The organism is Bacillus sp. MMSF_3353 (assembly GCF_030733445.1).
Taxonomy (GTDB): Bacteria; Bacillota; Bacilli; order Bacillales; family Bacillaceae_G; genus Bacillus_A; species Bacillus_A wiedmannii.
Genome location: NZ_JASHJA010000014.1, coordinates 1 through 57671 on the forward strand (window position 1 = coordinate 1; position 57671 = coordinate 57671).

Below are 57671 nucleotides of genomic sequence, written 5' to 3' on the forward strand. Positions count from 1 at the left end.
TATAATTATAATATATAACAATAATATTGTTAATAATAGAGAATATAGTCTGGAATTAATTTTAATTATATTTTTTATATACACAAATAATCAAGATTAGTAAAATAATGAAAGTAATATGTGAGAAAAGAGGGTTTTTAGTGAAAATGAATAGAAGAAAACTAGTTTCAAATATTTCAACGGTTGTGTTATTAGTTAGTTTATTTACACTTATATATTTAGACAAAGAATCTAAAATTGAAGATTTTCCAGTACCAATGTCAGCAATTCATATTAACAATGATAAGGAAGAGGAGTATAAATATATAAGTGTAATGCCTATTACAAAGGCTAGTGGATGGGAGAACTTAGGGGAAAACGGACATACTGTTAGTTTTAAAAAAGGGGAGCGGAAGGTAACTGTATTACATTATCCAGGAGAACTTACGTATTATTTATTTGAACAAAAGGTGAATAAGAAAGGGAGATAAGATAAAGTTGTAATTCGTTAAGGGTTACATCTTTTCTTTTGATTCTGAATTATTTGAAATAAAATCAGATAGATGGTTTGATAGATGTAGTGATAAATATGATTAGTTCTATATGCACATAAAGAGTAATGAGGAGATTATAAAAATATTATGTAAACTGAAAATTATAAGTGGAAGGTAAATTATATCCTAAGGGGGAGTTAAAAATGTTACTAAAAACAATCTACTGTAAGGTGGAAGAAGAGAAAAAAGAGTTATTTTCAAAAGCACAAGAAAAATGGCAAGCTATACAGCATCTAGATGGATTTCACGGACAATTTGGTGGATGGAATGAAGATGAGGCATGTGTGTTCACTTTATGGGAAGATAGAAGGGCTTATCAATCATTTATGAATAGTGCACACGATACCATTTATTTAAATAGTAATCAAGAGGATACGTTTCTTTCATGTGAAATTGAATTATTTCAACCGTTGTATGATATAACTGATACGCATTTGAACGATGTAATTACAGCAGGATCTTTTGTACGAGTTGCAATTTGTGATGTAAAACAACAAAGAAAAAAGCAGTTTTTACATAAACAAGAAACAATTTGGAATAAAGGGATGGAAAATGCAAAAGGGATGTTAGGTGGAGTTGTTGGAAAGTCTTTAAAAAATGAAAATTGTTACATAGTGTTAACTTATTGGAAAGATGAAATGGCGCATCAAAATTATGTAGAAGAGATTTTCCCAGAGTTGTATAAACTAGCTAATATTCATGATGATTTAAAAGATATAAGAAGTAAACAAGCTGTATGTAAGGAAGAGTGGCTTGTATATTAAGTGTACAAAACGTGCATAAATGAATGTATAATAAAGATATTTTCTTATAAACGAGTAATTAATAGAAGACGTTATATACCCTTTCATGTTAATATATTTAAGTTATAATAGAAGGCTTACCCTTTTGTATTGTACGGTAGAAGCAGTGTGAGCTTGAATTTTTTTGAAAAGGATGTGCCTAATTTGCGTATCAATAAATTTATTAGTGAAGCTGGAAAAGCGTCTCGACGTGGAGCAGATAAACTAATTAATGAGAGAAGAGTAATTATTAACGGTAAGGTTGCAAAAATTGGTGACCAAGTAAATCCAGGTGATGATGTACGTGTAAATGGAGAGCAACTTCGTATTGCTCGAGATCACGTATATATCGCTTTAAATAAACCAGTAGGTATTACATGTACGAGTGAAAAAGCTGTAAAAGGTAATATTATCGATTTAGTGAATCATCCATTACGAATTAGTCACATTGGACGTCTTGATAAAGACTCAGACGGTTTAATTTTATTAACGAATGATGGTGATATTGTAAATGAAATTTTACGTGCTGAAAACAAACATGAAAAAGAATATATCGTTTCAGTAGATAAGCCAATTACACCTGATTTTCTAGAGAAAATGGCAGCTGGTGTGAAAATTTTAGGAACGAAAACGCTTCCTTGTGAGGTAACACAGTTATCAAAATATGAATTCCAAATTATTTTAACTCAAGGGTTGAATCGTCAAATTCGTCGTATGTGTGAAGCTTTAGGTTATCAAGTATACACTTTAAAGCGTACAAGAATTATGAATATAGAATTAAATAATTTACCTGTTGGACAGTGGAGAGATTTATCGAAGAAAGAGAAACGACGTCTATTTTCAGACTTAAATTACGAACCACAAGATTGGTAAAATTGAAAAGAGGAAACCAAAAATCTATTTTTGGTTTCTTTTTTTATTAAATAAAAAATCATTTTTAAACACTTGCAAAAATAAAATGAATAAGATATAGTAAATAACAATTAATGGATGTACTTTTAAAAGCAAAGAAAAGGACACGAGTTATTTTATCCGGTTATACAGAGAAGGAAGGAAAGCTGAGAACTTCCTAACGCAGAAAAATAACTTACCACCTTAGAGCTGCACTGGGGAAACTAAGTATCTAGTGCCGTGTAAGCGACGTTATCGCAAAAGAAGCCATTATGTTTTTTGTGATGGGAATCTGGGTGGAACCACGGATATAAGCATATTCGTCCCTATTTTAGGGATGAATATGCTTTTTTGTATTCAATTTCATAATAAGCGAAGAAAAGGACACGAGTTATTTTATCCGGTTATACAGAGAAGGAAGGAAAGCTGAGAACTTCCTAACGCAGAAAAATAACTTACCACCTTAGAGCTGTACTGGGGAAATTAAGTATCTAGTGCCGTGTAAACGACGTTACCGTAAAAGAAGCCATTATGTTTTTTGTGATGGGAATCTGGGTGGAACCACGGGTAAAAGCACGCTCGTCCCTATTTTAGGGATGAGTGTGCTTTTTATTATGAAATGGAGAGATGAAAAATGAAAGAACAGATGATTGAAATGAAATTTCCGGATGGAAGCGTTAAAGAATTTGTAAAAGGAATTACTTTAGAAGAAATTGCGGGACCCATTAGCAGTAGTTTAAAAAAGAAAGCAGTCGCAGGGAAAGTAAATGATCAGTTATATGATTTACGCCGAAATATTGAAGAAAATGCGGAAGTAGAAATCGTTACTATAGATTCAAATGAAGGGGTAGAAATTGCAAGACACTCTGCGGCACATATTTTAGCGCAAGCTGTAAAGAGAATGCATGGTAATGTAAACCTTGGTGTAGGACCTGTTATTGAAAATGGATTTTATTATGATATGGATCTTCCGAGTAGTGTAAACGTAGAAGATTTGCCGGAAATCGAAAAAGAAATGAAAAAAATTATAAATGAAAATATAAAAATAGAGCGAGTTGAGGTTTCACGAGAAGAGGCAAAAAAACTGTTTCAAGAAATGAATGATCACCTGAAATTAGAATTGTTAGAAGCAATTCCTAGTGGGGAAAGTGTAACACTCTATAAACAAGGTGAATTTGTAGACTTATGTAGAGGACCTCATTTACCGTCAACAGGCTATTTGAAAGCCTTCCAATTAACTCACGTTTCTGGTGCATATTGGCGAGGTGATAGTAACAATCAAGTGCTTCAGCGTATATATGGTGTTGCGTTCTCTTCTCAAAAAGAATTAGAAGGTTATTTACATTTCGTTGAAGAAGCAGCAAAAAGAAATCATCGTAAATTAGGTAGTGAGCTGGAGTTATTTATGTTTTCTGAAGAGGCTCCGGGAATGCCATTTTATTTACCGAAAGGACAAATTATTCGTAATGAATTAGAAGCATTTTTAAGAGAAATTCAAAAAGAGTATAAGTATCAAGAAGTACGTACTCCGTTTATGATGAACCAAGAATTATGGGAGAAATCAGGACACTGGGGACATTACAAAGACAACATGTATTTCTCTGAAGTAGACAATAAAAGTTTCGCATTAAAACCAATGAACTGCCCAGGACATATGTTAATGTTCAAAAATAAATTACACTCTTATCGCGAATTGCCAATTCGTATGTGTGAGTTCGGTCAAGTACACCGACACGAATTTAGCGGGGCATTAAATGGATTATTAAGAGTACGTACATTCTGCCAAGATGATGCTCATTTATTTGTAACTCCAGAACAAATTGAAGATGAAATTAAATCTGTAATGGCGCAAATTGATTACGTTTATAAAACTTTTGGATTCGAATATGAAGTAGAGCTTTCTACTCGTCCAGAAGATTCAATGGGTGATGATAAGTTGTGGGAGCAAGCAGAAGAGGCATTAGAAAATGTATTACATTCATTGAATTATAAATATAGACTAAATGAAGGTGACGGTGCATTTTATGGACCGAAAATCGACTTCCATATTAAAGACGCTTTAAATAGAAGTCATCAGTGCGGGACAATCCAACTAGATTTCCAAATGCCAGAGAAGTTTGATTTAAATTATATAGATGAGAAGAATGAAAAGAGAAGACCAGTTGTCATTCACAGAGCAGTTTTAGGATCTTTAGACCGTTTCTTAGCGATATTAATTGAGCACTTTGGAGGCGCGTTCCCGGCATGGGTGGCACCGGTTCAAGTGAAGGTCATTCCAGTTTCGAATGCAGTCCATGTACAATACGCAGATGAGATTGCGGATAAATTAGCACAAGCTGGCATTCGTGTTGAAAGAGATGTACGAGATGAAAAGTTAGGATATAAAATAAGAGAAGCACAAATGCAAAAAGTTCCTTATGTTCTTGTTATTGGGGATAAGGAAATGGAGAACGGATCTGTAAATGTACGTAAATACGGTGAAGACCAGTCAGAAGTTATTGAACTAAATGGGTTTGTGGAGAGTATAAAAGAGGAAATAAAAAATAAGAAATAGAGATTGATAATAAAATACACCATTAACATGTATTACTGAATTTAAACTCATTAAAGAACCATAATAAATGATGAAGGGATAGCTTAATCGCTATCCCTTCATCATTTATTGCCATATACTTCACTTCATACCGTTAAATCATTTTCTGATTTTATATTAATGGCTTCTTGTAAGAGCTTTTGGAGAACTGCAGCAAAAACAGCAATCACGATAGAGGAGAAAATAATGATCAATCCAATTGGTATAAAACTTGGAGGATCAATTTTTTTTGCCATAAGATAGTAAAGTGGCATACCTAGTATGTATATGGTACCGATAGTGAGGGCACAGTATTTTATATTTTTTAAAGCCTTTACTGATAATACCGAGAACGCTTTGTTCTTATCAATATAACTTAAAAGTTTAAAAACTTGATACAGAGCGAAGTAAAAAGGTATCGTCGCTACGTACATATCGATTAAAACGAGAGATTTCATATAAGCAATAGCTGGATACAATTCTCCAGCGAAATTCCCGATTTTAGGAACTAAAAATATGCACAATGCAAGTACTACTATACCTATAAAAACAATAGCTAGTTTTAAAAAGAGTGTTGTAACTTGTTTCATAAAAAGCACCTCGTTTATTTAATGACAACATGATTTTATCATATAATTTATCGTTTTAAAATAAAATTATATTGTTTTTTAACTTATTATTATTGTTATTTATGTATCCTATTAATTTTGATAAAAATAAAAAACTTGCTCATTACAAATGAATCCACCTTATGAAATGGTCTGTAATATTTTTTACCTTACAAAAATGTAAGGTAAATGTAAGCGAAATCGAAGGAACGAGTTTTAGAAAAGTGAGAATATGGAATAGGAAAAAGGTTTACGTAACTCGTGTAATCCTTTCTGATTGAAAAGTTTAAAAATTATTAAGGATTTACATGAGAAAAAGATAAGAAATATGTGAGAAATTAATTTTATACAAAAGGGATGGAGTGAAAGAGATGTCAACAAATGTAGTTACTGTAGAACGTGTAGAAAAAACGTATGGGAAAAGAAATGAGAATCAGTCAAAAGCGTTAAGGGGTGTGTCATTAAGTATTAAAGAAGGGGAATTCGTCGGGATTATGGGTCCTTCTGGATCTGGAAAAACGACTTTACTTAATGTGATTAGTACATTGGATCAAGCAACGGGTGGCAGTGTGACAATAGCTGGTACAAATATTACTTCTATGAAGGGGAATGCATTATCTGATTTTCGATCTCAAAAATTAGGATTCATTTTTCAAGATTTTAACTTACTAGAAAACTTATCAATTTATGAAAATATCGCTTTACCACTTTCTCTGCAAGGCGTACCTTCAAGTGAGATTACGGGGAAGGTAAATGAGGTTGCAAAGAAATTAGGGATTACTGAAATTTTAACGAAATATCCAACTGCTGTTTCTGGTGGACAAAAGCAAAGAACGGCGGCAGCACGAGCTTTAGTACATAATCCAGCAATCGTATTAGCAGATGAACCGACAGGTGCGCTTGATAGTAAAAATGCAAAAAGCTTATTAGAAGCGATGCAAGATTTACATGAAAATCACAATGTAAGTATTTTGATGGTTACACACGATGCATTTAGCGCGAGTTATTGTGAACGTATTTTATTTATTCAAGACGGTCTTCTTTATAAAGAGTTAAAACGTCAAGGAACGCGAGAAAATTTCTATCAAGACATTTTAGGCGTGCTCGCTCATATGGGCTCAGCTGCTGAGTCTAAGTAGGGGGCGAGACTATGTTATTCAAATTATCACGTCATAGTATGAAAAAGATGTTAAAAGATTATATGGTTTTACTTATTGGTCTCGTTATTAGTATTAGTATTTTCTACATGTTCCAAACGATGGCGATGAATAGTGAATTTACGAAGGATAATAGTCTTATTGGTAGTATTAGACTCGTATTTTGGGTAGGTGCCATACTATTATCTTTCATTACTGTATTTTATATTATATATGCCAATTCTTTCTTACTCACATTAAGAAGAAAAGAACTCGGTATGTACATGATGCTCGGTGCGAAAAAGAAAAAAGTAGCACAGTTATTATTTATTGAAACATTCGGTATGGGTATTGTCAGTATTATTATCGGGATCTTAGTAGGGATGTTACTTGCAAGTGTAGCAGGAAACTTTTTAATGAATGGTATGGAAATTTCAACAAAAGGTAGTTATTCATCTGTATATACACCAGCAATCTTAGTTACAGCTATTTTCTTCTTAATACTATTTTTTATTACTGGTTTAATGAATAGCATCCGTTTATTACGTAAAACAGAATTAGAATTAATACGTGAAGATGAAACACTAGATGAAGTGAAGAAAAGTAAAACTCGCATTATTATAATGACTGTACTTGGTGTATTACTAGTAAGTACAGGATATTATTTTATGGTAAATATAAAAATGTTTGCTGAACTTGGTTTTATAATAGCGACAATCGTTACAACACTCGGAACATATTTTATCTTTAGTTCATTGCTTCCATTTTTTGTGATGAAAATTAAAGGGAATAAAAAACGAAATGAAACGGGCTTAAATAGTTTTACATATGCACAGCTACGCTTTCGAGTAAATAGTTTATCGAGAGTATTAGGTACCGTAGCGATGTTAATTGCATTAGGTGCAGGTGCGATGACGGCAGGGATGGCGTTCCAAAAAAATGTAGGTATTATGACAGACTTCTCTCGTGTATATGATGTCGTAATTCATGATCCAAATAATCAAGATAAAGCAGCCTTAAAAGAAATGGAAATTGTGGAAGAAAGCAAGTATAAGTATAAAGTAGATGGAGAAGCGGTTTATTATTTACGTAACGACTTAACTGAGAAACCACCACTTGTTTCAGACCACTTTGATACAAAAACTTTAAAAGAACCTGCTCGTAAACGTGTGGCTGAACCTTTAACTGAACCTGTTTATTCTGCTTTGGAAGCTCCTGAAGCAGCCAATAAACTTCCTCGTATGCCAAGGGATTGGGAAGATGCGGTTGTAAGAGAAATACAAATTACACATAATCAATTTAACGGAAAACCTGTAAGGATTGCAGATGAAGAACACTACAAAGCAGTTCAAGGAACGGAACATAGTGTAACATTAGCAAAAGTAGATGATATGAAAAAATATAAACCGTTGTTAATTGAAATAGACAAGAGACAAAAAGAACAAATTGAAAAAACAACAGGTGCAAAAGTAGACTTATTTACGAAAATGACAATTTATCAGTTTATGAACAGTTTCATGAGTGGAACAATGTTTATGGGATTTTTCCTCGGAATTGCCTTTTTAGCAATGATGGCAAGTTCTTTTATGTTCAAAATATTAACAGGTGCTTCTCGTGACGTACGACGTTATGAAATGTTACGAAAAATTGGTGTGAGACGTAGTATGTTAACGAAAAGTATATATAAAGAAATTTCATATTTATTTATCTTCCCGGCAATCATTGGGATTTCCCACGTGTTAGTAGGGCTAAACTTATTTAGCTTCATATTAGTTGACCCGTTTGTAAAAGTGTGGGTGCCGATAGGGATTTTCTTAGTCATTTATTTCATCTATTACTGGATAACTGTTCAACTTTACAAAGGTATGGTAATGCCGAAAGAAGAGGTAGCGAAATAGTTAAAGGAAAAAAGTCTTTGTTTTGAAAACAAGGGCTTTTTTCTTTATTTTTAATACATTGTGACCGAGTCTTTCTATAAAATTTATATTGAAAATTAAGAAAATATTAAGAGTTTATATAGGGGAAAGTTAAGAAGTGTATGGGATATTAAAAATGTGCAAACGAGCAAGATGAAATTAGAGAGAGAAATTGTTATATATTCATATTATTTTGAGGGAGTTTTACAGAATTAAATTGATGTTTTTATAAATTTAAAAGAAAGGAGACTACTTATGAAGAAGATAAAAAAATTAATAAAACTTATTGGTGCCATCACTACACTATTATTAATCGTAGCACTAATATTTCCTACATGGACTTCGCAAATAAAGGGGAAGAACAGTATAAACATATTAGAGCAAGTAGAGATAAATGGCAGTGGTCATGAAATTATGATACGCGGCAAAGATAGGAACAATCCAGTTATTATTTTTGTACATGGTGGACCAGGAACTTCAGAAATACCATATGCTCAAAAATACCAAAACTTATTGGAAGAGAAATTCACAGTTGTTAATTACGATCAAAGAGCGAGCGGGAAGTCGTATCATTTCTTTGAAGACTATTCGAACCTTATATCAGATCTTCTTGTAGAAGACTTATTAGCTATGACAGATTATATTTCAAACCGTCTTGGTCGAGAAAAAATAATATTGGTTGGTCATTCTTACGGTACATATATCGGAATGCAAGCTGCCAATAAAGCCCCGGAAAAATTTGAAGCATATGTTGGCATCGGGCAAATGAGTGATACAGTAGAAAGTGAAATCGATAGTTTAAAATATGTGGTTGAACAGGCACAAAAAGCTGGGAATACAGATGAGGTGTCCTATTTAAATGGGTTGACTGAAAAAATTAAAAATGGCGATACATACACTCCGAGAAATTATGTTGCGAAATATGGTGGAACATCAAGACTCATTGAAAATCCAGATGGTGATAACATCGGAATGTTACTCAGTAATGAATATAACTTGTTAGACGTAATTCGTTATAACGTTGGATTATCACATTCTCAAACTGTCTTATTAGAAAAGGATTTAAAGAATCCATTGCCTACTAAGGTGACTAAAATGAAGCTACCGCTTTATTTCCTTATGGGGAAATATGACTATAACACTTCATATCATGCAGCAAAAACATATTTTGATACGATTGAAGCAGGTCAAAAAGAATTTATTACTTTTGAGAAGTCAGCTCATTATCCACAATTTGAGGAGGAAGAAAAATTTTATAATTGGATGTGCGATACATTCGTAAAATAAATAAAGTGTATCCGAACTTTAGAAAATTATAATAGTTAGCGAGACGTATAAAGATATTTAGATGCATAGTATTAACTGAAGCGAAGTTAAATAAAAAGACTCTTGATAAAAAACAAGAGTCTTTTTTATATTGTTCTCTATACAGAAGGAAAAGATTGGATAATGGTCGAAAAATATAATATAACTTCCAAGAAATGACTGAAAAAATAAAATTTTGTCGAGAGAAAGGGTTAGAAGTATGAAAGAAATGCTACAGTTATTTCGCAACAAAGTGTATGCCCGTTTTTTTCTAGCAAATATTTTAGAGCGACTCGGTTCTATGATTGCTGGAATTTCTTTAATGTTTTATTTGTTAGACCAGTACGGAAAACAACCAGTTTACGCAACGATGACACAAATTATGATGGCATTACCCGCATTAATCTTTTTTCTATTAGTAGGGACAGTAGTGGATCGTTTTGATAGACAACGTATTTGTACGGTAAGCAACATATGTTGTTCGCTCTGTAATATCGGAATTCTAATTTCGCTTTATTACGGAATGATTATACTCGTCTTTATATTTTTATTTTTGGAAAATGCATGTATACAATTTTTCTCTCCATCAGAACAGTCGATGATACAAGGAGTAGTTGAATCAGACCAATACGGTGCAGCAGCAGGTATGAATCAAATGGTAAATAGTTTGTATGCTTTGTTTGGGGTAGGAATTGCAACGATGGTGTACTGGACTTTTGGAATTTACGGGAGCATTTTAGTAAATACGCTCACATTTATTATGAGTGGTATTTTGATTCAAACGATCTCCATTCCAGAAAAAGTTCGTTTGCCAAATGGTAGAACAAAGTGGAAAGAAGTTAATTTGAAGATGTTAATAACAGAGTTTCAAGAAGGGATCAAGTATATATATCAAAATGACACTTTAAAAAAATTACTTTTAGGATTTATCGTATTTGGACTATTAAATGGTATTTTAAGCGTATCCACTACTTACATATTAAAATATAAATTAGCACCAGCAACGTATGAAAGTTTAGCGATGGTGGGCGGTGTAGTTGGAGGGATTTCATTATTAATTGGAAGTATAGTAGCAACAAGTATAGGTAAGAAATATGCACCTAAGCCTATTATTGTATTTGGTATGGCGGGCTCAGGAGTCTTTTTCGGTATGTGTTACTTTGTAAATCACGTATGGTCTTTTTATGTATGTATCGCTTTTGCGACTTTCTTTTTACCATTTATTAATGTTGCAATAATGGGCTGGATGTATGAAATTGTAGAAGAGTCATTCATGGGACGCGTTCAAAGTTTACTTAGTCCATTAACGACAGGATTCCAGCTGTTATCTCTCGGTGCGATAGCGATGTTGTTCCCGAAATGGATTCGTGCAGATACGTTGTTTATTATTTTATTTGGTTTATTATTTTTTGTTACGTGTTTATATCGAGCCATTTTACCTAGTGGAAAGAAACGAGTGCAAGGTATAGCTGAAGAGATGTAATATATCTGGTTTTGATTTCTGAATATTCTATCGGATAGTAAGGAGAAATCGTTATGTTGATGCGAATTGTTAAATGGTGTGGGATTACTTGTTTACAACTAGTAGCTGCTATTTTATGTATAATCTGCTTAGGTGCGCTGCCACGTTTATTTAAGGGATTGCAAATGGATTTAATCGGTTTTTGGAACACGATTGTATTTCTTGGAGGAAAGTTACTTCAACCAGGTGAAATTACATATGGATTTCGGGACTCAAGAAAATTATTTCCACAAATATGGATTCATTATATTGAAACGATGATTGTATTTCTATCAGCGTTTTTACTATCTTTGCTTATAGCGTATGTACTTGTCGTTTGGGTATTGCAACGTTCTCATATGAAACAGAAAATGTGGAACGGGATTTTTCTTACGCTTGAGAGTATACCAGATATATTACTTATTTTATTATCACAACTTCTTGTCGTAATTCTTTTTCAAAAAACAGGATTTATGCCGGTCAAACTAGCTGGATTAGGGGAAGAAAGGATACGTTTGTTACCGATTATATGTCTTACAATACCAACAACATTATTATTTATTAAACTGTTGTTATTACGATTTAAAGAAGAGTTAGAGAAAGATTATAGTTTGTTTGCCAAGAGTAAAGGATTAAGCTTACAGCATATTTTGACACATCATATTTCAAGAAATGTTTTATTGACGACAATTTATTATGCGAAAACAAATATATTATTTATGCTTTCCAATTTATATATTATTGAATGGATATTTAATACATATGGTATGTTTGTTTTTGTAAAAGAAAATTCTAAATTAGAAATATTTACAGTGAGTCTAGTAATATTATACGTACCGCTTTTTATACTATTTCGTATATTACATACACTCTTGCAAAATGTGATAAAGGAGCGTGTGTAATATGTGGCAAGTTGTAAAAAGAGATGTGAGATTTTGGATAGGTATTACTTTTTTAAGTGTACTAATGATTGTTAGTATTGGATATACGGTGTTTTTTGATGGGAATATTCGCGAACTTACGATGATGTATAACGAAAAAGGAGAACTAGAGGCAGCTCCATTTTCGCCATCAAGTAAATTTTGGTTTGGAAGTGATGTGAAAGGCCGCGACATTGTTCAATTAATAATAGAAGGCGCGAAATGGACAGTTGGAGCGAGTATAATTATAGCGATTTTACGAGTTATAGTTGGAGGGGGAGTTGGTTTACTTCTTGGTATGTATGGTAAACGTTCTTTTCCAGTTATTTCATCATTTTTTGATCCTTTTAGTATTGTACCAATGGTCATGATTTCTTATTTTATGTTAAATGAAGTTTTAACGTTTGACAGTGGAGCGGAAGTTGTGCCGTTGTATTTGCGGGTGGCATTTCAAATTATAGTTCTTGTATTTCTTGCTGTACCAACAGTTATGCTATATGTAGCGCAAGAAGTAAAACGTATTAAGAAAGAGGAATTTATGTTGGCAGCTACTGTTCTCGGCGGGAGTAAATGGCAGAGGTTGAAGCGCCATATATGGCCGCATATGTTACCACCATTTCTTTTATTAGTAGCCCAACAATTTGTGAGTACTTTATTGCTTCTTTTACACCTTGGTTTGTTGCAATTATTTTTTGGTGGAACAATAACCTTCAGTGGAATGGATCCAGATAGTGTAACAAAAGAATGGACTGGCCTAATTGGTCAAAACTTCCGCCATTTAACTACACATACATGGATTGTACTTATACCAATTGCTTTTTATAGTATGACGATTTTAGCGGGAAATCTAGTTAGTAATAGTATGCAAGATGCGATTAAACTAGGAAATATAAAAATACTTAAGAGCAAGGATAAAGAAGTAAAGGAAGAGAAACGAATACAAACTAATGTGAATGATTTTTCTTTCTATAGAGAGGTACAAAAATAAAAAAGATAGCTGAAGTTAAAAAACAGTAAAGTTTTAAAAGAAATAATAATCGAATTATTATGGAAATATCGATAGTGTAAATCCTATAATTGAACTGGGTGATTAAAAGTAACTATACAAAATAAAAAGATAATTGATATATGTGATAACCACAGACTATTAAATAAATATTCACGTAACAGTATTCCAAGCGTAATCTTCATAGCAGGGTTAGGCGATAGTTATGAGACATGGAAAAAAGTCCAAGACCGAATATCGCAAGAAACATCAACCTTTTCCTATAACAGGTCGGGTATTGGCAGGAGTCAAGTCGCATCCGTCCCGACGACTTGCTATAATCTAGTCGAGGAGCTAAACGAATTGTTGCTAGCGCTTGAAGTGGAGAAGCCCTATATATTGGTAGGACATTCTTTTGGTGGTTTGGTCGCTAGATTATATGCCAGCCTTTATCCACTGAACATCTGCGGTATGATTTTGGTTGACGCTGCACCGGAATATAAAGAACTTGCCTATGAAAAGGTTCTACCCGAAAATCTGCTTGCAAGAAATAGGGAATATTACGAGAATCCTATGTTGAATAGTGAGAAGATTGATAAAATACAAAGTTATAAGCAAATCGTTGATCATTCAAAGCAAAGTAACCTCCCTCTTGTAATTATTACAAGAGGTTTACCTGACAATGTTGAAGAGGGATGGCCATCTCAAGAAATATTGGAAATTGAGCAAAGACTCCAAGCAGAATTCCAATGGCTATCAACGTCAAGCAAGTACCGGATTGCTAGTCGAAGTGGACATTATATTCATCATGATGAGCCAGAAGTTGTTATAGAGGAGATTATGTTAATGTTGAAGGAGATGGGGAAATGAGCGATACAAGGACTAAATTGATGCTGGATTTGCAAAGAATTGAGAAGGATGAGTATCAGTTACGCGAAGGTGAGCAGCATCAAGGTTTCTTACCTTTGTTACTTCAATATATTGGCGATCCTCAGCCAGAATTACGGGATAACCTGATTTATTCGATGTTTTATATGTGGATTAGAGAAGAGAATAGATTCAGTGAAGAGGAGTTACGAAGCCTCTTAACTGTTCTGACTGATGAGAACCATTTGTTCTATAGTATTGGTAGCGAGGATGATCAGTCAGTTTTTACAAGGACGTTCTCTGCTTTACCTATCGCTTTGATTGTGCAACGTCACAGACAGAATCCATTTTTTAATCAAGCGGAAATTGAGCAATTAATACATGCGATGCTCCGTTATTATAAAGAGGAGAAGGATCTGCGAGGTTACATTTCAGTAGGAGGCTGGGCTCACAGCGCGTCTCATGGTGCGGATGTTTTTGTCGAGCTGGTGCAGTGCGAGGAGAGCAGCGTCGCAATGCTGCGTGAGGTTCTTGTCGCTATTTCTGGCATGCTTCATAATGGTAGACACATTTTTAGCGATGAGGATGATGAGCGGTTGGTAAACATCGTGGATACGATGATTGACAAAGAGTTACTTCCACATCAAGAAATCGCTGATTGGATTAGCGGCTTAGCGCAATGCTGCAATTTGCCGAGAAGTCGCAGTCAGGTGATTGCTCGCGTGAACAGCAAAAATTTTTTACGCAGTCTCTATTTCAGAAGGGGAAAAGATAGCCGAGGGAATGAGCTTAACACTGTCATACTTAGTACTGAGGCAATTTTGAACAGGTTTTCTTTCAGTTAAAGGGTTAGAGGGGCGGTCCCAAAAGCCATCGGAAATTGGCTTTTGGGACGGCCCCTTTTTATGTCAAGAAAAACAAGAAGAAACCATCCATTGGTAAAATGGAAGTACCACCCACCACGCACAAAAGGAGAGGCAAGGGCTGCAATTAAGGCAGTTTTTCCTCATTGAACTAAAGGATAGCATTTCTGTAAAGATTGTGAAAAAATGCTTATTGAACTAACGCATGCGTTAGTTCAATAAGGTCTAAAAATGTTGTTTTAGTAAATGAGGTCATATGTAGTACAAAAAGGATAGATAATGCATATACTTTCTGCTTTATCTATCCTCTTCTTTTTCGTCTATACAATGTGCAACATTATATAACTATTATTGATATACATATGCTAAATACCTATTTCTTGGTTCTAAATAAAACAAATCGTTTTCAGCTATCTTTTTTTGTTTAAAGTGGTGGTAAATCAATCTTACCTTCTTCAAATAATTCTTTTATCATATGCTTCGTATAACCAGCGGCTTGACCAAAGGTGATTTTTGCTGGCATTGGTGCTTCATTTACATCTACAACTACATCAATAATACACGGACTATTTTGTTTTACCGCACTTTCGAAAGCAGGAAGTAGTTCATCTAAATTCTCAACACGGTATCCAATACCTCCGCACGCCTCTGCGTATTTTGCAAAATCAGGGTTTGTTAAGTCTGTACCAAATTCGATATTCCCCATAACTTCTTGTTCGAATTTAATCATGGCGATTTTATTATTGTTTAAAACGACGACAACGATTGGTAGTTTATATTTAACAGCTGTTACGAAATCGTTCATTGTCATTCCAAAACCACCGTCACCACAAACCGCAAATACTTGTTTATCCGGGAAAGCAATTTTTCCAGCAAGTGCACCAGGTAAACCGCAGCCAAGTGTTGCGAGCCAGCTAGAAATAATAAATTGCTGATTTGTCATACGAAAGTGCCTTGCTGTCCATACTGTTACATTTCCGACATCGACTGATAATATTGCATCATCATGAGCTACTTGTTGCAGTGCATGCATAACGCGTTGTGGTTTAATTGGAGTAGAAGAATCTTCTTCTTGATTGTGTAATTTTTCTTCCCACTTTTTCATCATTTCTTGATGATGCTCTAAGAAGGAATGGTCCTCGTGTTTTTCTACATTTTCAATTAACCATTTTAATGTTTTATCAGCATCACCAGCTAAGCCAATATCTGTTACGTAACGTTTTCCGATTTGGGCAGGATCAGTATCGATATGAATTGTTTTTGCTTTTTCGGGCAAGAAACCTGTGAACGGATAGGATGTACCAATCATAATTAAAGTATCCGCATGTTTCATTGCTTCATAAGATGGTTTCGTTCCAATTAATCCTAATCCACCGATACAAAGTGGATGTTCATCAGGAATAATTCCTTTAGCTGGTAATGTAAGTACGATTGGAGCACCGATGTGTTCTGCGAAAGTAAGTAAAGAGTCTCTCGCATGTTTCGCACCTTTTCCAGCTAAAATTACAGGCTTTTTCGCTTCATTTATTGCGAGTTTTGCAGCATGTAAATCTTCTTCTTGCGGAAATAATTCAGGTAATGTAAAAGAAGTATTTGTAACACGAGCACCACTTTTTACTTCGAATTTCGGAACATCATCTGGAATCGTAAGAACAGATACACCTTTTTTCGTATAAGCCATTCGAATCGCTTGATTCACGACAGCAGGCAACTGTTCTGCTGACATAATGCGCTGGTTATATACCGCAACATCATCGAATAATCTTTCTAAGTTTACTTCTTGGAAAAAATCCGTCCCGAGTAAATCTGTTTCTACTTGACCTGAAATTGCTAGAACAGGGGCTTTATCGAGTTTAGCATCATATAAACCATTTAATAAATGAATAGCACCGGGCCCTGCGATTGCCATACAAACGCCGAGTTTCCCTGTTAATTTCGCATAGGCAGCTGCTGCAAGTGCACCAGCTTCTTCATGGCGCACTTGAATAAATTTGATTTTATCTTGTTTTTTTCGTAAAGCTTCAATTATAGAATTGATGGAATCTCCAGGCATTCCGTATATATGTTCTACTCCCCAGTCAATTAAAAGGTCAACTAGAGCTTCACCCGCTGTTTTCCCAAACATAATTTTTCCTCCTTATAATTAGGTAGATACTATTATGTTTTGGAGAAAAAGGAAAAATATACAAATGATTATATTATTATCTTTAATGATGACCAGCGAATAGTGTAAATACTGTTATTAGTAAAAATCCACTAGTTGCCCATGTTAAAAATGTCAGGAAAGAGAGCTGTCTCTTTGCTTTCCAAAGCATTTCATGAATTGTAACATAGCCAAGGGAACCGATAGCACTTCCCATAATGAGCCCTTGTAGATGAAGAGCTTTTCCTTCCATCAAAATACCAAAAACAGTACCGGTACCGAGAATAAGTGAAAGTAATAAAGTTGTTAGTAAAAATGAAATATATTTATGCTTTGTAAAGAGAAAGGGGATAATTAAAGCTAATCCTTCAGGAATATGGTGAACAACGATTGCTATTAAAAAAGGAACTGCAGATTCAGCATGATTAATAAAAGCTGTACCTAAAGCAAATCCACTTGGCAAATTATGAATAAATATAGCAAAAGAAAGAAAAAGGAAAGTTTGCCACGCTTGTTGATCTTTTTTATGTATCATTGGATGGTGACAATAGTTATCTAATAAGCTCATAACTAAAATACCGATAGCTATACCAAGTATAGGCCCAATTATTTCATAGCTTGCAAATGTTTCAGGAATAATTTCAAGGGATAAAAGGCCAAGCAAAATTCCGCCACATAATGCATATAAACGATGCATTTTTTCTTCAATTAGTTGGCGCGTAGCAATGCCGACAGCACCGCCTAATAGTAATCCACCAAATGAAAAAAACGTAACAATCATTGGAATCCATAATCGTTCCATCGTATCACACTCCGATTCTTCCACTTATTTTTAGCTTACGAAAAGGAAAGTTAGATTAGTCCAAGTAATTATGTTTGATTATAGAGAAAAAACTAATAATTCGTTATAATTTATATATTAAACTTAAGTGGAAATATGAGATGGGGAATACGTTTGCAAACAAAATGGAGTCTATCTGAATACGAAAATCCAAAACGATATGATATAGAAAATAAAAGTCTGTCAGATTTTCCGTTCTTACTATCATGGGCACAAAAACTAAATATACAAAATGAATGGATTCTAGATATTGCCTGCGGAACAGGAAGGGTTACAATTCCATTTATAGAAAACGGATATCAAATGATTGGTGTAGATATACATGAAGGTATGCTTGCTGAAGCAAAGAGAAAATCTATGGATTGTAAAAAAGTAAAATGGTTACAACAAGACTGTTTACAATTAAAGATTGAAGAAACAATTCTGTTAGCATTTATGGTTGGTCATGGATTTCAACACTTTCTTACGAATACAGATCAAAATAAGTTATTAACATCTATTCATCATGTGTTAGCTGATAATGGTATATTTATATTCGATACACGTTTTCCTTCAAAAGAAGAATTAATACAACCATCTACAGAAGAATATTGGACAACTATTAGTGATGAAAAGGAAAGAAAATGCGATCTATATACTGAAATGACATACGATTCAATTCAGCAAATACAGCATTACATAACAACAAGAAGATTTTATGAGGGTGATATGCAAGTAGAAGAACTGAAAACAACGATTGATCTTCGCTATACGTATCCACAGGAGTTAGAAAGATTATTAGTAGTGAATGGTTTTGAATTATTACATATATATAATGATTGGGAAGGAAATGAGTTAGGGGAAGACTGCTATTCTATGGTAGTAGTTTGCCGGAAGAAAAAATAGTGTTATTTTTAAAATATGAGTGTGAAAAGCTTTTAAGGAGAGAAAAAGATGACTTGGTACTTAGATAATGTTTATGAAATAAATAAAGAAGCGCCCTATACATTCTATCTTCCTAGCTCAGAAGTTTTGGAGAAATTAAAGGTTGGAGATTTGGTAAAGTTAATTTTTGTAACTAAAATCGAAGACGAAGATGGGTTTCATGGTGAACGAATGTGGGTGGAAATCACTGAAAGAAATGAGAAAAAGTTTGTAGGGGAACTGATCAATGAGCCATATCGTTTAGATTTAAAAATAGGTGATAAAATTTCATTTGGAATTGAAAATATATGTGATACGGAATATAATGATCCAGCTTCAAAAGATTGGGATTTTTATTTTGATACGAAGGTAATTGTTAGTGATGATGTACTTGAAAAAAGAGAATTTAACTTTATGCTTAAAGAGGGTTCAAGAGAAGAAGGTGACTCTGGTTGGTCAATATTAAGTGGCTATGAAAGTGATGACTATGTCAATAATCCTAAAAACTTTCAAATTATTCCAATTGGAGTCGTTTTGAATATGGATGATTCTATTTTAAACTTTCTTGAGGAACCACCTTTATGTGCATATGAAAGAAATGATGAAGGTAGATTCTATAAAATTGAAGACTATGATTGGGATGTATATTTAAATGGAAAGGAGAAGGTACTACGTGTTAAAGAAAATCAGTAATTATTATTTTTGAGTGGGTGAATTATACATGATTGTCTCATTAGGTAAAATAGATATTTTTCTTCCAGATGCTACAACCTCATATTTTTTTATTACGGAGGACTTGGCAGAGATATTAAAAGTTGAAACAAACTATGATGCATTAAAACAGTTTCGTAAAATACTTAGAAATGAAATAGAAAAAGATTTATACAAGCGTATTGATTTTAGTCAAGATTCTAGTAAGGTAGTAATTCGTACAACGAATGCATTTACTATACTTAAGATTGCTGTAATTATTAATGGATTAATAAATGAAACGATTTCAGAAGTAGAAATTACAGAAGCAGGACACAAACTCCTTTCTCACAAACGTCCTAAAAAGCAAAAGTGGAAAGCGGGAGACATATTTTTACTAAATCTTAGAGATGATACATATGTATTTGGGCAGGTATTACGGAAGTCATATGGTAGTCCGGTTTGTGGATTATTTAATTTGAATACTGAGACTATCCCAGCTGTAGAAAAGATTTCAAATCATCCTTTTATCTCTATACTAACATTGCTTTCAAGTTCATTAGACAAGGGTGATTGGAAGGTAGTAGGGAATATAGATATTAGGATTAATATAGACGAAATTCCTTGGCAACATAGCGGACTTGGTGTTGCTGGCTCGATGAGTTATAGTGATGGTACTCTTCTTGAGTTAGCAAATGCATATTATGGACTTATACCTTGGAATGTATATTATAAAGAAGATTATTTTGATGAAATTTTATTATCTCCATTCAAACGTCCTAACATTGCAAAAATGTTATCACCAATAGAAAGAGAACATTATAGAAACGAAAAAAATTGGAACTAAAACGATAATCTATTCTGTCCTTTGATAATTATCCCGTTTTTCGCTGGATAAAGATTTCAATAACACTAGCTATAATCTATCAAGTGGCATACATATATTTGTTTAAACTGATTATTAATAAATGGAGGAGCTAATTATGCAGCAAATTAAAAAAATAGGAAACTCATTTTGGTATATGACACCTGTTTCTGAAACAGATAGACCTATATTAGGAATGGTCGTTGGACAAGAAAAAACTTTAATGATTGATGCAGGGAATTCAGAAGAACATGCACAATTATTTTTAGAAATGCTAAAAGAACAGAATGTATCAAGTCCTGATTTCGTAGCATTAACGCATTGGCACTGGGATCATATTTTTGGGTTGCCTGTACTACAAGATGCATTAACTATTGCGCATGCAGAAACGAAGAAAGAAATGCAGCCACTAGTATCTTATGAATGGACAGATGAAGCGTTGGACGCACGCGTAAAAGATGGTACTGAAATTGCATTTTGTGCAGATTGTATTAAAAAAGAGTTTGAAGAAAAAGCGAGAAATATTAAAATTATTCCTCCGACCTTAACGTTCCAGGATCAAATTGAATTAGACCTTGGTGAAGTGACATGCGTGTTAAAACATGTCGGCGGAGATCATGCACATGATTCAGTTGTTATTTACGTGAAAGAAGAAAAGATTTTATTTTTAGGAGACTGTATATATGCAGATATCTTCTCTTCAAAGTGGAACTATTCGATGAAACGAACGTTTAAATTAATAGAAGAGTTGGAGGCATTTGATGCTGAAACTTATATTCTTTCTCATGGGACAGCTATAAGTCAGGATGAGTTTTTACAAGAAATGCATTTGTTAAAAACAGTAGGAACTTATACAGAAATTCATAAAGGCGATGAAGAAAACATAAAGACAGCGTATAAACGAGACGTAAATAGAGAATTAAATGAAGATGAATTAGAAACAATTACGTTTTTTGTAAATGGTTATGAAATGAATAATCAGTAAGACACTACACTAATCAAATATAATTAAACTGCATAAAAAGAGTATTGAAAGTTAATTCAATACTCTTTTCAATAGTTAAATATGTAGTTTCAAACAAATTCTAAATATGGGGTTTATCGTCTAAAATAATGCCATTCTATTTATTTTTCATATAGATAGTGGTTCAAGTGGAAGCTTTCTTCGCTAATTCAGTTATATAGTTAAAAAATCCATTGTGGTTTACATCATATACTACATTTACAGGTCGTCCGTCAACAGTTTCCACTGTACGCCCCTGGCTAGGTCCATATGTATGAATAATACTATTAATTGTTTGTAATTTTGCAAGGTCAGATTTCCCGATAAAGGCAGCAGTCAATACATCCCACAAATAGTAAGTAGAGTTAGTTGAGAAATGAACGAGGGGAGGAACCATTGCATAGCATTGACCAAGAAAATCAACACCAATATATTTACGCTCTTTTGCCCAACTTTCACGTATGTCTATAGTTAATGGAACTTGGTTTGTACTTTCTAGCGTTACTAAGTCGATTTTAATTTTTGATTCCCACACACGAGCTACTGCTTCAGGATCCCAAAACGAATTCCACTCAGCTGTTCCATCATGTTCTGGTTCATGTACATTGCCGGCAGTACGAAATGTTCCTCCCATCCAAACAAGGCGCTCAATTTTCCCCTCGATTACAGGTGCTTCATATAGTGCACGCGCTAAATCGGTAAGAGGCCCTGTAAATAATAAAGTTGTTTTCTCTTCAGTTTGTAGTAGGGTTTCAATTAAATGATGATGTGCAGGTTTTTCTGCTACGGGTGTTACAACTTTTCCAGACTCATTTAAAATGGGTAAAGCATCTACATAAAATGCATGCATCCGCCACTCTTTTGGAAATGGATTTTTTGCACGGGAATTTGATGCGGCTACTTCAATATTTCCTTTGCCGAAGCGATCAATAATTTTGCTACTCGCAGACATTGCTGGTTCTAAATAGCAATCTGCAGGGATAACTGAAACACCTGTAAGTTTGACATTATCCATCTGGAGTAATAAAAATAATGAAATTAAATCATCTACACCACCATCATGATTGAAGTACACTTTTTTCATCATTATAATCTCCATCCTATATGATTTAGTTAGGAATTAAATATGAATTGCGGAAAAATCATCAATAATTTCCACCACTTCAATTTTTCCATTGATCAGTAACTCAGGAAGTTCATTACTAACGTTTCCTTTCCAATACTCTCTTGCTTGTTCAATTTTTTGAGAGAAAGGAATACCATCTTCTTTCGGTAAAAGATTTCCGTCACCTTCAAAACAATTTCCAATTACTCGTAGTTTAACAATCTGCAAAACTTCTCGATTGTAAGAATCAAATAATGCTTTCCATTTTAAAGTATCTTCATAGCTCTTTGCAGCATATAAACAAGATAATCTTGAAGGGTATTCAGGGAATTCTTGTAGTCTTACCATTTCTACAATCGTTTCTCTAACGGCTCTAATTGTTTGATTCATATAATTCATAACTACTTTAGCATTTTCATTATTTATATGTAATTCTTCATTTGTATAATGTTCTTTTAAAATTTGCATGGGATCTTCACCGTTAGAATTCAAATGTTCCCTTTCAAAAAAGAAATGAAAGAGGGTATTCGTTTGATTTTTATCGAAATGAATGATTTGTCCAATATTCATTTTTTCCCTTGTAACGATGTGGTATACGTAAAATTCTATGTCATTCATGGTTATCCTCCTAGTAGTAATGTATTTCAATGTTAAATTTAGTAATTCAACATTGAAATATATAAAACCTTTATAAGTAAGAGTGAGAATTTGATCAGAAAGTATAGTGAATATATGATAACGCTTTAAATTTGTTCACAAAATGTTCACTTACGAAGAGGTTTCCATAATCGATATAATGACAAAGACTTAAACAGAAAGGATGATAGAAATTGCCAACAACAAGAAAGGAAAACCTCCAATTTGGTATGATGATGTGCCTTGGGATGGTTATTGTAATGACGTTTTATAATTTATTACTGAATGGAGCAGGAGGGCCAATTCATATTAAGGAGATCGCATTAGAACTAATAATTGGATTCATTATTGCATTATTAATTGAAATATGTATCGTTGGACCTTGTACGAAAAAACTTGTATTCATGTTACCGTTTGATAAATCGAAGAAAATAAATATTATAGTTGCGATGGCGACAGCTATGGTAATTGGAATGGTTTTCTTTATGTCTTTTTACGGAATGGCTATGATGTATTTACATGGTGGACTACAAGGAGACTCATTTGTATCGATGTATTTTTCAATTTTCATTAAAAATTTCATTTTGGCGTATCCATTACAATTAATTATTATGGGGCCACTTGTGCGTTTCTTATTTGGAAAGTTTGTTATGAAGAATAAACCTGTTAATATAGCGTAGTTATAAATATTAAAATATTATATAACGATAAAACAATAAAAAACACATCTCAAATATTTTGAGTTGTGTTTTTTATTGTTCATTTGTAGCTATTTTCATATTGATGTGACATTTGTCCTTTTGCCTTTATAGGATTATAGCTTTTAATTAAGTCAGAAATAGAAGATTAGGAGATGATTTTTTGAAAGGCGTTGTATTTGCTATTTTAGCTGGCGTATTTATTACACTTCAAGGTACATTTAATGCAAAACTTAGTTCACATATCGGTATATGGTCGACAAGTATTATTACGCATTTAATTGGATTCATTATTGCAACAACAATATTTTTGTTAAAGAAAGAAGAGAAAATAGCGGATTTAAAGGATGTGAAAAAAATATATTTAGTAGCTGGTGCACTTGGCGGATTAATTATTTGTGCAGAAACAGTAGCGATACATGCAATGGGAGTTACATTAACAGCTGGAACACTTATGGTTGCTCAATTATTAACAGCAACTCTAATTGAAATGAAGGGATTATTTCAAATAAAAAAGATACAGATGGAGAGATATCATATTGTGGGAACAATAGTAATGATTATAGGTATTGTTGTATTTAATATGTAAATGAAAGGAGGAAATGAAAATGGAGAATAGATCAGATTTAATTATCCATTATTTGAAAACTAATAAAATGCTTGAAATTTTTTCAGAGATAGATACAGCTTATTTTCAAGTAAATCATTTTGAAAAAGGCGAGCTTATTTGCAATATAGATGACGCAATGGATCGTTTATATTTTGTTGTTAAAGGTAAAGTAAAAGTTTATACGATTACACCAGAGGGAAAGAAACTGATCCTTCGTTTTATCAATCCATTGGCGGTTGTTGGCGATATTGAATTAATACAAAATAGCAAAGCGCATAATGTCGTTGAAGCTTGTTCAGATGTTATAGCCATCTCTATTTCTCATGCTGTAATTAGAAATAAGTTATTACATGATCCTATATTTATGAACTTCTTGCTTGAAAACATTGCAAACACATTAAAAATATCGACTCGTTTTACAGCACTTAATTTACTTTATCCAGTAGAAGTACGTGTAGCTAGTTATTTACTTTCTATTTCTACTGATAGTAACGGGAATATGTATAAAAAAGATTTGGATGCAACTTCGATATCAAGTATTGCGGATTTTATAGGAGTAAGTAATCGGCACGTAATTCGGGTGTTACAAAAATTTTATAAAGAAAAATTAATTGAAAAGAGAAATGGAGTTATTGTAATTAAAGACTTTTTTAAAATGAAGGAAGTTGCTAAAGATAATATTTATGAGTAATGAAAGGGAGAGGAAGATTTTGATTGGATTTACTTTAGCTATATTAGCAGGAATATTAATTAGCTTACAATCTGTTTTTAATACGAAAGTGAATGAAAATGTAGGGCAGTGGTTAACAACTACATGTGTTCTTGGAATAGGTCTTATAAGTTCAGTGCTATTTTATATCATTACAGAGAAAAGTATAAGCGTTAATTTTTACACTACAAATTATTTGTTTTATGTAAGTGGGTTGTTTGGTATCGGATTAATTATTTGTATAATGGGTGCAATAAAGAGTTTAGGTCCAGCGTATACGGTGCTCATTAGTCTCATAACTCAATTAGTAGTTGCGTTATGCATTGATACATTTGGATTATTTGGAATGGAGAGCATTCCATTACAAATAAATAAATTAGTTGGTATAGGTCTATTAATTATAGGGATAGGAATTTTTAAAAATCTTTTTTCAAATAAGAAATCTATTAAAATAACTGAGGGTGAGATTTAAAGAATATAAAGGAAAGGTGTTAATGATCTGATTAAATATTTATGTAGTAGAGAATGCCTTACTTATATGCCCTGTTTGTAAAGGTTTTATATCTATTCAATAAAAAACATGAGTTAGCAATTAGCATAGTTGAAAAGAAGACATCGATATGTCGAGGTCTTCTTTATTTATATTGTTTTGAGGTTATATGAACTTAAGTATTGGAGTATAAGAAGTGGCTTTAGGCAAGAAGAATATGACCAAAAATAAAATATTACTAAACATATATAACTAACGCATGCAATGTCTTTTTCAGTTATTATGTTGTAAATAATTTTATGTTAAAATCTTTTACATAATGAAATAAAGGGGTAGTATTCTATGGGTTATTTCTCAAATAGTTTATTAGTTTTGTTTGTTCTTATCGTCTGCAGTTGTATGATTTTTGGTTGATAAAATAATGATAGATTTATATAAAAGAAGTTAACTGATGTGAGGTTAACTTCTTTTTATTTTATGTTGAGAAGGAGTTATTTTGTTCTTATGGAAGTTTGTTAAAGGTAATTTTATGAAATACAAACAAACGATAGGATAAGGAGTATTTACATGAATAATAGTATAAATTACACAATTGAACACCCAACAGATTTCAATGGATTATTAGCGTTATATGAATCTTTAGGATGGAATTCTCTTAAATTAACGCTCAATGAATTGGAACAAATGTGTAAACAAAGTTGGTATGCAATTTATGCTTTTGATGATAAGAAATTAGTAGGGATGGGGCGTATTATATCAGATGGTGTAATAACAGGCGTTATTTGTGGTATATGTGTATTGCAAGATTATCAGTCCATTGGTATTGGAAAAGAAATCGTAGAACGATTAATCCAGCACTGTGAACTAAATAAGGTTATTCCTCAACTTATGTGTGTGGAAAAATTGCAATCTTATTATGAATCTAAAGGGTTTGAGGTATTCTCTATTGGGATGACAAAACCTAATAAAAGATAGTGTGGCTTTATATTTCCGATGTACTTGTGCATATTTTCAAACTTCATCATAAAGGAGACTGACTATATGGAGATTGCTAAAGGGGTAGAAATGTTACAACTTGAGTTTCAAGAATTTATCCCGCTTTAATGGGCAGTAAGACCCCCACCTCAAAATTCAACGAAAGCAAAGAATTTAGGTGGGGGATCAACTGCCCATAAAAGTCCGATTGGTTCAACTAATAATCAGTTGGGGATGAAGAAAACCCCCACTGATTAAAGTTTCACTTTATTATTCACCCAATTCTTTTATGGGATGATGAAATGGCAGTGTTAATAGATACTGGTTTACCTGGACAATTTGAAGATATACAAATAGAGATGGAGAGAGTTGGAGTATCTTTTGATAAGCTAAAAGTTGTGATTTTGACACATCAGGATATAGATCATATAGGTAGCCTTCCTGATTTATTGGAGAATGGTGTAAGTGATATTAAAGTTTATGCGCACGAGCTAGATAAACCTTATATTGAAGGAGAGTTTCCTTTACTGAAGGATGAACAAGTAAAGAATCCACCAAAAGGAAAAGTGAGTGATATTGTGATTGATGGGCAAGAACTTCCGTATTGCGGTGGGATACTAATTCTACATACCCCAGGACACACTCCAGGTCATATTAGTTTATATTTGAAACAAAGTAAAACCCTTATTGCAGGAGACTCGATGTATAGTGTGAATGGACAGTTAGGAGGAATTCACGTCCCAACAACTTTAAATGTTAAGGAAGCACAGCAGTCTTTGAAGAGGTATTCAAATCTTGATATTGAATCGGTAGTTTGTTACCATGGGGGATTAAGTAAGGAGAATATAAAGATTCAAATTCAAAATTTGTAAAAGTTGAAGAGGAATTTTTTGTTAAACTGAGCTGAAGTATAATCTAATTAATAGTAAATAAATAAAAGAGCATGTTTGAAAAAAATTCGAACATGCTCTTTTATTCAAGAAAATCTATTTAATATTAATGACCTAACCCGTTCCAATAAAAAGAAACGATTTCTTTTGCTAAGTTATCTATATTTGAAGGAATATCATTATGGCTCTCATCCTTAAAATTTCCCATTGATAATAAAGAAACGAAAGCGTAAGCAGCAAATGTAGCATTTCCTTTTGGGATTTCTCCAATTTGCATTGCGTTATCGAGTGCTTTTTCTAATACTTCATACATGTTGTCTTCAGCGTCTTTTAATTCTTTCAATTGTTCTTCAGATAATGATAGTTTTGCATCTTTCATAAAATTCTTCATATCAATATCCATCGTTGCGTGTAAGTAGACTTTAGCGAAGTCCAATAATCTTTCTTTTAAAGTCTTATTTGTAGAAAGGATTTGAGACATATTCTCGCGTATACGTATCATCATTTGAATCATAGTAGCGGTAAATAAATCTGCTTTTGTTGAATAGTAATAGTAGACGGTTGCTTTCGTAACACCACAAACTTTTGCAACTTCATCCATGGAAACGACTTGATAATTTTGAGTAAGAAATAGCCGAGTTGCAACTTCCAAAATGGTTTCTTTTGTAGACTTTGTATTTTTATTTTGACGAGGCCTTCCGAGAGGACGTTGTTTTTGTTCCAAATCCATTCGCTCCTGACATGTATTGTTGAGATAATTATAACACAAAGTTTTATTCATTCTTGATTAATTAACCGACCAGTATATATAATTAATGTTAGAGGAAAAAAGGAAGGTGGGGTTTTTATGAAAAAGCACCCGTTACATATGTTAGGGAGGCTTGTAGCAGGGAAGCATACGCAGTGGATAACTTTATCGGTTTGGATTCTTATTACATTATTACTTTCATTTACATTGCCACAAGTAAACAGTACGAAAGAACCGAATCCGAAAAATTTACCTGAAACAGCTATGTCGCAGCAAGCGGAAGCACTAATGAAAAACGAGTTTCCGAATAATGCAGGGAATCCTTTGTTAGTAGTATGGTATAAAGATGATGGATTACAGTCACAGGATTATAAACTCATACAAGACGTTTATAAAGAATTAAAGGCCAGTCCTTTAAAAGAACAATCAACGTTACCACCATTTGATACAATACCAGAACAAGTATTATCAAAAAGCGCATCAAAAGATGGTACATCATTTGTCACACCGGTATTCTTTAATAAATCTGCCGGAACAGATATATTAAAAGGAAATCTTGAAGATTTAAGAAAGATAGTAAATAGTAAGGTGAAGGAAGATCCATTTAAACAAAAAATAAGTGAATCTGGTTTACATGTTCGATTATCTGGACCTGTAGGTATTCAAACTGATGCGGTTAGCTTATTTAGTCAAGCTGATGTGAAGCTGTTAGTTGCTACTGTACTACTCGTATTAGTCTTATTAATTTTACTGTATCGTTCACCAATTTTAGCAATTTTACCTTTACTTGTTGTGGGCTTTGCATACGGTATTATTAGTCCTACACTTGGTTTTTTAGCTGATCACGGATGGATTAAAGTAGATGCCCAAGCGATATCAATTATGACAGTATTATTGTTTGGTGCTGGAACGGACTATTGTCTATTTTTAATTTCGAGATATAGGGAGTACTTGCTAGAGGAAGAAAGTAAATATAAAGCATTGCAACTTGCAATTAAAGCTTCTGGCGGAGCAATTATAATGAGTGCGTTAACTGTTGTACTTGGATTAGGAACATTATTACTCGCTCATTACGGTGCCTTTCATCGATTTGCGGTACCATTTAGTGTTGCTGTATTCATAATGGGAATTGCTGCTTTAACAATTTTACCAGCGTTATTATTAATTTTCGGTAGAACTGCATTCTTCCCATTTATACCGAGAACAACTTCAATGAATGAGGAATGGGTAAGAAAGAAAAAGAAAGTTGTAAAAGTTAAAAAATCAAAAGGTGCTTTTAGTAAAAAACTTGGAGATGTCGTAGTACGAAGACCGTGGACAATAATTATGCTCACTGTATTTGTTTTAGGTGGATTGGCTTCATTTGTACCACGTATTCAATACACATATGACTTATTAGAATCGTTTCCAAAAGATATGCCTTCACGTGAAGGGTTTACGTTAATTAGTGATCATTTTTCAGCTGGAGAACTAGCACCAGTAAAAGTTGTTGTTGATACGAAAGGAAAAGAGCTTCCTATTAAAGAAGAACTAGAGGGATTTTCTTTTGTAAATACAGTAAAAGACCCAAAAGAGGGTAAAGAAAATAAGCAAATACAAATGTATGAGGTTTCTTTAGCTGAAAATCCATACTCAATTGAAGCGTTAGATCAAATCCCTAAATTGAAAAGTAGTGTAGAAAAAGTATTAAAAGATGCTGGGATTAGTAATGCAGAAGATCAACTATGGATTGGCGGAGAAACAGCATCATTATATGATACAAAGCAAATTACGGAACGTGATGAAGCAGTTATCATTCCAGTAATGATTAGTATTATAGCTTTATTATTACTTGTTTACTTACGATCAATTGTCGCGATGATTTATTTAATTGTAACTGTTGTATTATCGTTCTTCTCGGCACTAGGAGCAGGGTGGCTATTGCTTCATTATGGTATGGGAGCGCCGGCCATTCAAGGTGCGATACCGTTGTATGCATTCGTATTTCTGGTTGCTTTAGGTGAAGATTATAATATCTTTATGGTTTCAGAAATATGGAAAAACAGAAAGACACAAAATCACTTGGATGCTATAAAAAATGGCGTTATACAAACAGGTAGTGTCATTACATCCGCAGGTTTAATTTTAGCAGGAACTTTTGCAGTGTTAGGTACACTTCCAATTCAAGTTCTTGTTCAATTTGGTATTGTAACTGCAATTGGTGTACTACTAGATACATTTATTGTTAGACCATTACTTGTACCAGCAATTACAGTTGTTCTAGGTCGCTTTGCTTTTTGGCCAGGAAAGCTTTCAAGAAAGAGTGAAGAAGTACAAAAGGTGGATGCATAGTTAAGAAAGCCAAGGATATTTTCCTTGGCTTTCTTCTATGTATTTTATTAATTTTTTGAAGTCAAATCATCAGTTACAGCATGATCAGCATCTTCAATAGCAGTTTCTGGCATTCCATATAAGCCGTTCATTGCTTGTTCTTCTACATTAAGGTTTACAGTATTATTATTTTGAATAGGTGTATTGTTTGCGATAGCATTATCTTTTTTATTTACATTTTTGTCATTCATGTTTGAATCCTCCAAACGTCAGTTGATTTATTAATAGTATGTGGTTGGATTTCAATAAATATGTGAATGAATTTTTGTAGATGTTATATAATTAAATAAAAACTTTAACTATTAGGAGTGAACAGGTTTGGTGAAAACAAGAAAGTTAGCCTTCTAAAATAAAAAATTTTTAGGAGGCTATTACAATGAAGTTTTATATAATTGACAGAGAAAATTGGAATAGAGAGCAGTATTTTGAACATTATTTAAAGTTGAAATGTACGTTTAGTATGACTGTGAATGTTGATATTACGAGGTTATTAAAGGAATTACATCAAAAAGGAATAAAATTTTATCCCGTTTTTATATATTTAATTTCTAGAGTAATAAATAATCATAAAGAATTTCGAACATGTTTTAACGATGAAGGAGTTTTAGGATATTGGGAGGAAATGATACCAAGTTATACAATCTTCCATAAAGATGATAAATCTTTTTCAAGTATATGGACGGATTATTCTAATGATTTTCACATTTTCTATAAAAACTATGAAGAGGATATGAGGTGCTATGCTGGTGTTCATGGTCTCTTCACAAAAGAAAATGTTCCGCCAAATGTTTTTCCTATTTCTAGCATACCTTGGGCTAGTTTTACTGGATTTAATCTTAATATTAATAATGATGGTGATTTTCTATTACCAATTATAACTTGTGGGAAATATTTTAATGAAGAAAATAAGGTTATGCTACCAGTTTCATTACAAATTCATCATTCGGTTTGTGATGGATATCATGCGAGTCGATTTATAGAGGATTTACAGGAGTTAAGTAATAGTTGCAACGAGTGGCTAAAGTAATATCTAATTTTTAATTATACACAATTGAAAATGAATAAAAGAGGAGAACATGTTTATATAGCATGGTCTCTTTTTTATTCATTAATGCTAAGTAACAGTGGAAAATATAGGTTGATTTGTAGTTTAATAGTAAATGAAGTTATTAATTTTAATTTTCTTTATTTTATAACTATACGGTTCGCAAAACTTATTATCTTGTAACAATGAAGGAGAAAACAAAAATGATAATAATATCTATAGAAAAAGCTACAATTTTAGATGCTGAAAAGTTAACAGAAATAATGACAAGAACATTTGATGAAGAAGCAAAACGATGGCTATGCGGTCAAGGTGATGTCATTGACTATAACATCCAACCACCAGGCTATTCTTCAGTTGAAATGATGAGATATTCAATCGAAGAACTGGATTCTTTTAAGGTAATAGTGGATGACAAAATAATCGGAGGAATTATAGTTACGATTTCTGGTAAGTCATACGGTCGAATTGATCGTATTTTTGTAGATCCTGATTATCAAGGAAAAGGAATTGGATCACATGTTATTAAATCAATTGAAGTGGAATATCCAAGCATAAGGGTTTGGGATCTCGAAACATCCAGTAGACAACTTAATAATCATCATTTTTATGAAAAAATGGGCTATGAAATAATTTTTAAATCTGAAGATGAGTATTGTTATGTAAAAAGAATAACTGTAGAGTCAGCTAAAGAGAACCTGATTAAAAATAATGATATGAAAAATAGCCAATATGAAAACTGTAATCTAGCAAATACAGAGTATTATCAAGTGAATTTAAAAAACAGTTCCTTTGTTGGTAGCAATATGATGAATATGAAGATGAGTAATTGTAATGTGAGTCAATCAAAGTTTAGAAATATAAATTTTAAAAGTTCTTTATATGCCGATTTAAATCTTTCCGGTAGTAAATTTTCTTTTGTGACTTTAGGTGGAGTTCATTTTAAAGATACAAACCTTGGAGAAGGTAAACATCCTATTTCATTTAATAGATGTGATTTGGAAGGTAGTGCGATAAGTAATAGTAATCTGAAAAATATGGAAATAGAAAATTGTGATATAACTGGTATGAAAATAAATGGTATTCCAATTGAAAATCTGCTGGAGTTATATAATAGAGTAAAAAGTTAACTAAATTGTAGATAAGGATAAGCTGTTCAAAAATTGGATGTTATACTGAAATGATTATGTAAAAATAACATAAAGAAATATAGAAGAGAAGGGGTTTCACCCGGGGGTCTAGAATAATAATGTATTGTTATGAATATGGAGGGGAGAAAATATGGAGATCAAACTAAGAGCGGTAGAAATACAAGATGCTAGAGCAATTCATCGTATATGCATACAAGATGATGTATTACCTTATATGGTTTTCTTACCTAGTATGCGTGTAGATGCGATGGAAAATAGAATTCGTAATTTAGCGCCAAATCAATTTGAATTTGTTGCAGAGTATGATGGAAAAGTTGTTGGATTTGTTGGATTAACCCAAAGCCCAGGACGTAGATCTCATTCGGGGGATTTGTTTATGGGGGTAGATAGTGAATATCATAATAAAGGCATTGGGAAAACACTTCTTACAAAAATGCTTGATTTAGCTGATAATTGGTTAATGTTAGAGCGAGTAGAGCTTGGTGTTTTAGAAACGAATCCGAAAGCGAAATCGCTATATGAAAAATTTGGATTTGTAGAAGAGGGAATAAAAGTAGGGAATTTGAAGGCTCACGGAAAGTTTATTAATGAAATTATGATGAGTCGTTTTAGACCTGATGGTTTAATTGTACATAATGAATAGTGAAAAGCATGACAAATTAATGTCATGCTTTTTTATTTGTTAGTTGTGATTCGGTAGTTTTGGTTGTAATAAGAATAATGCTAAACCAATAAAAATAAATGTAATGCCTAGCCCTTGTTGTAAAGAAATAGTCTCATTTAATATAAAGTACGCTAGTATACAAGTTCCAATCGTTTCTCCTAAAATACTCATAGAGATTACAGTAGCACTCATCCATTTTAATAACCAATTAAAAACTGTTTGCCCTAAAATTGTAGCAATAAATGCTAAGCCGATAAAGCACAACCAAGTTTGTGTAGAGTAATGGATGAAAGATTCTTGCTGCATGTAGGAAAAAATACCGAGAAAACAGGCGCTACTTCCATAACTAATTACCGAATACGGTATAAGTGATAAATCTTTACGAACATGTTGGCTAATGAAAAAGTAAGTGGTAATAATTCCGGCCGCAATAAAGGCTAAAATGTCCCCGTATAAAGCTTCTCCACTAATTTGGAAGTCTTGCCATCCGATGACGATACTTCCTGAAATAGCGATGAGGCAACCAATGACCGCTCCTTTCGTAAATCTCTCTTTAAATAGAAAGTAACCACCAATCATTGAAAATAAAGGTTGTAACGTTACGATAACTGTAGAACTCGCTACAGAAGTATATTGTAATGATTCAAACCATAGTACATAATGTGCAGCTAAAAATAGCCCGGATATGAATCCGAATCCCCATTGTCTGTTTGTTACTGTTTTTAGCTCGTTTCGATTATTTTTATTAAATAGTAATAACGGTAATAGAATCAGTGCAGCAAAAAATAAACGGTAAAAAGCAATGATAGCCGCAGGAGCATCTGCCAATTTTACGAAAATTGCTGAAGTTGATAGGGCGAATACGCCGAAAAATAAGATGCAATATGAAAGAATAGGTGATTTCACAGTTTGTCCCTCCGATAGATTGTTTATTATAATGAACTAAATACGATATAATGTACAGAGGTAAGTATATAAGTCCTTAAGGCGATAGGAAAGGATTATTTGCCTTTGTTTACTATGTCAGCACAAAGACAACGAAACATGCAATATGATGAACGAAAGGAAGGTTTTACTATGATACATGATAGACTCGGACAAACTGTATTAAGTTATCGTAAGAAAAATAATATGACAATTCGTGAATTTGCTGATTATGCAGGAATTAGTACTTCACTAATTAGTCAAATTGAACGAGGATATGCGAATCCTTCTTTAAGTGTATTGGAATTAATTGCGAAAGCATTAAATGTACCGCTATTTACACTTTTTATTAATGAGATTGATACAGATTCACTCATTTCTAAGAAAAAAGATCGAAAAAAAGTGTATCGGGAGAACAATGATCACATTGTATATGATGTATTAACACCGGATTTTATGAAAGCACGAATTGAAATGTTAATAATGGATTTAAATAAACAAGCAAACACAACGGAAAGTCACTATTCACATGAAGATAAAGAAGAGATTGCTGTTGTTATGAAAGGAGAAGTGTATGTGGAGTTAGAAGGAAAAGAATATTTTTTAGAAGAAGGCGATGTTGTACGTATTCCGCCAAATGTGAAACATCGCTTTTTGAATAAAAGTGATGAATCCAATCATATTTTATTTGTATTGACACCATCTTTAGGATGAGTATTAAGTGATTTTTATTACGGGGGAAAAATAGATGGAAAATAAAACTGTTTTAAGAGAGGGTCTTTCAATTATTTCTCAGTGTAAAAAACAAACAAATGATATTTGGCATGCGCATTTCGGAGCAGCTGCAATTGCTAGTTATTTTTTTATGAAAGATAACAATATGGAAGAAGAGATAAATCGTAGTATGTATTCTCAAACAAAAATGATGTTGAACAATCAAAACTTAGGTGAAATCATCGATAGTAAAAAAGAAATTGATTTTCAAAGTGCTGAAAAACTGATTATAAAATCAATGGAGCATACAATTGATGAACTTCATTGGGTGGGGCATAATGTCATTTATGCTGCATTAAGTTTATTAGCTATGAAAGAGTTACAAAAATGGGGGAATAATCAAGCAATTGAAGGGATTACTAACCTTATATTATCGTTTCGAAAAACAATTCCTGGTAGATCGTGGATTGGTTTTACGACGAAGGAAGTAAAACAATTAAGTATAAACGATGAGATAGAAAGTGAATTCAAAAATCCGAAACAATTATCTAAGTTTATTTTAAAGGAGCTCTCGCAATTTAATATTATTTATAGAGCGGAAGGGCATCATGATTTAATTGGTCATTTACTTACTTTTTCTCATGCAATTAATATTATGTATGATTTAGGGCATAGAGATATATTCCAACGAGGGATACGTCCACTGTTAAAACTAGTATACGTGTTACGTGCTAGTCAATATCTTATGCCGAATACTGAAATTAACTTGCACTCACCTATAGATCGTTTACCTTTAATCGAATCAAAACGTGCTTATGTATTACCAACAGAAAATCAATTTTGGCTAAAAGACTATAGTGCGTTTGATTGGGATTTCGGGCATGTTTTTAAATTCTCATATAGTTATTTTGATCATATAAAGAGAGCTCCAGAATATAAAGATATTACATTAGAGAAATTCCGATTTGTTATTAATACATAATGAAGTCTAATGATCTGTATAAAGGGTTAAATTTAAAATTTTTTGTTGATAGGTATATTATTTTTTTATTTGTAAGATTTTACATGCTTATTTTACTTTTACTAATTATGTAAATAGGCTATACTAAAATACATATATTTTAGTATTGGAGAGAGAAGTAAAACGACATGGAATTAGTGAAATTGGAAAAAGTCATTGAAATAAAGAAAGAAGAACTTTTATATTTAGTATCGGATTACGGAATTCAACATGAAAAAGTATTGGCATTAAGTCAAGAAATAGACAAATTGATTAATTACTTTATGTTTTTAAAATAAAAAGAACTATGGCATGATTTGAAAATGTTATAGTTCTTTTTTATTTGGAAATTCAGATGTATATTCTATATACTGATAATAGATAGAATATTCTGTTTTGAAGGAGGGAGATATATGATATTACATACGCACATTTCAGGCGAAGGGGAACCAATTATGCTTTTACACTCTGGTGGTATGACAGGTTTAGTAGAGTATGAAGAGCAGGTAGCATTTTTTCGAGAAAAAAACTATCAAATCATTCGTCCTGATTTAAGAGGACATGGAAGATCAGGGGGGACGTTGGAGAATTATTTCCTACGATCTGTAAAGGATTTACATGATACATTAGTACATTTACAAATTGATAGATGTCATATAGCTGGTGTTTCACTAGGAGGATTAGTCGCTTTATTATTTGCAAAAAAATATCCAGATAAAGTGAGAACATTAACTTTTTCAGGTATTTTTCCGGTTAAGAGAGAAAATTGGGAAGAGTCTCAGGAGTATGAAGCAAAGTGTCATCAGGAATTGATGGAAAATAAAGAAGTTATAACGTATATGAATGAAATTCATGAGAAAAGTGACTGGAAAGCATTACTTGAATCGTGGCAAGTTAAAGATTGGTACCCATTTGATGAAACAGGTGATGTAGCTAATCTTCAAATACCTACACTTTGTATTGCTGGGGGAGATGCAGAAGATGAAGTTACAGCTACTACAATGTTCAAACAATTAAACGATAATATTTATATTGCTGTTATTCCGTTTGCTGGTCATTTAGTGCATAACGATCAACCAGAAATATATTCGAATATATTGTCTAATTTCTTACAGAATGCACAAGCTGCTAGTCGAATATAAGGACTTTTGGGTATAATAATAAAGGAATTATTAATTGTATCGGTTAGGAGCGCAGCACATATGAAAACAGTTGTTGTTATCGGTGGAGGTATAACGGGACTTTCTACTATGTTTTATTTAGAAAAATTAAAAAAGGATAATAATATCGATTTAAATTTAATCCTTGTAGAAAAAGAAGAGTACTTAGGTGGTAAAATCCATAGTGTAGAAGAAAAGGATTTTATTATGGAATCAGGAGCGGATTCTATCGTTGCTCGTAATGAACATGTTATGCCGCTTGTAAAAGATTTGAATTTAGAAGAAGAAATGGTATATAACGAAACGGGTATTTCTTACATACATTCTGATAATACTTTACACCCAATTCCATCGGACACTATATTTGGGATACCGATGAGTGTGGAGTCATTGTTTAGCAGTACGCTAGTATCAACGAAAGGGAAAATTGTTGCTTTAAAAGATTTTATAACGAAAAATAAAGAGTTTACAAAAGATACTTCACTTGCTGTATTTTTAGAAAGCTTTTTAGGGAAAGAGTTAGTGGAAAGACAAATTGCTCCGGTGCTTTCAGGAGTATATTCCGGTAAATTGAATGAACTTACTATGGCATCGACATTACCGTATTTACTGGATTATAAAAATAAATATGGAAGTATTATTAAAGGTTTTGAAGAGAATAAAAAACAGTTTCAATCAGCAGGAAACAAAAAGTTCGTATCATTTAAAGGTGGACTATCTACGATTATTGATCGTTTAGAAGAAATGCTGACTGAGACAGTCGTTAAGAAAGGCGCTGTAACGACTGCTGTAAGGAAACAAGGTGATCGCTATGAAATCTCCTTTGCAAATCATGAATCAATCCAAGCTGATTATGTTGTTTTAGCAGCTCCGCATGATATCGCAGAAACTTTATTACGGTCTAATGAGTTAAACGAGCAGTTTCATACATTTAAAAACTCATCTCTTATAAGTATTTACTTAGGATTTGATATACTTGATGAACAATTACCGGCGGACGGCACAGGATTTATCGTAACGGAAAACAGTGATTTACATTGTGATGCGTGTACATGGACAAGCCGGAAGTGGAAGCATACATCGGGAAAACAAAAGCTATTAGTAAGAATGTTTTATAAGAGTACAAATCCAGTATATGCAACGATTAAAAATTATAGTGAAGAAGAATTGGTACAAGTCGCTTTATATGATATTGAAAAGAGCCTGGGGATTAAAGGGAAACCAGAAGTAGTTGAAGTTACAAATTGGAAAGATTTAATGCCGAAATATCATTTAGAACATAATCAAGCTGTTCAAATATTACAAGAAAAAATGACGGATCTTTATCCTAATGTATACTTAGCTGGAGCTTCATATTACGGTGTCGGAATTGGTGCGTGTATTGGAAATGGGAAGAACACTGCAAATGAAATAATTGCAACATTAAATGAATCGTCAAACTAACATAGAATACATAAATAAATAAATAAAACGTCCCTCCAGTATATTGGAGGGACGTTTTATTTATTTCACTTGAATTGAAATTTTTTTATTAGTTGTATTATTCTCAGTAATCGTTAATGCTATGTTCCCAGATTCTTTAAATGAATATGATGAGAGTTGATAAAGCTCTTTTATGCCATGTTTCTCTTTTAATTTATTGGCTGGAAGTGATGTTATGTTCGGTTTCCATGATTCTTGTTTACCTGAAGGGTATTTTACTATTATTTCTGGATTATTTAATTGAATTGTTTCCCAAGAGGCAAAATGTAATTCAACTGCTGTATCTTTTTTTAGTAACTCTTCTGAGAAATATCCAAGCTCCCCAACATTACCGAAAACAGTAAAGTTTTGATTTTGTAACGTGATATCTAAATGTTTAGGTTGATAGGTTGCTGCGTGATAGATTCCATATGAAAGCGAAAGAGTGGAAGCGATTAACATGCCGATTGAAAATGTCATAAAGCTATTACCTTTAAAACTAGTCATCATGAATGAATTTGGGGCGAACTTTTTTGCAAATAAAAATATGAGTAATATGAGTAAGAGGGATAAGCCGATGAATATATACATAGAACATTTACACCTCCACAGAAAAACATAACGTTAACTACATTTTACCATAAATGTATGGATCAGGGGTGTGTTTTAGAAGGGAAAAGTGAGCACGGAATCGAAATTATAAGACGGAGTGGTGAAAATGAAAATAATACAATTAATTTTTATAAATAAAGGTAAGAGTAGGGAATGTGATTGTATCCTTTTGTTAATGAGTAAGATACACTACTTAGAGAAACTGGTTTTTTAAGTGTAAACTGGAGACCAACAGCTCTTTGGCATTAGTTGCAAATAAATAGAGCATAAAGAGGTGATCATAGTATTTTGATCACCTCTTTATTTTTTCTAATCATGCAAAAGCAAGAAGGGTTATTTTTAGTTCGTATTGAATTAAGAGGATAAGCTTCTCTAGAAATATTTGATAAATGGGACATTGAGGACTTTCCTAATTATAAATACTTTTTCTGCTATAATGAATGAGTAGAAAGAAAGGAGTGATCCTGTGGCGTTTCCTATATTAGAAACAGAACGTTTGCGTTTAGTTGAAATAGAACAATCTTATTGTCAAAAAATATATGAAATCTTTTCATTGGATGAAGTAACGTGTTATTACGGTATGAATTCTTTTACGGAGTTTGGACAAGCTTCACGTATGATTGAATCTTTTTCAAAAAATTACTTTGAGAAAAAGGCAATACGATGGGGGATTGTATTAAAAGAAACAAATACTTTAGTGGGTACAATTGGATTAAATAATTTACAACTATGGAGTAAACGATCTGAAATTGGATATGACTTACATCCTCGTTATTGGGGGAATGGTTATGCGTCAGAAGCGGCTCGAGAAATTATTCATTATGGATTTCGAGATTTAGGCTTATTTAGAATTGGAGCTATTACATACCCTGAAAATGTTACTTCTTGTAAAATGTTATCTAAAATAGGCTTTCATAAGGAAGGGTTATTACGTGGCTATATTCATCAAGGAAATAAGCAACATGATGCACTATTGTATTCTATAGTTCGAACGGATGTAGAGGATATAAATTTATAATAAAAACCCCCTCTTATAAAAGAGGGGGGTAAGTAAAAATTAACCTATTTTAGGTAATAAACGTTCTCCGCTTTTCATGCTACTTTTACATAAAGGGCATTTAGGCTCTTCTTCAAATGAAAAATTCTTTCTCATCCATCCTAAACAATCCTCTGATTCACATTCCCAGACAGGGGTTTGTTCTGGTGGTACTTCAGCTACATCGTTCTTTCGATTGCGATACATATAACCACTCCTTTTATGTAAAAAATTTTAGTTATATATTAAAAAGGTTGTTAACCGAGCTGGTAACAACCTTTTTATTGTTTGAATTATAGCTTTACAACGTTTTTAGCTTGAGGTCCACGGTTACCGTCTTCAACTTCGAAGCTAACTTCTTGACCTTCGTCAAGAGACTTGAAGCCGTCGCCAGTGATAGCTGAGAAGTGAACGAATACGTCGTTACCGTCTGCAACTTCGATGAAACCGAAACCTTTTTCGCTGTTAAACCATTTTACTTTACCTGTTAATGTCATGGTAATGCCTCCTAAAATTTAAAAAGATTACAATATGATCGGCCTTATTTGAATGAAAAATAAAAGTTCACATATTATCAAACACCCATAAGGAGTACAAAATAATCCTGATTGATACTTGATAATATGCAAAGGAAATATAGTGTTAAATTGACCTTAATTACTATCTTACAACAAATGGTGGGAAATAGCAAGTGCTGGTAATACCAGTGAATAATCTTGGTGATAATAGTAAAACGCACAAAGTTATCTCTTTTATTTATATATTATTCCAAATTTAGGTTTATGCTAAACGGAGAGCTTTTTTATTGGAAGTTTGTATTAGAGAAACGATATATAGTATTAATATATTTGTTATGGAGGCGAGAATATTGCAATTTTCTCAATTTAAAATAATTGATGCAGCTAAAGAAGGAAGAAAAAAAGTTCATCCAATATTCGCTGTTATACTTGCAATTGTATTTTTAACTTTAGGTGAATTGTTCATGTTATTTATGTTGTTTTTACCGAAAGCAGAAACACTTTTAATGAAGGCAATTTATAGTGATATTGAGATGATATTGACGTTTGGGGGAGCTGTATTTTTTGTTTTTTTATGGGTTAGATTTGTAGAGAAAAGATCAATTTCATCCATTGGTTTTTGGAGAAATCAGTGGATAAGAAAATATTTGAGAGGTGCATTAATAGGTTTTGTTTTCATTTCAATACCAGTAATGATACTTTTATTAACAGGAATTGTACAACTACAAATACAACAAATTACGCCAACCGCTATAATTGGAATTGTGGGATCTTTAGTTGCTTTTTTAATACAAGGTGCAACAGAAGAAATTGTTGTTCGAGGTTGGTTATTTCCAGTCCTTTCTGTTAGAAGCCGTATATGGATTGGGATTGTTGTAACTTCTTTTTTATTTGGTTTTCTTCATTTACTAAATCCAGGTATTACAATTCTTTCAATATCGAATATAATATTAGTTGGTGTATTTGCAGCTTTTTACGCTTTAAAGGACAGTAGTCTTTGGGGGATATGCGCGTGGCATTCGTTGTGGAATTGGGCACAGTTTAATATTTATGGTTTTGCAGTAAGTGGAATGGCAATGTATTCTACACCACTTTTTAAACCTGTAACAAAAGGATCGGAAGTCCTTCATGGGGGCTCGTTCGGTATTGAGGGGAGTATCATTACAACAATCATGCTTTCTATCGCTTCAATTGTTTTATGGAGACAGTTATGGGGAAAAAATGCAAAGCAAAGAGATTTAAGTTAATGAAAGTGGGAGAAACTATGGGGATTATAGCGTTTGAGGGAGCAAGTGCGGTGTATAATTAAGGCATAAAATAAAAACCGAGAGGACAAGTAGCCCTCTCGGTTTCTAGGTTGTAATAGAAAACATGACTGTTGAATATGAAAATGGTTTCTACTACAATCGACTCATAACAACTCTTTTTTCTCATTTAGAAATTGCGTGTAGAAAAGAAGTTGTTTACAGAATTGTTCTCGTTGAGATTCATCCAGGCCTGCGAAAACCGTTTGGATCTCTTCGAGAATAATTTTTAATTGTTCTTCAGATTCCGGAATATTTCTTCCTAAAAGTGCATCGATCGATGTGTTAAAGAAACTGGCGATACGGTCTAAAGATTTTAAGTCGGGTTCATTAAAGTTGGTCTCTAAGTTACTAACCTGGCTACGACTTAATTGGACCATCTCTCCAAATTCCGCTTGTGTTAAAGAACGATTTGACCTAAATTTTTTTAAATTTTCTCCAAAAGTGTTCATGCCTATTATTATAAATAAGGCATTATTTTTAAACTATAAATGCCAAGAAATTTGGCGTAAATACAAAACATGATAAGTTTTATGGATGAAGTTAGAATAACAACCAGAACGATTGTTCGATTAATGGTAGAATATTTTTGTGGGGAAATTGGTATATTTTGAAAAAAACTTTCTCAATATGATTTGAGAAACAGTAAAATGAATGTTCTAAATTTTATGATAAGATGATGTTAATAAAATAAAAGAACAAAAAGACCCACGGCGTTACAGTGGTGCGGCAACACTACTATAACGTTTTACCCTAGTGCGCGTAGGGAAAACTTTCCATGAGTCAGCATTAAGTATAACATACTTCTCAGGCATACATAATTGTTGTGATTGTTTTCCTATTGAGAAAAAGGGAGGAGTCTTGTGTTCTAGTCCTGAGGAGGAGGAACATGCGAGATTTGATGAAAGAGTTGAATAACATGATCCAGTCGATGAATATGAGCGTACGAAAAATAGCAAAAGAAATTAATGTAAGCAGAACAACGATTTCGAATGGCTTAGATTTTAAAACTGGAGAAATGAAATTCGATGTGTATGAAAAATTAGTGCATCATGTGTACAAAGACCCTTTAAAGCAAATAAAGATGATACGAAGTTTTATAGAAAATTGTTCTACTAGCATGAATGTAAGAAAGGCTTTAAGTTATAGCCAAGTAGCTGGGGAATATAAAGTAATGGAATCATTAATTAAAAGATACAGTGAGGAAACCGATGACGAGGACTTAAAAAAGGTACAAAATGACGTACGTAAATATCTAAGTGTCTATAACTTATACAATCACAGGAATATGAATCGGAAAAGGGGTCAGGCACTATTAGATATAATTTATGAGATACGTGTTTCATCAGATTCGGAGTGCCAGGCATTATTAAATACGTTACTAATGGCAGCCGAGTATGATAAACAAAGGTATAGTGCTATGTCATCGTATGCCGAAGCTGCTGAAGCATACATCGCTAAGATGGATAACGGCTATGTTAAAGATTGTTTACGCATGCAGTATTTGGAACGAATTGCGTACACCCAGTTGCATGCTAATGAGGTAGATAACTGTAGAGTTACGTGCCACGAGATTATAAATTCTGACTTGAATTTTACAGTTGTAAAAGCTACGGCATACTGTTGTTTGGGTGAGAGTTACATTTTTGAGAATCCGTTAATGGCAGAAAAATATATTTTGAAAGCTATTCAATGTTTAGAAGGAATTAGTTCACCGAAAGGGACACAAAAATATAACTCTTTTAAAACGACTCTTGCTTTTTTGTATATTGAGTTCGGATTTAATTTAAATAATATAGATTTTGATTTTATTAGTGATGGTGATCTTGCTTATTATGAGTGTTTGTATGGTGATAAGCAGAATGGTTATAGAATTTTCGAAATATTAAAAGAAAAAGGTCTATCTGCTTTTCAAATGTACTACCTTTCTAGAATTGAAAATGATACAATGATAGCAAGGAAATCTTTAGAAGAATTTGAAAAAACGGGAAGCCTAATATATGCGCAACTTCCGAAGCGCATTTTAATAACTGAAGGAGTGTTGTAACATGAAAAAGTTTTTAATCACTACATTATGCGCACTTGCATTATCGGTTGGGGTTATTGGTGCTGGTGCAGATCAAACTAAAGATTTAGGTAAAGAAAAATTGGATGTACATACTGAAAAAGTACAACTAATGAAAGTTGACCCTGGTGGCATGTAATATAAATTAATAGTTAAAAAGACGCTACTCACAGTAGCGTCTTTCGTCTTTTTAAGGGGTGTCACGTTTTTAGATGTTTTGAGAAAATTGTACCGTTTGATACATATTTCACAAACTATTAAGGATGAAGGGCGGAACTATGGTGGGAAAAGAGACTGTAAAGCAAGAAACAAAGCGTTTAATAGGGGAATTATTTGATGCTGAGAATGTAAGTTGTGATATGGATTATCTAATGGAAGTACTATACAAACGAGGGCGAATTACATATGAGCAGTACAATCAAATTACAGCTGTATTGCAACAAAAAAAGGAATAGCATCTGGCTAATCCTTTTTTATTTATTGCGACGTTTTTGGTACTATTAGTTGTCTTAATAACGCGTTAATAACCTCAGCTTGATCATCTGTAATTTCAACGCCGTTAGAATGTAACTTCCCTTTGTCTAGAAAATCTGTAACGTCAAAGTTTAAACTATTTGGATTTTCTGTTCTCCCTAATATAAAGTCTGTAGTGGAATCCATAAGATCTGCTATCTGTACAAGAACTTCGTATTTAGGTCTACGGTAGTTAGTTTCGTAGCCGCCGTATGCTGATTTAGACATGTTTAGTCGTTCTGCAGTTTCTTCTATGGTCCAACCTCTTCGGTCGCGTAAGAATTTTAAACGTGCTCCAACATCCATTTTGCATCCCCCGAATTCTTTTTTTATATTTCAATACTTTTGTTTTATATAAAATAACAAGAAAATATATAGCTTTTTATATATTTTAATGGTTTTGTTTTAGGTAAAATTCAAAGGAAATATAAAACTTTTTATTATTTTTTACGTTTGTATTACTTATAAGATACCATTAACTATAGTAAATACGCAATGCGCGGATAAAAAAAGTATAAAAAGTTATCAGAAAGTTATTTACTTTTCCGCGAAGTGCGGATATAATTGGAATCAATTACTAGATTGTGGGGGTGCAACATGAAAAGGTACTGGCTTGTGGAAATACGAGAAGATCTTGGTTTGATACAGGATAAAGCCGCTAAATTGGCTAACATAAGCCGAACACATTATGCTGATATTGAGACTGGTAGACGGACACCTAGCCCACGTTTAGCACTGCGTATTGCGATGGTATTAAACTTTCCCTTTGAATGGTTTTTTATGCCCTCGTATCTGCATAACGCGGAAAAAGAAGTGATAGAAGCTGCATTACAATTAGATTTTCCTGAAAAGAATATTTTTTTAACTAAATTTCCGCACTTCGCGGAAAAGATAAAAGAGTAAGTTTTTCGTTCTAAAGGGGTGTTAAACATTGGGGAATAAGAAATCCAGCTTATACATTCGTAATGAGTTTTATGGGACAGAGAAAAAAGAAGTTCTGTTTCAAGAAGTATACGAAAAATATCTAGGTGTCAAAGTAACTGTTACACGAAAAAAGAAAGCGAAAGTAAAAGCAAGTTAAATCATTGAAAGGAGGTGATACACATGCAACGGTACGTGACTTATGTGACTCGATTAGTAAAAGCAAAGGACGTAAAAGCTGTATGTTGCGAAAGTAAAAATTACTTCAAGAATGGATCAGAAGAACAAGCGGTAAACACCATGTTAAAGCTAACAGAAAGGAGTGAACGTGTTGGCCATTAATGAGATTTTTGTAGAAGGTTTCCAGTCACATACGAATAGTCATTTCAATTTAGGAAATGGGCTGAACGTAATTACTGGACCATCTGATAGTGGTAAAACAGCTATCTTACGAGCAGTTCGCTGGATAGCATTTAACGAACCTCAAGGAGAGGCTTTCGTCAACGAATCAGTCGGACAGGCTACGGTAGCGATTCACTTGGATAACGGAATTATTATTTCAAAGCACCGTAGGAAAGGAAAAACATCGTACAGAATCCAATCGGATCCCGGGGATGAAGGAAGTGTATTTGAAAAATCAGAGGTACCGGAAGAAGTAAAACAATTACTCGGTATTACAAAACAAACCTTTGGGGATTTTGTTACAGCTTTAAACTTCGCATTTCAGCTTGAGGCTCCGTTCTTAATAAGCGAAACACCATCATCAGGTGCGAAAGTACTTGGTAAATTAGCAGGAACAGAAGCTGTAGATCTCGCTGTAAAAAGTGTTTCAAAAGATACATACGCAGCAAGGCAAGAGAGATTACTAGCTGAAAAAGAAATTGAGAGATTAGCAGGTAGCTTACTCGAGTACTTGGATGTGGATGATAAAGTACAGCAGTTAAAAACAGCTGAAAGCCTAATGGAGCACGTAGAGGAATTGCATAAAAAGAAAGAGGTATTAAAAGAAATATCTCACATGTACACAAGTCGTAAACAAAAGTACATAGCAGCTTGGGAATTTGAAAAACGGCTTGAGGAAGTACCAGTTCTAATACTAATAATTGAACAAACAGAAAAAGACCAGCAGCGTCTCCAAACACTACTGGACTTACAAAAAAGATACGAGTCACTGTCCACCGCCAAGAAGACATTGACTGAAACATTAAAACAATTTGATGAATTAGTAGAAGTAAGTAACTTGTTACAAGATTTTACTAAATTTCAAGAAAGATATTCTTTGCTTTCTATCTTATCACAAAACTATGAAAAGTATAGTCAAGCATTACAAGATGTTCGTTTACAGCTAGATAGACTAACTGTAATAGAGACCATCGATGTTGCTGTGGTTGAGGAGGAAGTGAAGAAAACGGATGAGTTAAAGAAGCTCTTTGTACAACATAGCGTGGTTAAGCAGTGTTATGAAAAAGTAAGTAGTGATGTAGAACGATTGTCAGTACCTGCTGCTATGTCGGATCAACTACAAGAATATGAAACAAGTATTACACGTCTAAATCAAATGAGTATGTTGCTTCAAAAATATGAAATTACGCATACACAATATACGAAGTATGTGAGTCGTCTGGATCGTTTACATGTTCCGGAGGAAGCAGAAATAAAGGTAGCAGAAGCTGAGAACAACGTATCTCGTTTAGCTGAATTAAAAGAGCTACTACGAAAATATATGATCTGGCATCAAAGAGTTCGTCAAAGTATAAGCACATTGGAACTATATGAAAAGCACATTGAAAATTACACAAAGGAATTGGAAGAGACATGGAACGAGGCTGGTGGAGTTTGTCCGCTATGCGAATCGCCGATGTCTTTTGAACATTCTCATTGAGGGGTGATTCGTGGTGATTGATACAGATAAAGTTAGTGACTTTTTACAAACAGCTGAGTGGCTGAATAATTCGTTAATGGAAATTAATGAAATTATTGAAGCTTTTGAAGATACATCTAATGTTTTAAAAGTCTCACTATTTCATAAAAAATTTAGTGAGAATTTACCAGTAAGTGAATCAGAAAGTATAGGAGAAAAGAGTATTGATTTTGCTATCCGACCAACTGTGTTGGCCTGTTTAAGAGATCAAAAGAAGTTTCTTGAATCAGAACTACAAAATTTACTATCAAAACAACTTGAAGGGGGAAATGAGTAATGGAATTAAAACAACGTATTGAAATTGCAAAAGCAAATTTAAAGAAAGCAGAAACAGCAAAAATCCAAGCAGAGGCGGAAAAGTCTTCAGCTGAAAAGCAATTAACGGAAATCGCTGAACAAATGGCGCAGTATGGGGTAACGCCTGAAACGATCCAGGAAGAAATCAATAAGCTTGATACATCAGTTAAAGAAAACCTGGAGCATGTAGAACGACTCATCCCGCAGGTTTAAGGAGGCTACTTTTATGTACGAGCTTCTAAAAGCAAGAGCGGATATCCGTCAGGCAAGCGATAAACTGAAAATGAAAATCGGTCAACGTGATTTGTTAGTTAAGCAACAAAAAAGCGCAGAAGCAAGAAAAACAAAAGCTGAGGAGCAACTTGGAGCGTTTGATTTAGTACAAATTCTTCTTCAAAAGACGAGTGATTATGCAAGGCAGCAAGCAAAACGTCGTATAGAAGAAATTGTTACGTCAGCTCTTACAGTTGTATTCGATAAAGACTACAGATTCGAAATTGAAATTGCCGTAAAAGGTAATCAACCGGTAGCAGAGTATTGGCTACAGTCTGAGGATGTACGGACACAATTAAAGCCACCTGATTATGATCGCGGTGGTGGTGTAGCAGACGTAGTTAGTTTAGCGCTCAGATTGGCTGTTGGAGAAATTAGTGGTGTAAGAGGACCGTTATTCTTAGATGAGGTTGGAAAGCACGTGAGTCAAGAATACGCACCAAATGTGGCGTATTTCTTGAAGGAGTATAGTACGAAATTTAAACGTCAAATCATTTTAATTACGCACAGTACTCATTTAGCTGAGATAGGTGACGTAGCACTTGGTGTGACTCAAAAACAAGGAAAAAGCATAGTAACTGCTTTATAGAAAGGGAGATTTGGATATGTGTATTAAGTGCTTAGTAAAAGAATTAGCTGCAACGGTTGCAGGTGTAGAAGTGGCAGAGGAAGTTGTAGGTAAAGCAACTGAAGAACAAGTACGCGAGTTACGTAGAATTCGTAAAGAAACGGAAGCTATTAAGGAAGTTGTAGCTAAGGAATTAAAGGCTGAACTTGAACCAATTAAAGAAAAATATAAAAAGAAATTAGAAAATGCAACAAAAGGATTAGAGGAATGGCACGATGCAGTATGGGCTGACATTCATTCTGAATTGGGTGTTAACGGTGAAGATGATTTGACGTTAGATGCTGAGACAGGTGAAATCACAAAACAAGTTATCAAGAAAAAAGAATCAAGTAACCTTCACTGATGCACCACATTGTTGAAGGTGGAATTACTTTAGATACAACGTTGCGCGAAGCACGAAAAAGCAGAGGTGAGAGTATGAAGTTTCTATATTTCGGTGATCCACATATACGAGGTACAAACCCTCGTAATCGTAAGGATAACTACAAAGAGGCATTAATTGCGAAGTTCCGTGAGATTTTCGCACTAGCTAAATACAAAGGTGTGACAGCAATTATCCAACCTGGAGATACGTTTGATAGACCTGAGGTTACGACAAGCGTGTTACTAGAGTTCGCAAAGGTATTGAAAGAAAGTCCAGTATCAATCTATACGACAGCTGGTAACCACGATATTTACGGATATAACTTAGCAACGTATGAACGGACAAGCCTTAGAGTACTGGAGTTAATCGTCCCGCAGCTTACAGTCATTAATGATCCTGGGCAAGCTCATATGTTTCACCAAGACGGTAATCACGTCCAGTTAACATTTACACCGTACAGTGATCAAATTGATAAAGCTGGTTATGGTTATTCACCAGAAGTTACTGAAGATTATGAGTCAACTAAAATACATGTAGCTCACGGTATGTTACTTGACCATGATCCGCCTTTTGACCGGTATACAAAAGTGCAAGATGTAAAAACAGATGCGGATTTGGTTTTGTGTGGACATGACCATACAGGTTTCGGTATTTATAATCGTTCGGATGGAAAAGTGTTTGCGAATATCGGTAGTATCACACGTTTATCGGCTTCGGAAGCTGAAATTAATAGACCGATACAAGTACTTCTTATTGATGTAAAATCACCAGGAGTTTTTGACTTAGAACGGATCCCACTTCAAAGTGCAAAACCTGGTGAAGAAGTACTTGACCGAAGTCGTATTGAGGCTGAAAAGAAACGTGCATATGCAATGGAGGAGTTTGCTTCATTGATTCAAACGGAAACAGGAGAAGATGTTCTGGTTGATATTAATACGATAGTTGAGAGTATCGCCCAGACGGATTGCATTAATCCTGACGTGGTAGAAATAGCGTTAACGAAAATCGCAGAAGCAAAGGAGGGGTTACGAGCATGATTGTAAACAAACCGCAGTTTGATGAGAACGAATTAAGCGAAGGTACAGCGGTACAGGTTACTGCAGGTAAGAAATATGGATATAACAGCAGTAATAAAAATAATTGGAACGCTATAGTGGTAGAGTTTTCACCTCTATTGATAAGCGTAGCGGGTTACAACAAAGAGGAGCATGACCGCGTAGAAACGATGAATATCACAATCGAACAGGTAGTGAAAAAGTCGGTAACGATTGAGAAATTAGTTGTGACAATACAAAAAGATGGGGGACTTAATCTATGACTGAATTAAATAAACAAATTCGTAGTTTACAAGAAGTTCATGGTACAGAAAAATTACTTGCAGCCGCAACAGAACTTTTAGGCAAGAAGGTACCAACTGATTATGTTCGTGTATTAGATCCACTGGAATTACAAGCATCGCTACAACAAATCGATGCTGCAGTACAGGATGTTCTTGAAAAAGGTAAAGCACGTGAAGAAGCTTACGGGAAGAAAGCCGAACTAATTAAACAAAAAGTGAAACTTAAAACAGCTGTAGAGTTAAAAGAAGCTGAAGCATTTATGCAGATTCAAGGTGAAGGTCGTAACCAATACGCATATGTGAATGATCAAAAAGTGGCTCTCACGAACGATACATTACGTGATGCGTATCGCCTGCATTACAGCAAAGAAGAACGCCAACAACTTACGGATGTAGAGCAAGAATTAGCGTCCATTGATATCAAAATTTATCAAACAAAAGATGCTTGGGAAACAGCGAAAGAATCAGCTGATCTTGTAAAGGCAAAAGCTTACGTACAAGCAAATCTATTGAAGTTTTTGGCGTAGGAGGTTGCTATGGATCCAAAACAAACAGCACTGAGAAATAAACAACGTGAACGTCAGCAACGTGGTGATGATTTTCAGACAGAAATCAGAAGAAGCTGGCGACATGTTCCTAAGGTATGGCGTATGAGAATAGCAGATGGTGCAGGTGCAACTCGTCCAGGTGATGAGATTGTACTAACACCTGAAGTAAATATATTAGCGGAAATGAAACGTACTGAGAGTCGTAGATTTTCGCTAGATTATATGAGACCAAATCAGATTCTCGGATTACGAGATTTTGATCAAATTATTGATAGAAATTTAGGTTTAGTGTTTATCAGTTTTCTAAACGATAGCAAGGAGCTTGACGAGGCTTATGCATTCAGACTTATTACAGCTCTTATTCATATGAAAAAAAGAAATGTGAACCATATAAAACTTGAAGAATTTCAAAAACAGACGGTTCCTTGCGTACCACTTCCAAGACTTACATACCATGAACCTTCTTACGATCTATCGGGGGTGCTCACTTGCTACAAATCCTTGTGAAACACAACATCCGGATAAGAGGTGCTAGTACACCTCTTAAGGCGGCAATTACTAAGGCACTAACATTTGATAATCCAGCGTATGTGAAAGCGAAAAAACAACGTAGACCTACATGGGGCGTACAAGCAAAACTTGAATTATTTGTATATGACGGAGGCGATATTGTTACGCCGCGAGGTTTCTTGTCAAAGCTGGAAGAGGTACTGAAAAACTTAGGCTACGATCCAAGTAAAGTTATTACTTCACAGATTTCATATGGCCGAGATGTTAGTTTCGGGGAATGGAATGACGAGTTTGTATTAAAAGAAGACCAGACACCGATGGTACAAGCACTTATGCAAGAAAATGGAATAGGTGTTGCGCCAGCGGGATCCGGTAAAACAGTTATGGGCATGCGCTACATTTACGAAAAAGGTAAAGCGGCCCTATGGCTCACGCACACAAAAGATTTAATGTATCAATCCGCAAAGCGAGCAAAGGCTACAATGCCTGATATCGGTCGTATCGGTTTTTTTGGTGACGGGGTTCATGATTGGGGAGACGGTAAATTAATCGTTGCTACAGTGCAAACTTTGCAGCGAAATCCACATTTAATTGATGCGCTGAACGACTTTATCGGGACAGTAGTAGTAGATGAAGCACATCATTTTCCCGCGGTACAGTTCATCGAAACGGCTGGGAAATTAACTGCTGAAAATATGATTGGTCTCACGGCAACACCTTCTCGAAAAGACGGATTAGAAATCTATATGTACAACGGTGTAGGACCAAAGGTGTATGAGATTAGTAGGGACGGAATGTATGAAGCTGGAAGGCTAATAAAACCGAAAGTGAAATTTGTTTATACCGAATTCAATTACGAAACGGCAAGTAACCGTAACGAGATTGATAGTGTGGATGCTGGTGGAGAAGATCTTGATTACACAGATCTAATAAGACACCTCATTTCTGATAAAAAGCGTGCGAAGTTAGTTGCTGAGAATATTGTTGAGTCTGTAAGTTTAGGGCCATCCATCGTTATAACAGAATCAGTTCGCTACTGTTTCGTACTTGAAGAACTCGTAAAACGAATGGCAAAAGCAAGATTCGGTATCGATGTTAGAACAGCTGTAGTGCATGGAGGTATTAGTCGCTACACCTGGAGAAAAGCGAAAAATGAAAAACATGCACAGCAGCTTATCGATAACGGACATGCAGTAGATAAAAAGCAAGGTAAGCACGATTGGCAAGTAAAGGTTGCGCAGTATTCAGAAAAAGAAAATCGTGAATGGCAAGTAACAAAGCAACAACGTAAGGACATTTTAGAAGCGTGTGACCGAAAAGAAGTAGACATTTTATTTGCTACTCAGCTAGCGCGTGAAGGACTGGACATGCAGCATTTAGCAGTCGGTCACATGGTAATGCCGAAACGTGGTGACTCCCGTGAGAGTAATAGCGGTTCATCGGTAGAGCAAGAAATTGGACGTATCATGCGTCCTGATCGGAAAAATCCAGATAAAGAAGCGCACTGGTTCGACTACGTTGACTACAACGTTGGAGTGTTTAAGGACCAATATCACAGCCGCAGGAAAGTATACAGCAGAATTGGATTAACAGTACCAAGAAAGCCGAAAACAGAACGCGATACAGTAGCTAGTTTTTTAAATGACATGCCTTGGTGAAAGGGGTGATAACGATGGAAAAGTACGAACATGTAGGTGCGCTGTATGAAATTACGGAACTCATTTCTTTAGCAAAAGAGGTGAGGTAAGTGGGTTTGAAAGAAACCGGTCAAAAAATCGTTAAAAAAGTGATAAGGGTGTTTGCAAGAGGATCCGGTAAAAGTTTATCTCTTCAACGAGGAATCCCGATAATGGTTGAGGTTCCGGAATACGATTCGAAAGATTACGAGATTTCTTATAACAGAAAAGTAACCTATCGAAAAAAGAAAAGCCAAGCAAAACGAAAAGCATGGAAAAAACATGGCCTACAGGGGCGCGGGAGGAAAAAATAATGACACAAGAAACAAATCAAAATGAAGTAGTGGTACAAAATAACGCGGTGGCGAAAAGAAACGATGGTAGCAATTATATTACAGCTATTTTAGAAGAAACAAAGCAGGGGTTTGTTGAAGCGAATAACGGTCTCGATATGGATTTTGTCCGTATGGGTGAATGGTTAACAGTTAACAAGAAAGGTAATTTTGTAGAAAAAGATGATGAAAATGTAATGTACGGTGACAACATCGATGTAGTAATCGGATACGGTGAACAACGCTGGTCGGTATGGGGTAAACAAGATTCTCCTGAAGATGGTCAGTTGATTGTGGCAGAAAAAACAAAAGAAGATGCGGAAGTTGTATTCAATCAATGGTTAGCTGAAAATCCACAAGCAGAGGAACGATATGAACTAGATGATATTCAGCTTCGTTATATGGCGTCAGTTGTTCCGGTATCAACTTTAAGCCCTGACGACTTCCCACGTATCTACTTAATGAGCTTTAGCCCAACAGATACAATCATTTTTGGTCGTTTTGCAATGAGTGTATATACAGGGAAATTTAAAGCTCTTGGTGTCCCATCTAAATTAGGCGTCAACAAAATAGTTACGCGCTTAGTAACGACAGAACGTAAGAGTCGTACAAATGCGAGTCAACAATGGATCGGTATTGACTTCCAGCCTGTAGGTATATTCAAACCAGAAGACTACGGAATTAATGTAGAAGAAACAGAACAAGCAGAAAAAGCTTCAGAATAATTAAGGAGGGCGTCTACAAATGGCAAAAAAGAAAGATAAAACAAGTGAATATCAATATGTAGACGCATGGTACAGCAATCAGAACGGTAGAAGCATTCCGTGGAAACGAATCCCTTCTTCTGAAGTGAAGCAATTCCAAACGGGAGAGGCATTCAATTTCAATTGCTTTGCTACAGTTCAACGATTTGCGAACGACACAAAAGTAAAGGGGGAGGCATTTATTGCTCCCCTATATTTTGACCTTGACCATGCGGAAGACCCATCAGTCAGCCAAAAGGATGCAATAAAGCTGGTGGAATTTTTTACAAAAGAGATGGACATTCGTGAATCGGATATGTGGATTTACTTTTCTGGATCAAAAGGATTCCACATCTTAATAAGCTCCGATGCGCTCGGTATTGAACCGAGAAACGACCTTCATAAAATCTTCAAACATATGGCTGGGTACTTAGTTCATCGACTAGGACTCACGTCCCTAGACTTAGTGGTGTATACAGAGAAGCGTATGATTCGTTTACCGAACAGTATGCATCAAAAAACAAGCCTGTTTAAAACAGAGGTTAGTGTAAATGAACTAAACAAATTAACGCTAGAAGAAATTAAAGATTTAGCAAAAGCACCAAGACACGCTGACGATCTACCTTATACGGCAGAAGAACGTAAAAAGGCAATGAAATACAGACCTCGTACGGGGTATTTACTAATAAATAAGACAGAAGAATATGAACAAGCTGCGGCAACAAGTGCTCGTAAGTATACGAAAGAAGAATTCCAATTTAAGAAAGACAAACCACCGGCATGTGTCGTCGATATTTTAAATGGCGGCTGGAAAAAAGACGGTGACCGAAACCAAGCAACAGTACAGCTGGCATGTTACTTCAAAGACGCTGGCTACACGAGAGAAGAAACGTTAAAAGAACTAGAGGAGTGGGTACTTAAGTTCACTTCTGAGGATAATGAGTATGGTAAGCAACAACGTGTAGCAAATACGAGAAGTGTGGTTGACGCGGTATACAGCGGTGATAATACATACAAATTTGGTTGTGCGTTTATTCGTTCACTACATGGCGAAAAGAAACCAGGCAGCAAAGAATATGAACGTGTAGCGTGTGCCGGTGATATGTGTCACTGCATTAAGAAAAATGCTGAAGAAGAGGAAAATGCAAAGCTACTCCATTTAGCAGAGACAGGTAATGCGGACCTTACTGGAAAGCTTGTAAAAACTCGCGTCATGGTTGCAGGTAAAAAGCATACACCTTATATCATTCCGAAAAACATTGAGTATCATTGCTGGGGCAGAGAAAGTTGTAAAAAAGTACATTGCCCACTATATGACATCCATACGCATACAGGATACAAAGACCTGGGCGTCAGTGATCGGGAAGTTATTCAAATGACAGGTGTAGGTGACGATAATATAAAAGGCATTTTACGAGAAATATCTGGCATTCCGAATTGTCCAAAATACAATACAGATATTTTAGAAAACATGAACGTGGAAGAGTTACTTGTAATCCCGATGGCTGAAGAGGATGACGAAAAACAAGAGCAGCATAAAGGGAATTATGTACTACGAAAAGTGTACGCCGTAAATGGACTAAACGTAAGCGAGAACAAGTACTACGAATTAACTGGTTATGTATACCCGCATCCAAAGAATCAGGAGTCCACACTACTTGTAAAAAGTGCGACACCACTTCAGGATGTGGTTGAAAGTTTTGAGTTAAATGAGCAAGTAAAAGAAGATTTAGCGACGTTTCAGCCGGCAGATTATACAGCAGAATCGATTGAACAGAAGCTAGGAGCAATTTGTAACGATTTAACGTACAACGTAACTCACATTGTAGAACGTGATGAGACATTACTTGCAGTATTGCTAACACTTCATAGTGTTCTGCGTTTTAAAGTACCGTGGGATTTAAATCCGTTACGCGGATGGGTGGAACTAAAAATAGTTGGTGATACAGGTACAGGTAAGTCAGCGCTCATTGAAAAGGTAATGAAATATGCAGGTCTTGGTACTCGAGTAAATGCGGAAAGTACGTCTCGTACAGGTCTAACGTACAAGATGGAACAGTCAGGTGCACAAGGTGCGTGGTACATCGTTTGGGGTGCATGGCCATTAGCTGATAAAGAAATGATTTGGATCGATGAAGATACAGGTATTACGAAAGATGATTATGGTGAAATGACACTTGCGCGTTCTGATGGAAAGCTAGAGGTAAAACGAGCTGTAACAGCTGAAACACCTTGCCGTGTACGTGCCATCATGTCAGGGAACGTACCGAAAGGAAAACGGCTTGCTGATTACTCTCAAGGAGCCGAAAGTTTAAAAGATATTTTCAATAACGAAGATATACGCCGTTTTGATTTTGCGGTCTTTATGAGAGCGAGTGATGTGGATCCTGAATTGTATAACCAAACACTTGCTACGTATCCATCAATCATACAGAAGGATACTTTGAAAAATAACATCTTATACGCTTGGTCACGTAAACCAGAGGACGTGTTATTTACAGACGGTACGATTGATAAAGTGCTGGAGGTTGCGACAGACCTTGCAAAAGTATATGGAAATGCGAATGATATACCACTTGTTTCTCCTTCAGATCAGCGGAATAAAGTAGCACGGTTAGCGGTTGCGCTTGCAGCTCTTACACATTCAGTTGATGAATCAGGAGAACGGATTCAAGTTTGGCCAGGACATGTTGAGTTCATCGGGGAGTACTTAAAAGCGTTATATAATGCTCCGGGTTGTGGCTTAAATTACTATGCTCGTTTGGCTATAAAAGAAGAAGAAATGACAGAAGAAAGATATCAGAAGTTTACGGCGGACTTGAAGAAAATCGATACGTTAACAGGTGAAATGAAATTCTATGAGTTTATCAAACTATTTGCTCAGCAGAAGTACTTGCGACTTGGTGATGTGGAGGCAATGCTGTCAATCGATAAAGAAGAAGCGAAAGCAATTGTAAATCAATTAGCGAAAATGAGGATGATTCTTTTAACGAGCGGTGGTTATCGAAAAACGCCACGCTTTAATGCATACATTGCGTATTGCATGAAGAAAGGTCTCTTTGATCATATACAAGATGAGTACTACTAATTATATGGACAAGCACTATAAATATGACTGGAAGTGAAAATATGAAACTCGGAAGCTTATTTGGAAGACCCAAAACATTAGCGAGTAGTAAAAAACAGGTACAGGTAAAAGAATCAAAGTTAGCGGTAGAAATGGAAAAAAAGAAGGAGCCAGGGCAATTCGATATTGTTTGGCCAAAAGTGGAACCGCAGCAAGTGAAAGACTATAAAGCGATTCTTACAGTCTCAGAGTTAAAGACATACTTAGAACGTTGTATACAAACAGGTAAAGCAGGATTCGACTGGGAGACTGCGGCAAGTGAAGAAATTA

General features: G+C 34.3%; 66 protein-coding genes and 2 other annotated features (1 of these 68 running past the window's edge). Of the genes, 53 read left to right on the forward strand and 13 right to left on the reverse strand.

From position 1 onward, the window contains the following. Window positions 1-104 precede the first annotated feature (104 nt). The 4 genes from RBB48_RS21735 (at window position 105) to thrS (ending at window position 4760) form a co-directional block, all read left to right on the forward strand. A complete protein-coding gene (locus tag RBB48_RS21735) occupies window positions 105-470 on the forward strand; it encodes a hypothetical protein (RefSeq protein ID WP_098133849.1) in 366 nt (121 codons plus the stop codon). 206 nt (window positions 471-676) lie between these two features. Further along, on the forward strand, window positions 677-1297 hold the full coding sequence (locus RBB48_RS21740) for a YdbC family protein (protein WP_088063309.1): 621 nt from the start codon (window positions 677-679) through the stop codon (window positions 1295-1297). A gap of 183 nt (window positions 1298-1480) precedes the next feature. Then, window positions 1481-2188: a 23S rRNA pseudouridine(2604) synthase RluF gene (gene rluF / locus RBB48_RS21745; protein ID WP_001222161.1), complete on the forward strand. Its 708-nt coding sequence runs from the start codon at window positions 1481-1483 to the stop codon at window positions 2186-2188. 125 nt (window positions 2189-2313) lie between these two features. Next, window positions 2314-2537: a binding site (T-box leader), on the forward strand. A 35-nt stretch (window positions 2538-2572) separates the two neighbouring features. Next, window positions 2573-2796: a binding site (T-box leader), on the forward strand. 44 nt (window positions 2797-2840) lie between these two features. Next, window positions 2841-4760, forward strand: a complete 1920-nt coding sequence (thrS, locus tag RBB48_RS21750; protein ID WP_306008059.1) for a threonine--tRNA ligase — start codon at window positions 2841-2843, stop codon at window positions 4758-4760. 125 nt (window positions 4761-4885) lie between these two features. On the opposite strand, the gene RBB48_RS21755 is transcribed toward thrS, so the two are convergent. Further along, window positions 4886-5368 carry a DUF2975 domain-containing protein gene (locus RBB48_RS21755; protein WP_046959368.1) on the reverse strand — a complete coding sequence of 161 codons (483 nt, stop codon included), beginning with the start codon at window positions 5366-5368 and terminating at the stop codon, window positions 4886-4888. Between the two features lie 389 nt (window positions 5369-5757). Between RBB48_RS21755 and RBB48_RS21760 the strand changes: the two genes are divergently transcribed. From RBB48_RS21760 to RBB48_RS21795, 8 genes are all read left to right on the forward strand, one after another. Continuing rightward, the gene (locus tag RBB48_RS21760) at window positions 5758-6525 is read left to right on the forward strand and encodes an ABC transporter ATP-binding protein (protein ID WP_000106412.1); all 768 of its coding nucleotides are present in this window, start codon (window positions 5758-5760) and stop codon (window positions 6523-6525) included. 11 nt (window positions 6526-6536) lie between these two features. Continuing rightward, on the forward strand, window positions 6537-8420 hold the full coding sequence (locus RBB48_RS21765) for an FtsX-like permease family protein (RefSeq protein ID WP_306008060.1): 1884 nt from the start codon (window positions 6537-6539) through the stop codon (window positions 8418-8420). Window positions 8421-8693: 273 nt separating this feature from the next. After that, on the forward strand, window positions 8694-9725 hold the full coding sequence (locus RBB48_RS21770; protein ID WP_088063312.1) for an alpha/beta hydrolase: 1032 nt from the start codon (window positions 8694-8696) through the stop codon (window positions 9723-9725). A gap of 214 nt (window positions 9726-9939) precedes the next feature. Beyond that, window positions 9940-11226 (forward strand): MFS transporter, encoded by a 1287-nt coding sequence (locus tag RBB48_RS21775; protein WP_088063313.1) that lies wholly within the window; start codon window positions 9940-9942, stop codon window positions 11224-11226. 53 nt (window positions 11227-11279) lie between these two features. Continuing rightward, complete coding sequence (locus RBB48_RS21780) at window positions 11280-12146, forward strand: ABC transporter permease subunit (protein ID WP_060488707.1); 867 nt, start codon at window positions 11280-11282, stop codon at window positions 12144-12146. Window position 12147: 1 nt separating this feature from the next. Next, entirely contained in the window at window positions 12148-13152 is a 1005-nt protein-coding gene (locus RBB48_RS21785) for an ABC transporter permease subunit (protein WP_088063314.1), read from the forward strand. Between the two features lie 114 nt (window positions 13153-13266). Next, a complete protein-coding gene (locus tag RBB48_RS21790) occupies window positions 13267-14019 on the forward strand; it encodes an alpha/beta fold hydrolase (protein WP_316245556.1) in 753 nt (250 codons plus the stop codon). Next, window positions 14016-14861, forward strand: coding sequence for a DUF2785 domain-containing protein (locus tag RBB48_RS21795; RefSeq protein WP_088063316.1), 846 nt, complete (start codon window positions 14016-14018; stop codon window positions 14859-14861). Before RBB48_RS21790 ends, RBB48_RS21795 begins: the two co-directional genes overlap by 4 nt. Before the next feature lie 442 nt (window positions 14862-15303). Here RBB48_RS21795 and RBB48_RS21800 read toward each other — a convergent pair whose 3' ends face one another. After that, a complete protein-coding gene (locus RBB48_RS21800; protein WP_088063317.1) occupies window positions 15304-17004 on the reverse strand; it encodes a pyruvate oxidase in 1701 nt (566 codons plus the stop codon). An 82-nt stretch (window positions 17005-17086) separates the two neighbouring features. Then, a complete protein-coding gene (locus tag RBB48_RS21805; RefSeq protein WP_147788051.1) occupies window positions 17087-17824 on the reverse strand; it encodes a ZIP family metal transporter in 738 nt (245 codons plus the stop codon). Between the two features lie 135 nt (window positions 17825-17959). Between RBB48_RS21805 and RBB48_RS21810 the strand changes: the two genes are divergently transcribed. The 4 genes from RBB48_RS21810 to RBB48_RS21825 all read left to right on the forward strand — a co-directional run bounded on the left by RBB48_RS21810 (window position 17960) and on the right by RBB48_RS21825 (window position 21306). Further along, the gene (locus tag RBB48_RS21810; protein ID WP_088063319.1) at window positions 17960-18748 is read left to right on the forward strand and encodes a class I SAM-dependent DNA methyltransferase; all 789 of its coding nucleotides are present in this window, start codon (window positions 17960-17962) and stop codon (window positions 18746-18748) included. Window positions 18749-18796: 48 nt separating this feature from the next. After that, complete coding sequence (locus tag RBB48_RS21815) at window positions 18797-19459, forward strand: immunity protein Imm33 domain-containing protein (protein ID WP_088063320.1); 663 nt, start codon at window positions 18797-18799, stop codon at window positions 19457-19459. 28 nt (window positions 19460-19487) lie between these two features. Continuing rightward, a complete protein-coding gene (locus RBB48_RS21820; RefSeq protein WP_306008061.1) occupies window positions 19488-20303 on the forward strand; it encodes an Imm26 family immunity protein in 816 nt (271 codons plus the stop codon). A 136-nt stretch (window positions 20304-20439) separates the two neighbouring features. Further along, window positions 20440-21306: an MBL fold metallo-hydrolase gene (locus RBB48_RS21825; protein WP_088063323.1), complete on the forward strand. Its 867-nt coding sequence runs from the start codon at window positions 20440-20442 to the stop codon at window positions 21304-21306. Window positions 21307-21469: 163 nt separating this feature from the next. Here RBB48_RS21825 and RBB48_RS21830 read toward each other — a convergent pair whose 3' ends face one another. Further along, window positions 21470-22411: a nucleoside hydrolase gene (locus RBB48_RS21830; RefSeq protein WP_142291728.1), complete on the reverse strand. Its 942-nt coding sequence runs from the start codon at window positions 22409-22411 to the stop codon at window positions 21470-21472. Window positions 22412-22444: 33 nt separating this feature from the next. Further along, on the reverse strand, window positions 22445-23047 hold the full coding sequence (locus tag RBB48_RS21835) for a DUF2441 domain-containing protein (RefSeq protein WP_088609707.1): 603 nt from the start codon (window positions 23045-23047) through the stop codon (window positions 22445-22447). A 212-nt stretch (window positions 23048-23259) separates the two neighbouring features. Here RBB48_RS21835 and RBB48_RS21840 point away from each other — a divergent pair, with 212 nt between their 5' ends. From RBB48_RS21840 to RBB48_RS21865, 6 genes are all read left to right on the forward strand, one after another. Further along, entirely contained in the window at window positions 23260-23745 is a 486-nt protein-coding gene (locus RBB48_RS21840; protein WP_088063326.1) for a DUF2798 domain-containing protein, read from the forward strand. 181 nt (window positions 23746-23926) lie between these two features. Beyond that, the gene (locus tag RBB48_RS21845) at window positions 23927-24352 is read left to right on the forward strand and encodes a DMT family transporter (RefSeq protein ID WP_060488717.1); all 426 of its coding nucleotides are present in this window, start codon (window positions 23927-23929) and stop codon (window positions 24350-24352) included. Between the two features lie 19 nt (window positions 24353-24371). Further along, on the forward strand, window positions 24372-25064 hold the full coding sequence (locus RBB48_RS21850; protein WP_142291729.1) for a Crp/Fnr family transcriptional regulator: 693 nt from the start codon (window positions 24372-24374) through the stop codon (window positions 25062-25064). Window positions 25065-25083: 19 nt separating this feature from the next. Further along, a complete protein-coding gene (locus tag RBB48_RS21855) occupies window positions 25084-25554 on the forward strand; it encodes a DMT family transporter (RefSeq protein ID WP_088063425.1) in 471 nt (156 codons plus the stop codon). 585 nt (window positions 25555-26139) lie between these two features. Then, the gene (locus RBB48_RS21860) at window positions 26140-26547 is read left to right on the forward strand and encodes a GNAT family N-acetyltransferase (protein WP_088063328.1); all 408 of its coding nucleotides are present in this window, start codon (window positions 26140-26142) and stop codon (window positions 26545-26547) included. 269 nt (window positions 26548-26816) lie between these two features. After that, on the forward strand, window positions 26817-27419 hold the full coding sequence (locus tag RBB48_RS21865) for an MBL fold metallo-hydrolase (RefSeq protein ID WP_252196041.1): 603 nt from the start codon (window positions 26817-26819) through the stop codon (window positions 27417-27419). Between the two features lie 124 nt (window positions 27420-27543). Here RBB48_RS21865 and RBB48_RS21870 read toward each other — a convergent pair whose 3' ends face one another. Then, window positions 27544-28167: a TetR/AcrR family transcriptional regulator gene (locus RBB48_RS21870; RefSeq protein ID WP_088063330.1), complete on the reverse strand. Its 624-nt coding sequence runs from the start codon at window positions 28165-28167 to the stop codon at window positions 27544-27546. Window positions 28168-28284: 117 nt separating this feature from the next. Between RBB48_RS21870 and RBB48_RS21875 the strand changes: the two genes are divergently transcribed. After that, on the forward strand, window positions 28285-30516 hold the full coding sequence (locus tag RBB48_RS21875; RefSeq protein ID WP_088063331.1) for an MMPL family transporter: 2232 nt from the start codon (window positions 28285-28287) through the stop codon (window positions 30514-30516). Between the two features lie 47 nt (window positions 30517-30563). Here the strand turns inward: RBB48_RS21875 and RBB48_RS21880 are convergent, their stop codons facing one another. Then, window positions 30564-30746 (reverse strand): DUF4021 domain-containing protein, encoded by a 183-nt coding sequence (locus tag RBB48_RS21880; protein WP_000998381.1) that lies wholly within the window; start codon window positions 30744-30746, stop codon window positions 30564-30566. Window positions 30747-30931: 185 nt separating this feature from the next. On the opposite strand from RBB48_RS21880, the gene catA reads away from it, so the two are divergent. The 3 genes from catA to RBB48_RS21895 all read left to right on the forward strand — a co-directional run bounded on the left by catA (window position 30932) and on the right by RBB48_RS21895 (window position 33394). Beyond that, window positions 30932-31582 (forward strand): type A chloramphenicol O-acetyltransferase, encoded by a 651-nt coding sequence (gene catA / locus RBB48_RS21885; protein ID WP_088063332.1) that lies wholly within the window; start codon window positions 30932-30934, stop codon window positions 31580-31582. A 221-nt stretch (window positions 31583-31803) separates the two neighbouring features. Beyond that, window positions 31804-32730, forward strand: a complete 927-nt coding sequence (locus RBB48_RS21890) for a GNAT family N-acetyltransferase (protein ID WP_088063333.1) — start codon at window positions 31804-31806, stop codon at window positions 32728-32730. A gap of 151 nt (window positions 32731-32881) precedes the next feature. Next, window positions 32882-33394, forward strand: coding sequence for a GNAT family N-acetyltransferase (locus tag RBB48_RS21895; RefSeq protein WP_088063334.1), 513 nt, complete (start codon window positions 32882-32884; stop codon window positions 33392-33394). 39 nt (window positions 33395-33433) lie between these two features. Here RBB48_RS21895 and RBB48_RS21900 read toward each other — a convergent pair whose 3' ends face one another. Next, window positions 33434-34321, reverse strand: coding sequence for a DMT family transporter (locus RBB48_RS21900; protein WP_088063335.1), 888 nt, complete (start codon window positions 34319-34321; stop codon window positions 33434-33436). Between the two features lie 171 nt (window positions 34322-34492). On the opposite strand from RBB48_RS21900, the gene RBB48_RS21905 reads away from it, so the two are divergent. From RBB48_RS21905 to RBB48_RS21925, 5 genes are all read left to right on the forward strand, one after another. Continuing rightward, on the forward strand, window positions 34493-35053 hold the full coding sequence (locus tag RBB48_RS21905; RefSeq protein ID WP_000581036.1) for a helix-turn-helix domain-containing protein: 561 nt from the start codon (window positions 34493-34495) through the stop codon (window positions 35051-35053). A 34-nt stretch (window positions 35054-35087) separates the two neighbouring features. Next, on the forward strand, window positions 35088-36035 hold the full coding sequence (locus RBB48_RS21910; protein ID WP_306008062.1) for a hypothetical protein: 948 nt from the start codon (window positions 35088-35090) through the stop codon (window positions 36033-36035). A 167-nt stretch (window positions 36036-36202) separates the two neighbouring features. Beyond that, window positions 36203-36352, forward strand: coding sequence for an aspartyl-phosphate phosphatase Spo0E family protein (locus RBB48_RS21915; RefSeq protein WP_000424361.1), 150 nt, complete (start codon window positions 36203-36205; stop codon window positions 36350-36352). Between the two features lie 114 nt (window positions 36353-36466). Then, entirely contained in the window at window positions 36467-37195 is a 729-nt protein-coding gene (locus RBB48_RS21920) for an alpha/beta fold hydrolase (RefSeq protein WP_097906917.1), read from the forward strand. Window positions 37196-37255: 60 nt separating this feature from the next. Continuing rightward, entirely contained in the window at window positions 37256-38656 is a 1401-nt protein-coding gene (locus RBB48_RS21925; protein WP_147788035.1) for a protoporphyrinogen oxidase, read from the forward strand. A gap of 60 nt (window positions 38657-38716) precedes the next feature. Here RBB48_RS21925 and RBB48_RS21930 read toward each other — a convergent pair whose 3' ends face one another. Further along, window positions 38717-39265, reverse strand: coding sequence for a hypothetical protein (locus RBB48_RS21930; RefSeq protein WP_088081739.1), 549 nt, complete (start codon window positions 39263-39265; stop codon window positions 38717-38719). 487 nt (window positions 39266-39752) lie between these two features. On the opposite strand from RBB48_RS21930, the gene RBB48_RS21935 reads away from it, so the two are divergent. Beyond that, window positions 39753-40304 (forward strand): GNAT family N-acetyltransferase, encoded by a 552-nt coding sequence (locus RBB48_RS21935; RefSeq protein WP_046954301.1) that lies wholly within the window; start codon window positions 39753-39755, stop codon window positions 40302-40304. A gap of 39 nt (window positions 40305-40343) precedes the next feature. On the opposite strand, the gene RBB48_RS21940 is transcribed toward RBB48_RS21935, so the two are convergent. Further along, entirely contained in the window at window positions 40344-40529 is a 186-nt protein-coding gene (locus tag RBB48_RS21940; protein ID WP_000286202.1) for a cold-shock protein, read from the reverse strand. 86 nt (window positions 40530-40615) lie between these two features. Beyond that, the gene (gene cspD / locus RBB48_RS21945; protein WP_000176365.1) at window positions 40616-40819 is read right to left on the reverse strand and encodes a cold-shock protein CspD; all 204 of its coding nucleotides are present in this window, start codon (window positions 40817-40819) and stop codon (window positions 40616-40618) included. 371 nt (window positions 40820-41190) lie between these two features. Between cspD and RBB48_RS21950 the strand changes: the two genes are divergently transcribed. Then, complete coding sequence (locus tag RBB48_RS21950) at window positions 41191-42087, forward strand: CPBP family intramembrane glutamic endopeptidase (protein ID WP_306008063.1); 897 nt, start codon at window positions 41191-41193, stop codon at window positions 42085-42087. 164 nt (window positions 42088-42251) lie between these two features. Here RBB48_RS21950 and RBB48_RS21955 read toward each other — a convergent pair whose 3' ends face one another. After that, the gene (locus tag RBB48_RS21955) at window positions 42252-42596 is read right to left on the reverse strand and encodes a helix-turn-helix domain-containing protein (RefSeq protein ID WP_002163124.1); all 345 of its coding nucleotides are present in this window, start codon (window positions 42594-42596) and stop codon (window positions 42252-42254) included. Between the two features lie 437 nt (window positions 42597-43033). On the opposite strand from RBB48_RS21955, the gene RBB48_RS21960 reads away from it, so the two are divergent. The 3 genes from RBB48_RS21960 to RBB48_RS21970 all read left to right on the forward strand — a co-directional run bounded on the left by RBB48_RS21960 (window position 43034) and on the right by RBB48_RS21970 (window position 44664). Then, window positions 43034-44191: an AimR family lysis-lysogeny pheromone receptor gene (locus RBB48_RS21960; protein WP_306008064.1), complete on the forward strand. Its 1158-nt coding sequence runs from the start codon at window positions 43034-43036 to the stop codon at window positions 44189-44191. Between the two features lies 1 nt (window position 44192). Next, window positions 44193-44348, forward strand: a complete 156-nt coding sequence (locus RBB48_RS21965; protein ID WP_179196776.1) for a hypothetical protein — start codon at window positions 44193-44195, stop codon at window positions 44346-44348. Window positions 44349-44487: 139 nt separating this feature from the next. Beyond that, on the forward strand, window positions 44488-44664 hold the full coding sequence (locus RBB48_RS21970; RefSeq protein WP_306008065.1) for a hypothetical protein: 177 nt from the start codon (window positions 44488-44490) through the stop codon (window positions 44662-44664). A gap of 22 nt (window positions 44665-44686) precedes the next feature. Here the strand turns inward: RBB48_RS21970 and RBB48_RS21975 are convergent, their stop codons facing one another. Beyond that, window positions 44687-45028: a helix-turn-helix domain-containing protein gene (locus tag RBB48_RS21975; protein ID WP_042515227.1), complete on the reverse strand. Its 342-nt coding sequence runs from the start codon at window positions 45026-45028 to the stop codon at window positions 44687-44689. Window positions 45029-45319: 291 nt separating this feature from the next. Here RBB48_RS21975 and RBB48_RS21980 point away from each other — a divergent pair, with 291 nt between their 5' ends. The 17 genes from RBB48_RS21980 to RBB48_RS22060 all read left to right on the forward strand — a co-directional run. Beyond that, window positions 45320-45625 (forward strand): helix-turn-helix transcriptional regulator, encoded by a 306-nt coding sequence (locus tag RBB48_RS21980; protein WP_306008066.1) that lies wholly within the window; start codon window positions 45320-45322, stop codon window positions 45623-45625. A 28-nt stretch (window positions 45626-45653) separates the two neighbouring features. Continuing rightward, window positions 45654-45803, forward strand: a complete 150-nt coding sequence (locus tag RBB48_RS21985; protein ID WP_179196777.1) for a hypothetical protein — start codon at window positions 45654-45656, stop codon at window positions 45801-45803. 23 nt (window positions 45804-45826) lie between these two features. Further along, a complete protein-coding gene (locus tag RBB48_RS21990; protein ID WP_306008067.1) occupies window positions 45827-45985 on the forward strand; it encodes a hypothetical protein in 159 nt (52 codons plus the stop codon). Further along, window positions 45972-47525, forward strand: a complete 1554-nt coding sequence (locus tag RBB48_RS21995; protein WP_306008068.1) for an AAA family ATPase — start codon at window positions 45972-45974, stop codon at window positions 47523-47525. The genes RBB48_RS21990 and RBB48_RS21995 overlap by 14 nt, the downstream gene beginning before the upstream one ends. Window positions 47526-47538: 13 nt before the next feature. Next, window positions 47539-47841 carry a hypothetical protein gene (locus RBB48_RS22000; protein WP_306008069.1) on the forward strand — a complete coding sequence of 101 codons (303 nt, stop codon included), beginning with the start codon at window positions 47539-47541 and terminating at the stop codon, window positions 47839-47841. After that, window positions 47841-48074, forward strand: coding sequence for a hypothetical protein (locus RBB48_RS22005; RefSeq protein WP_000421150.1), 234 nt, complete (start codon window positions 47841-47843; stop codon window positions 48072-48074). Before RBB48_RS22000 ends, RBB48_RS22005 begins: the two co-directional genes overlap by 1 nt. A 13-nt stretch (window positions 48075-48087) precedes the next feature. Next, a complete protein-coding gene (locus RBB48_RS22010; RefSeq protein ID WP_306008070.1) occupies window positions 48088-48723 on the forward strand; it encodes a chromosome partitioning protein ParA in 636 nt (211 codons plus the stop codon). Window positions 48724-48739: 16 nt separating this feature from the next. Then, entirely contained in the window at window positions 48740-49105 is a 366-nt protein-coding gene (locus RBB48_RS22015; RefSeq protein ID WP_306008071.1) for a hypothetical protein, read from the forward strand. Then, the gene (locus tag RBB48_RS22020) at window positions 49105-50163 is read left to right on the forward strand and encodes a metallophosphoesterase family protein (protein WP_306008072.1); all 1059 of its coding nucleotides are present in this window, start codon (window positions 49105-49107) and stop codon (window positions 50161-50163) included. The genes RBB48_RS22015 and RBB48_RS22020 overlap by 1 nt, the downstream gene beginning before the upstream one ends. Then, the gene (locus RBB48_RS22025; RefSeq protein ID WP_306008073.1) at window positions 50160-50444 is read left to right on the forward strand and encodes a hypothetical protein; all 285 of its coding nucleotides are present in this window, start codon (window positions 50160-50162) and stop codon (window positions 50442-50444) included. The genes RBB48_RS22020 and RBB48_RS22025 overlap by 4 nt, the downstream gene beginning before the upstream one ends. Beyond that, a complete protein-coding gene (locus RBB48_RS22030) occupies window positions 50441-50992 on the forward strand; it encodes a hypothetical protein (RefSeq protein ID WP_306008074.1) in 552 nt (183 codons plus the stop codon). Before RBB48_RS22025 ends, RBB48_RS22030 begins: the two co-directional genes overlap by 4 nt. 9 nt (window positions 50993-51001) lie before the next feature. After that, a complete protein-coding gene (locus RBB48_RS22035) occupies window positions 51002-51520 on the forward strand; it encodes a M48 family metalloprotease (protein WP_306008075.1) in 519 nt (172 codons plus the stop codon). Between the two features lie 83 nt (window positions 51521-51603). Next, window positions 51604-53181 (forward strand): DEAD/DEAH box helicase, encoded by a 1578-nt coding sequence (locus RBB48_RS22040; RefSeq protein WP_306008124.1) that lies wholly within the window; start codon window positions 51604-51606, stop codon window positions 53179-53181. Window positions 53182-53270: 89 nt separating this feature from the next. Beyond that, window positions 53271-53513, forward strand: coding sequence for a hypothetical protein (locus tag RBB48_RS22045; RefSeq protein ID WP_000523223.1), 243 nt, complete (start codon window positions 53271-53273; stop codon window positions 53511-53513). Beyond that, window positions 53513-54256 (forward strand): hypothetical protein, encoded by a 744-nt coding sequence (locus tag RBB48_RS22050; protein WP_306008076.1) that lies wholly within the window; start codon window positions 53513-53515, stop codon window positions 54254-54256. Before RBB48_RS22045 ends, RBB48_RS22050 begins: the two co-directional genes overlap by 1 nt. Before the next feature lie 19 nt (window positions 54257-54275). After that, a complete protein-coding gene (locus tag RBB48_RS22055) occupies window positions 54276-57362 on the forward strand; it encodes a DNA primase small subunit domain-containing protein (RefSeq protein ID WP_306008077.1) in 3087 nt (1028 codons plus the stop codon). Between the two features lie 23 nt (window positions 57363-57385). Further along, window positions 57386-57671, forward strand: the 5' end (the start) of a protein-coding gene (locus RBB48_RS22060) for a bifunctional 3'-5' exonuclease/DNA polymerase (RefSeq protein ID WP_371878387.1). Its footprint extends 2141 nt past the window's final position; the window shows 286 of its 2427 coding nt (coding positions 1-286); it begins with the start codon at window positions 57386-57388; the stop codon falls past the right edge of the window.

Coding starts and splice junctions, on each gene's coding strand:
- RBB48_RS21815 (WP_088063320.1), top strand. CDS start 18,797: ATGACTTGGTACTTAGATAATGTTTATGAAATAAATAAAGAAGCGCCC.
- RBB48_RS21800 (WP_088063317.1), bottom strand. CDS start 17,004: ATGTTTGGGAAAACAGCGGGTGAAGCTCTAGTTGACCTTTTAATTGAC.
- RBB48_RS21820 (WP_306008061.1), top strand. CDS start 19,488: ATGATTGTCTCATTAGGTAAAATAGATATTTTTCTTCCAGATGCTACA.
- RBB48_RS21830 (WP_142291728.1), bottom strand. CDS start 22,411: ATGATGAAAAAAGTGTACTTCAATCATGATGGTGGTGTAGATGATTTA.
- thrS (WP_306008059.1), top strand. CDS start 2,841: ATGAAAGAACAGATGATTGAAATGAAATTTCCGGATGGAAGCGTTAAA.
- RBB48_RS21810 (WP_088063319.1), top strand. CDS start 17,960: ATGAGATGGGGAATACGTTTGCAAACAAAATGGAGTCTATCTGAATAC.
- RBB48_RS21920 (WP_097906917.1), top strand. CDS start 36,467: ATGATATTACATACGCACATTTCAGGCGAAGGGGAACCAATTATGCTT.
- RBB48_RS21940 (WP_000286202.1), bottom strand. CDS start 40,529: ATGTATCGCAATCGAAAGAACGATGTAGCTGAAGTACCACCAGAACAA.
- RBB48_RS21805 (WP_147788051.1), bottom strand. CDS start 17,824: ATGGAACGATTATGGATTCCAATGATTGTTACGTTTTTTTCATTTGGT.
- RBB48_RS21880 (WP_000998381.1), bottom strand. CDS start 30,746: ATGAATGACAAAAATGTAAATAAAAAAGATAATGCTATCGCAAACAAT.
- RBB48_RS22020 (WP_306008072.1), top strand. CDS start 49,105: ATGCACCACATTGTTGAAGGTGGAATTACTTTAGATACAACGTTGCGC.
- RBB48_RS21930 (WP_088081739.1), bottom strand. CDS start 39,265: ATGTATATATTCATCGGCTTATCCCTCTTACTCATATTACTCATATTT.
- RBB48_RS21765 (WP_306008060.1), top strand. CDS start 6,537: ATGTTATTCAAATTATCACGTCATAGTATGAAAAAGATGTTAAAAGAT.
- RBB48_RS22050 (WP_306008076.1), top strand. CDS start 53,513: ATGACACAAGAAACAAATCAAAATGAAGTAGTGGTACAAAATAACGCG.
- RBB48_RS21835 (WP_088609707.1), bottom strand. CDS start 23,047: ATGAATGACATAGAATTTTACGTATACCACATCGTTACAAGGGAAAAA.
- RBB48_RS21795 (WP_088063316.1), top strand. CDS start 14,016: ATGAGCGATACAAGGACTAAATTGATGCTGGATTTGCAAAGAATTGAG.
- RBB48_RS21965 (WP_179196776.1), top strand. CDS start 44,193: ATGAAAAAGTTTTTAATCACTACATTATGCGCACTTGCATTATCGGTT.
- RBB48_RS22005 (WP_000421150.1), top strand. CDS start 47,841: ATGGAATTAAAACAACGTATTGAAATTGCAAAAGCAAATTTAAAGAAA.
- RBB48_RS21990 (WP_306008067.1), top strand. CDS start 45,827: ATGCAACGGTACGTGACTTATGTGACTCGATTAGTAAAAGCAAAGGAC.
- RBB48_RS22025 (WP_306008073.1), top strand. CDS start 50,160: ATGATTGTAAACAAACCGCAGTTTGATGAGAACGAATTAAGCGAAGGT.
- cspD (WP_000176365.1), bottom strand. CDS start 40,819: ATGACATTAACAGGTAAAGTAAAATGGTTTAACAGCGAAAAAGGTTTC.
- RBB48_RS22030 (WP_306008074.1), top strand. CDS start 50,441: ATGACTGAATTAAATAAACAAATTCGTAGTTTACAAGAAGTTCATGGT.
- RBB48_RS21870 (WP_088063330.1), bottom strand. CDS start 28,167: ATGGATTTGGAACAAAAACAACGTCCTCTCGGAAGGCCTCGTCAAAAT.
- RBB48_RS22035 (WP_306008075.1), top strand. CDS start 51,002: ATGGATCCAAAACAAACAGCACTGAGAAATAAACAACGTGAACGTCAG.
- RBB48_RS21980 (WP_306008066.1), top strand. CDS start 45,320: ATGAAAAGGTACTGGCTTGTGGAAATACGAGAAGATCTTGGTTTGATA.
- RBB48_RS22015 (WP_306008071.1), top strand. CDS start 48,740: ATGTGTATTAAGTGCTTAGTAAAAGAATTAGCTGCAACGGTTGCAGGT.
- RBB48_RS22010 (WP_306008070.1), top strand. CDS start 48,088: ATGTACGAGCTTCTAAAAGCAAGAGCGGATATCCGTCAGGCAAGCGAT.
- RBB48_RS21895 (WP_088063334.1), top strand. CDS start 32,882: ATGGAGATCAAACTAAGAGCGGTAGAAATACAAGATGCTAGAGCAATT.
- RBB48_RS21910 (WP_306008062.1), top strand. CDS start 35,088: ATGGAAAATAAAACTGTTTTAAGAGAGGGTCTTTCAATTATTTCTCAG.
- RBB48_RS21825 (WP_088063323.1), top strand. CDS start 20,440: ATGCAGCAAATTAAAAAAATAGGAAACTCATTTTGGTATATGACACCT.
- RBB48_RS21970 (WP_306008065.1), top strand. CDS start 44,488: ATGGTGGGAAAAGAGACTGTAAAGCAAGAAACAAAGCGTTTAATAGGG.
- RBB48_RS21960 (WP_306008064.1), top strand. CDS start 43,034: ATGCGAGATTTGATGAAAGAGTTGAATAACATGATCCAGTCGATGAAT.
- RBB48_RS21925 (WP_147788035.1), top strand. CDS start 37,256: ATGAAAACAGTTGTTGTTATCGGTGGAGGTATAACGGGACTTTCTACT.
- RBB48_RS21915 (WP_000424361.1), top strand. CDS start 36,203: ATGGAATTAGTGAAATTGGAAAAAGTCATTGAAATAAAGAAAGAAGAA.
- RBB48_RS21770 (WP_088063312.1), top strand. CDS start 8,694: ATGAAGAAGATAAAAAAATTAATAAAACTTATTGGTGCCATCACTACA.
- RBB48_RS21740 (WP_088063309.1), top strand. CDS start 677: ATGTTACTAAAAACAATCTACTGTAAGGTGGAAGAAGAGAAAAAAGAG.
- RBB48_RS21755 (WP_046959368.1), bottom strand. CDS start 5,368: ATGAAACAAGTTACAACACTCTTTTTAAAACTAGCTATTGTTTTTATA.
- RBB48_RS22055 (WP_306008077.1), top strand. CDS start 54,276: ATGGCAAAAAAGAAAGATAAAACAAGTGAATATCAATATGTAGACGCA.
- RBB48_RS21975 (WP_042515227.1), bottom strand. CDS start 45,028: ATGGATGTTGGAGCACGTTTAAAATTCTTACGCGACCGAAGAGGTTGG.
- RBB48_RS21955 (WP_002163124.1), bottom strand. CDS start 42,596: ATGAACACTTTTGGAGAAAATTTAAAAAAATTTAGGTCAAATCGTTCT.
- RBB48_RS21860 (WP_088063328.1), top strand. CDS start 26,140: ATGAATAATAGTATAAATTACACAATTGAACACCCAACAGATTTCAAT.
- RBB48_RS21905 (WP_000581036.1), top strand. CDS start 34,493: ATGATACATGATAGACTCGGACAAACTGTATTAAGTTATCGTAAGAAA.
- catA (WP_088063332.1), top strand. CDS start 30,932: ATGAAGTTTTATATAATTGACAGAGAAAATTGGAATAGAGAGCAGTAT.
- RBB48_RS21760 (WP_000106412.1), top strand. CDS start 5,758: ATGTCAACAAATGTAGTTACTGTAGAACGTGTAGAAAAAACGTATGGG.
- RBB48_RS21785 (WP_088063314.1), top strand. CDS start 12,148: ATGTGGCAAGTTGTAAAAAGAGATGTGAGATTTTGGATAGGTATTACT.
- RBB48_RS21890 (WP_088063333.1), top strand. CDS start 31,804: ATGATAATAATATCTATAGAAAAAGCTACAATTTTAGATGCTGAAAAG.
- RBB48_RS21850 (WP_142291729.1), top strand. CDS start 24,372: ATGGAGAATAGATCAGATTTAATTATCCATTATTTGAAAACTAATAAA.
- RBB48_RS21780 (WP_060488707.1), top strand. CDS start 11,280: ATGTTGATGCGAATTGTTAAATGGTGTGGGATTACTTGTTTACAACTA.
- RBB48_RS21875 (WP_088063331.1), top strand. CDS start 28,285: ATGAAAAAGCACCCGTTACATATGTTAGGGAGGCTTGTAGCAGGGAAG.